The sequence below is a fragment of the Pseudomonas sp. YL2 genome (assembly GCF_023063025.1).
In the GTDB taxonomy this organism is placed as follows: Bacteria; Pseudomonadota; Gammaproteobacteria; order Pseudomonadales; family Pseudomonadaceae; genus Aquipseudomonas; species Aquipseudomonas putida_A.
The window spans coordinates 64,613-120,302 of record NZ_JAJSLU010000012.1 but is presented as its reverse complement, the minus strand read 5'-3'; the positions used below and the strand labels follow the sequence as shown (position 1 = coordinate 120,302).

Sequence of the window (55,690 nt, the reverse complement as noted above, 5' to 3'; positions counted from 1 at the left end):
GAGTCTGGATGACTTGTTGTTCGTGCATTCCGGCTTTCCCACCGATGCCGCCGATTCGGTGTTTTTCGGCCCGGACACCTATCGTTTCGCACAGCTGATTCACGCGCATCTGCAGCAGAGCTTCGCGCCGATTCAGCGCGCGGTAGACATCGGCTGCGGTGCTGGCGTCGGCGCAATCCTGATTGCCCGCGCACGGCGAGAAGCGCAGGTGCTGGCGGTCGACATCAATCCCGCCGCGCTGCGCCTGACCGCGATCAACGCAGCATTGGCCGAGGTCGCCAATGTCGAGGTGCAGGCCAGTGATGTACTGCAGGGCACCGAAGGCAACTTCGACCTGATCGTCGCCAACCCGCCGTACATGGCTGACCCGGCCGGGCGTGCTTATCGGCATGGCGGTGGCTCGCTCGGCGCCGGATTGTCGCTGCGTATCGTCGAGCAGGCGCTCAATCGGCTGGCACCCGGTGGCTCCTTGTTGCTGTACACCGGCGTGGCGATGGTCGATGGCGGCGATCCGTTTTTCGACACCGTGGTGCCGCGCCTGGATTCGACGCGATTCGGCTGGACCTATCGCGAGCTGGATCCCGACGTGTTCGGTGAAGAGTTGTTGAACCCCGGTTACCAGCGCGTGGACCGGATCGCCGTGGTCGCGCTGACCGTGACCCGCATTGGCTGACACAAGGCAGGTGCGCCATGAACAGGAATCTCGACGACTACAATCGTATGCGCGACTTTTCCGCGACGTCGGAACCCGCCGCGGTCAAACGCCGTGGCCGCAGCAAGGCCAGTGAACATGCGCTGCAGTTCTGCATCCAGAAGCACGACGCTTCGCACCTGCATTATGACTTTCGCCTCGAACTCGATGGCGCGCTGAAGAGCTGGGCGGTGCCCAAGGGGCCGTCACTCGATCCCAAGGTCAAGCGTCTGGCGGTACACGTCGAAGACCATCCGCTGGATTACGCGACGTTCGAGGGCAGCATTCCCGAAGGGCATTACGGCGCCGGAGATGTAATTGTCTGGGATCGCGGTGTATGGATTCCGCAGGAGGATCCGGCCAAGGCCTATGCCAAGGGTAAACTCAAGTTCGAGCTGCAAGGCGAAAAGCTCTCCGGGATCTGGAACCTGGTGCGCACGCACATGCCGGGCAAGAAGGAAAACTGGTTTCTGATCAAACATCAGGACAGTGCGGCGCGCCCGCAGGACGATTACGATGTGCTCAGCGCCGAGCCGGACAGCGTGCTCAGCGAACGCACCCTGATCAGCAAACCCAAGCTCGCCGCCGAACAAGTCAAACCCGTGAAAAAGACCCCGGCGAAACCGCGCAAAGCGGCATCCGGGACACTCACTGGTGCGCGCAAGGCCAAACTGCCGGCGCAACTCAAGCCGGAATTGGCGACCCTGGTCGACAGCGCACCCGAAGGGCAGTGGAGCTACGAGATCAAGTTCGACGGCTACCGGATCCTGGCGCGCATCGATCACGACCAGGTGCAACTCTTCACCCGCAACGGTCACGACTGGACGCACAAACTGCCGCAACAGGCGCAAGCCCTCGCTGAGCTGGGGCTGGAATCGGCATGGCTGGACGGCGAAGTGGTGGTCACCAACGAGCAGGGTGTGCCGGACTTTCAGGCGCTGCAAAACGCCTTCGAAGCCGGGCGCAGCGGCAGCATCATGTACTACCTGTTCGACATGCCCTACCTCAACGGCGTTGACCTGCGCGAAGTGCCGGTCGAGGAGCGCCGCGCGGCGTTGTCCACGGTACTCGGCGGGTATGAGCAGCCGTTGCTGCGCTTCTCCGAGGCCTTCGATGAAACGGCAGACGCACTTCTCAACAGCGCCTGTCAGATGCAGATGGAGGGGCTGATCGGCAAACGCCTCGGCTCGCCTTACGTTTCGCGGCGCAGCAGTGACTGGATCAAGCTCAAGTGCAAGCATCGGCAGGAATTCGTGGTCGTCGGCTATACCGATCCGAAAGGTGCGCGCAGTGCCTTCGGCGCGTTATTGCTGGGCCTGCATGATCGCGACAGCGGCGAGTTGCGCTACGCCGGCAAGGTCGGCACTGGGTTCAACGAGACCACACTGAAAAGCATCCTGGCCCAGCTCAAGCCGTTGCAGGTCAAGAAGGCTGCGGTGGTTAATCCGCCGAGCGGCTTCGAGGCCAAAGGCGTGCACTGGCTCAAACCGAATCTGTTGGCAGAAGTGGCGTTCGCCGAAATGACCAAGGATGGCTCGGTACGCCACGCCGTGTTCCATGGTCTGCGCAATGACAAACCGGCCAAGTCGATTACCGAGGAGCGCGCGAAACCCGTGAAGACTTCAGCGAAACCCACCCCGTCGAAAAAAGCTGCCTCGTCGAAGAAAGCTGCAGAATCAAAGAAAGCTACGGAGCCGAAGAAAGCCGAAGCGGCGCCGTCCCAGCTGGGCCTCGCCAGCGGCAAAGTGCGCATCACCCACCCCGACCGGGTGATCGATGCGGTCAGCGGCACCACCAAGATGCAATTGGCCGAGTATTACGCCAGCGTCGCCGAGTGGATTCTGCCGCAGCTCAAGGATCGCCCGGTTGCGCTGGTGCGGGCGCCGGACGGCATTGCCGGCGAACTGTTCTTTCAGAAAAACGCCGAGCGCCTGGCGATCCCCGGCATTACCACCCTGGACAAGGACGTCACCGGGCAACCGGTGATGCTGATCAACAACGCCGAAGCCTTGATCGGCGCAGTGCAGATGAGCACGGTCGAGTTGCACACTTGGAACGCCACCACCGTCGATCTGGAAAAGCCTGACCGGTTTGTTCTCGACCTCGATCCAGACCCTGCGCTGCCGTGGAAAAGCATGGTCGAAGCCACGGCGCTCACCCTGACCGTACTGGATGAACTGGGGCTCAAGGCGTTTCTCAAGACCAGCGGCGGCAAGGGCATTCACCTGGTGGTGCCTTTGACCCGCAAGCATGGCTGGGACGAGGTCAAGGATTTCAGCCATGCGATCGTCAGTCACATGGCGAATTTGTTGCCGGAACGCTTTTCCGCAGTGTCCGGGCCGAAAAATCGTGTCGGGCGGATCTTCATCGACTACCTGCGCAACGGTCTGGGCGCCACCACCATTTGTGCCTACGCCGCGCGAACCCGCGAGGGACTGCCGGTGTCGGTACCGCTGTTTCGCGAAGAAGTGGGGGAGATCAAGGGTGGCAATCAGTGGAATATCAGCAATGTCCATGAGCGTCTGAACGAAGTCGGCGATGAGCCGTGGGCCGACCTGAAGAAAACCCGCCAGAGCATCACCGCCGAGATGCGCAAGCGGGTTGGCATGAAAAAATGATCAGGTGTCGCGCAGCAAGTCGTGAGCGTTGAGCAGTTCGAAGGCGATTTCGGGGTGGTTGTTCAGACCTCGGCGAATGGCCGCCGGGATTGACTTGCGGGTCTTGCGGCATAGTCCCGGCAGCGCCTCGATCTGAATCTCGATGCCGAGCATGCTGCGTACCTCATGAAACCCCGGAGCGACTTCCACACGCAGGCCCAACTGTTCGTGCATGCGCTGTTGCAGATGCCGCAAGTCCGCAAGGTCTTTAAGTTGTTCCAAGCGGGAGAGGAGGATTTTTTCCTGCTCGCGGGTCAGGCGCAGAATGCGCAGATCCGTGCCCGGCGTTTCCAGCAACGCGTCGCGCCCGCAATCGCAGGCGCCGGGCGGGCAGGGTGAGCGCAAAGGCGCAGGAGGCGCAAGAATCGTCATGGCCTCCATCATAGAGGCCGTCAGACGGTTTTGCCTATGCGCCCTCAGCTGCCGTCCATCGGCCGCTGCATCCCTGGCAACTACTGATTCAGGCCTTCGTAATGCACCAGAATCGCGTTGGCGAGGTCTTCATCGCTGGCATTGAGGCCGGGGTTGTCGTGCCGCACCTGTTGCAGTACCGACTCAAGATAAACCCCACGGATGGCCCCGCCGCTGGCGACGAACGCTGACAGGTCGTCGCGCGCCGGGATCACCATTTTGTGATCCTTGAAGGTCGAGTACAGCGACGCGGAAACGCCCGCCGAGGTGGCGACGTCTCCGGCATCGACACGGGCCAGCGCCGAGCCGACAGGGAGGCAGAGCAGGAGAGAAGAAATGAGCACTAACTTGCGCATGACGATGTTCCTCCACAAGCGCGAAGCAAAAAGGAAGGACTACATAATCTCAGAGGTGCGACCTTTGCCGGAGTTCCGTTCGAACACGCGGATACTTGCTGAAACGCTCTGAAGCGGCACATCTGCACAAATAAGCTTAACTGAAATCCTGAAAGGCGCATTCCGGCGCGCCTCAGGGGAGGAACCCACCGTGTCGATCAAATTGCGTTTGCTGTTGCTGATTGCAACCAGTCTGTTGACGGCGCTGATCGTGAGTCTGGTCAGCTATGTGGGGAATACGCGCATGTCCGCAGCGGTGAACGACAACGCGGTGAGCATGACCGCGCTGCGCAATCACATGGAAGCCGACATGATGCACGACGCGCTGCGGGCCGACGTGTATTCGGCGATGCTCGTGGGCCTGGGCAAAAGTACCGGCACGGCCGCAGAGGTGCGGGACTCGATCAACGAGCACGCCACGCATTTTCGCGAAGTGCTGGATGAAAACCTCAAATTGCCGGTCAACCCGACGATCAAGTCTGCGCTGGAACACATAAAACCCAGCCTGGACACCTACATTGCAGCGGCCGAGCGCATTGTCGGCCTGGCATTGGACAACCCGGACAGCGCGCAACGGGAGCTGGGCACGTTCAATGCGGCCTTCAGTCAGCTCGAAGAGCAGATGGCGGCCCTCAGCGAGCTGATCGAAAGCAACACCCGTGACACCAGCCAGGCCACTGAAAGCGCTATTCGCAACGCCAACATCGCCCTCGGCGCAGTATTGCTGGCCAGCCTGCTGCTGTTATTGGCGCAAGGGCGCTGGGTGACCCGCAGCATCATGGGGCCGCTGAAATCCGCTAACCAGATCGCGCAAAGCATTGCCCACGGCAACCTCAGCGAACTGATCAGCGAGCCGACCGGCAAGGACGAGGCCAGTACGCTGATCCGCAGTCTGGCGACCATGCAGCGCGACCTGCGCAATATGATCGACGTCGTTCGGCGCAACGCCCATGGGGTCAGCGGCATGAGCGAGCAACTGAGCCACGGCTGCCATCAGGTCGCTGACAGCAGTCAGCAGCAAAGTGCCGCCGCCGGCACTATGGCCGCCGCCGCGAGCCAGATGACCGCCAGCATCGAGGAAATCACCCGTCATGCCGAGCGCGCGCTGGGCATGGCCAATCAGGCCGAGTCGCTGGCCAAGAGCGGCGGGCAGGTGATCCATCAGGTGGTCAGCGACATGGACGACATCGCCCGCTCGGCGCAACAGTCGGCGCAGGTGATCCGTACGCTGGATCAGGAATCCGAAGGCATCTTCAACATCATTCAGGTGATCAAGAGCATCGCCGACCAGACCAACCTGCTGGCACTCAACGCCGCCATCGAGGCAGCGCGGGCCGGCGAGCAGGGCAGGGGCTTTGCCGTGGTTGCCGACGAAGTGCGCAGCCTGGCGGCACGCACCAGTGCCTCAACCCAGGAAATCGCCGCGATGGTTGCACGGATCCAAAACAGCACCCGGGAGGCGGTCAGCAGCATGGAGGCCGGCGTGGCCCAAGTCGACAAGGGCATGGCGGTCACGGCTGAAGTCGAACGGGCGATTCGCGAAATCCTCGACGCCACCCTCAGCACCACGCAACTGGTCAACGACATCACTCGCACCATCGGCGAGCAAAGCCAGGCCAGCAACGAAATCGCCCATCAGGTGGAGATGATCGCGGGCATGTCGGAGGGCAACAGCAAAGTGATCGGGCAGACGGCCAATACCACCGATGAACTGTCGAGTCTGGCGGGGGCGTTGGCGTTGTCGGTGGATCGGTTTCGGTTGTAACGCCGCCATCGCGAGCAGCCCATTCCTTGTAGGAGCGAGCCTGCTCGCGATGGGGCCAACCCAGCCACCACAGGTTTCGGGATCATGTTCAGCCCATACCGGCCGATAACGCCCACAGCGGAAAAAGACTCTCAAGTCGGGAACAGACGCGCGGGTTTGCCCTGACGTGATATTCTTCGCGCCAACTTGGTTTGACCTTATTCGGTTTGCCTGCCTTTGGGGCGGGCTGACGGAATCCCTGTCGCTCAAGTAGCTGAAGCCAATAATGATAAGAAGTCAGTTCAGAAGGGACATTAACTGAGGTCGATGCGGTACGTCGGCCTTGTGTGCCCACCCGTCAAAATTGAAGTGTGCCGGAATCTGCGACGCGAGCCTGAGCGTCATCAAAGCGGATCGCATACAGATAACAGCGGCGGGCGGAAGGCGTTTTATCATAGGTGCAACGGATGTTTAAGAAAGTGAACACAGCCTTGCTCGGGCTGGCTTTGGCGATGGGGATGTCGTCCGCCAATGCTGCAGAAGCAAAGAAAGTCGACGTTCTGCTGATCGGCGGCGGCATCATGAGCACCACCCTGGGTGTGTGGATCAATGAGCTGGAGCCAAGCTGGTCGATGGAAATGGTCGAGCGCCTCGATGGCGTCGCCCTGGAAAGCTCCAACGGCTGGAACAACGCCGGTACTGGTCACTCCGCCCTGGCTGAGCTGAACTACACCCCGGAAGACGACAAAGGCAACGTGACGATCCCGAAAGCGGTCGAGATCAACGAAGCGTTCCAGGTGTCCCGTCAGTTCTGGGCCTGGCAGGTTCAGCAAGGCGTTCTGAAGAACCCTCGCTCGTTCATCAACACCACGCCGCACATGAGCTTCGTGTGGGGCGATGACAACATCAAGTTCCTGAAAAAGCGCTACGAAGCCCTGCAAGCGAGCCCGCTGTTCGCCGGCATGCAGTACTCCGAAGACCCGGCTGTGATCAAGAAGTGGGTCCCGCTGATGATGGAAGGGCGTGACCCGAACCAGAAAATCGCGGCCACCTGGAGCCCGCTGGGTACCGACATGAACTTCGGCGAAATCACCCGCCAGTTCGCCGGTTACCTGCAGACCAAGCCTAACTTCGACCTGAAGCTGTCGAGTGAAGTCGAAGACATCACCAAGAACGCCGACGGCACCTGGCGCGTCAGCTACAAAAACCTGAAAGACGGCACCAAGACCGAAACCGACGCCAAGTTCGTGTTCATCGGCGCTGGTGGCGGCGCTCTGCACCTGCTGCAGAAGTCGGGCATTCCTGAAGCCAAGGAATACGCTGGCTTCCCGGTCGGCGGCTCGTTCCTGGTGACCGATAACCCGGCCATCGCCGAGCAGCACCTGGCCAAGGCCTACGGTAAAGCTTCGGTTGGCGCACCGCCGATGTCGGTTCCGCACCTGGACACCCGTGTTCTGGACGGCAAGCGCGTCATCCTGTTTGGCCCATTCGCGACCTTCAGCACCAAGTTCCTCAAAGAAGGCTCGTACCTGGACCTGCTGACCAGCACCACCACCCACAACATCTGGCCAATGACCAAGGTCGGCATCAAGGAATACCCGCTGGTCGAGTACCTGGCCGGTCAACTGATGCTGTCGGATGAAGACCGTCTGAACGCGCTGAAGGAATACTTCCCGAACGCCAAAGCCGAAGACTGGCGCCTGTGGCAAGCCGGCCAGCGCGTGCAAATCATCAAGCGTGATGAAGCCGCTGGCGGCGTGCTGAAACTGGGCACCGAAATCGTTGCTGCACAAGACGGCTCCATCGCCGGCCTGCTGGGCGCATCGCCAGGCGCGTCGACCGCTGCACCGATCATGCTGAGCGTGCTGCAGAAAGTCTTCAAAGACAAAGTCGCCACCCCTGAGTGGCAGGCCAAGCTGCACCAGATCGTGCCAAGCTACGGCACTCAGCTGAACAGCGATCCGGCCAAAGTGGCACAAGAGTGGGCGTACACCGCCAAGATCCTCGAACTGCCAACCCCTCCGGTGATCGGTCAGGCTGCTGCTCCGGCTGCACCTGCAGCTGAAAAAGCTGAAGCACCGAAGGAAAATGCTGCACGTGACATGGCTCTGTAACTAGACGCCAGATACGCAAAAGCCCACTGAACCGGTAACGGTCAGTGGGCTTTTTTTGTGGCGCCTGATCCTACTTTGGTTTCGCGCTTGCCAGATACGCACCAAGCCGCCGCCCCATCTCTTCGCCGAGAGCCTGCAACCCGCTCAACGGCCGCACCATCACCTCGAACTCGACAATTTTCCCGCTCTCATCAAAGCGAATCATGTCGATCCCCTTCAACTCCTTGGTCCCGACCTTGGCGCTGAACTCCAAAACGACATTCAAACCATCGGCAGTCGCCAGTTCACGGTGGTATTTGAAATCTTCAAACACGTCGAACACGGTGTTGAGGATCATCGTCACCACTGGCGCGCCGGGGTAGGGCGAGTGGGCCATGGGCGAGCGGAACACGGCATTGGCATCGAGCAGTTCGGGCAAGGCCTTGAGATTGCCGGTGCGGATCATCTCGTGCCAGTGCTTTAGGGATTCGGCGGCGTTGGGGTGCAGGTTCAGTTCGGACATTGACCACTCCTGGAATTGTTGTTGTTCTTCGCGCGACGGCAATCACTCTAGTTCAAAGCGGTGGATCTCGAACCGTTGTGTGCCGATCTGAATACCAGATCATGTCCGGAGCGGATCAGATGGGCATCTGATCCGTATTTTTCTGTTGGATCTGCCTCTGTAACCGGCTCAGTCTGGCGCTCAGAATAGCCCGGCAATTCGGTCACCCGCGGCAGCCCTTCATCCCGAAGCGCCCGGTGCACCGCAAGCTCAACATTAAGGAGAGCAGCATGAACAAGATGGCGATTTTCCTCGGTGGGTTTCTGACGTTGACCATTCTGATCGGAATGCTTGCGACGATTTCTCCGGTCTGAACCCCGGTCGTTTTACTCCAGACTCCAGCGCCCTTTTTTATCGAAGGGCGCAACTGTTTCTACTGCGCTGTAACTTCTCGCATCACACCGAACTGGACTGAACCGGGAGGCGGCGCAAGCGATTGAGGGTGTCTGTACCAGCCTCTACGAGCAAGCCCGCTCCCACATGGATTTGTGAACAACACAGATCCAGTGTGGGAGCGGGCTTGCTCGCGAAGAGGCCAGTAGCGTCACTGAAAAGCTCTCAAGCGAATCAAGGCGCGCCAAACGCCATCGTCCAGTAAACCCCCTCATCACTGCGCGCCTCACTGGCGAACCCGGCACCGACCTGAGTGAACATCGGGTTCATCAGGTTGGCGCAATGGCCGGGGCTGGCCAGCCATCCGGCCATCGCCTTGCCCGGTGAACTCTGGCCGGCGGCGATATTCTCGCCGATCTGCCGACCTCGATAACCCGCCGCCCGCGCGCGATCTGCCGGCATATCGCCGTCCGGGTCGCGGTGGGCGAAATAGTTGCCGTACGCCATGGCTTTGCTGTGCCCTTGTGCGGCGGCGCCCAGCGCCGGGTTCCAGCTCAGGGGGCGGGCGGCGGCAAAGCGTTGGCGCCCGCACATCCGGGGGCGTGCCCGAGCGGCGTTGACTTCGGCGAGCAAGGCCTTGCCGACGCTGCGGTTGTCGCCGACACGACTGTCGAGCACCGGTTGCGCCAGCACCACTTGCCATTCACCACGGGAGCGGCTGACGCCGATGTCGGCGTACTGATCGTCGAGCAGTGCGCTGCAGTGGCTGTCTTGTAACTGCTCAAAGGCTTCCTCGGCATCCCCGGCCCCAATGATGCGGATACTGCGTACCGCCACCGCCGAATACCCCGAAGATTTCAATCTCTCGCGCAAGCCACCGCCATAGCCATAGCCGATCGGCAACGCCAGATTCGATTTCAGCGCCAGTGGCGCCAGGCGCTGGGCCGGGCGGCGGTCGCAGCGTTGCGGATGGGCGCGATAGTCGTTGATCGCGGCCACGAGTTGCCGCTCTTCGCTGGCGTGGGAGGTCTCGGTGAACAGTGGGGCAAGGATCAGCAGGCACAGCGAAACGAAGCGTGATGAGCGAACGACATGGCGCATGGGACGGCAGACTCAGGGAAAAGGACAGTGCTGAAGTGGGCAGCCGCGGAATACGGCGCCACTAGGACTGGGCTTTTTGCACTTGGTTCATGCTGGCCATCTGGCTTTTTTGGTGGGTGATGAAGGGGAGGGCGATCCTTGGATTTTGTGTTGTTCGCACTGGCGCCTTCGCGAGCAAGCCCGCTCCCACAGGGGATTGCATTATCAAGGTGGGAGCGAGCCTGCTCGCGAAGGGGCCAGTTCAGCCAACGCAATAATCGGCTATCAGCGATTGAGCACTTCCTGCATCCACTGCAGATACTGCACCCGCTCGGAAATCGAGTTGTGCCCCGAATCCGGCACCACCCGCAGCGTCGCCACGCCTGTGGGGAAATGCGCCAGCAGCCGCTGCGTGCTGTCACGTGGAATCACTTCGTCATCGCTGGCCGCCAGCAGCAGGGTCGGCACTTGAATGTGTGCGGCGTAGCGGCCCGACTCGAAGCGATCCTTGAGCAACCATCTGACCGGAAACCACGGGTATTGGCGGACGGCAATTTCTTCGAGGCTATTGTACGGCGTCACCAGAATCAATCTGGTCGCCGGACGCTGACTCGCCAGCCGCACCGCCACCCCCGATCCCAGGCTGCGGCCGATCACGGCAATCTGCGGATGGCTGGCGTACACCTGATCAAACAGCGCCAGCGCATCTTCGGCAATCGCTTCTTCCGAAGGTGAGCCGCCGCTGCCACCGAAGCCCCGGTAGTTCAGCAAAAACACCGCGTAGTCGGGAAAAGCCTCGCTGAACGACGGCAGATTGCGCGACACATCTTCGGCATTGCCGCCAAAGTAGATCAGCGCTTTTGGCCCGGCATGCGCGCGCGTGGTCACCCACACATCGGCCTCCGGCATCGCCAGTTTAAGCCGCGAATCTTCCGTAGTCACGGCGTTGTCAGGCTGGGGGAAATAGATCAGCGAGCGCTGAAAAATGAACAGCGCTCCGCACAGCAACAGATAGAGGGCGATGAGCAAGGCGACGAGTGACATCAGTTTTCTGGACATTCGGCTAACTTTAACGGGGCGCGGGTGTTCGCAGTCGCAGTGTAGTCCAGCGAATCGGGCCGGCAGCCGTCGCACACAACGTGCAACAGATTCACGCAGCAGGGGAACCCGCATGAGCCACACTGAGGGTTGTTCCCGGCGCCGCTTGCTCACGCTGGCTGCCGGGGTTTCGGCGGTCCTGACCTTTGACCGGGCGTTGGCCACTGCCATCACGCCGACTGCCACTTCGCCGAGCCAGGCAGGAGACCAGACCATGCAGACCCGCGCCATCCCTTCCAGCTCCGAGCTGTTGCCCATAGTGGGCGTGGGCACTTATCGCGGCTTTGACGTTGCCCCCGGCGATCCGGCTTATAAGCTATTGCCAGCAGTGCTCGACGAGCTGTTCAAAAAGGGTGGCACGTTGATCGACAGCTCGCCGATGTACGGCCGCGCCGAGCAAACCACTGGCGAGCTGCTATCGATTCACGAACCGCGTTCACCCGCGTTTCTGGCGACAAAGGTCTGGACCCGAGGGCGCAAGGAAGGTATCGCGCAGATGGAGGAATCCTTCCGTCTGCTGCGCACCGAACGCATCGACCTGATGCAGATCCACAATCTGCTGGACTGGCAGAGCCATCTGCCAATCCTGCGCGAATGGAAAGAACAGGGGCGCATTCGCTACATCGGCATCACCCATTACACGCCGTCGGCCTACGATGAAGTCGAAGCAGTGCTCAAGGCCGAACAACTGGATTTTTTGCAAATCAACTACGCCCTCGATGACCGTGGCGTGGAGAAACGCATTCTGCCGCTGTGCCGTGAACGCGGGGTGGCGGTGATCTGCAATCGGCCTTTTGGCGGCGGCGGGTTGCTCGCCCGTCTCAAGGCCAAGCCGTTGCCGGCCTGGGTCTCGGACGTGCAGGTCAACAGCTGGCCGCAACTGGCGTTGAAGTTTTTGCTGTCGCACCCGGCGGTGACTTGCGTGATTCCCGGCACCGGCAATCCGCGCTACATGGCCGACAACGCTGGCGCCGGATTCGGGCCGATGCTCACCGATGCGCAGCGGCATCAGTTGATTGCGCTGCTGGGGTAGGCGGTCAACCGCGATACCGCAACGCCTCCACCAACAGCGCAAACGCCGGCGCAGCCTGCCGTCGGCTCGGGTAGTACAGGTGGTAACCGGCAAACGTCGGGCACCAGTCTGCCAGCACTTGCACCAGACGCCCGTCGGCCAGATACGGCGCGACGATATTTTCCGGAATGTAGCTGAGGCCGAAACCGTCGACTGCGGCGTCGAGTAGCGGGTAGACGCCATTCAGTGTGACTTGCCCGGATACCCGCACCTTGAGGCTTTCGTCACCCTTCTCGAATTCCCAGGTGTACAGCCCGCCGTTGGTGGGCAGACGCAGGTTGTTGCAGGCGTGGTCAGTCAAGTCTCTTGGTGTTTGCGGGCGTGCACGGTTGGCGAAATAGGCCGGCGAGCCGACCACCGCCATGCGCATGTCCGGGCCGATGCGGGTGGCGATCATGCCTTGGGCCACGTCTTCGCCCAGCCGAATGCCGGCGTCGAAGCCTTGTCCGGCGATGTCGACGAAACCGTAATCGCAGATCACCTCGACGGCGATGTCCGGGTATTGGGGCAGGAATTCCTTGAGCACTGGTCGCAACAGCCAGTTCAGCGAATGGTCGGTGGCGCTGATGCGGATCCGGCCGGCCGGGGTTTCGCGCAGGTTGCTCAGGGCCGCCAGTTCCTGTTCGATCTCTTCGAAGCGCGGGCCGATGGTCTGCAGCAAATGTTCGCCGGCCTCGGTCGGGGAGACGCTGCGCGTGGTGCGGGTCAGCAGGCGCAGGCCGAGACGCGCTTCAAGGGCGCGGATGGTATGGCTGAGCGCCGATTGCGAGACGCCGAGTCTGGCCGCGGCTTTGGTGAAACTGCGCTCGCGGGCCACGGCAAGGAAGGCGAGCAGGTCACTGGCGTTTTCTCGAAGCATTGATGAGTGTCCTGCATAAGTTTTTTCGAATTCTAGTCGATTATCTGAACAGTCCGGCTCGGTAAAGTGCGGCTATTGATCACCGGAGACCATCGCCATGAACCCGATTGCCGCTTCTGCACTGACCCTGTCCTTACTGGCGGGTGAGGCCCAGGCCAACGAATCCCCGCGTGTCATTGTCACCCCCAACGGCTCGCAACCCTCGGCCCAAGGCCCGGCAGACTGGTTCACCGGCGCTGTGCGTGTTGACGCGCCGTTCAAGGGCAGCGATGCCGCGCGTGTCAGCGGCGCCACGGTGACCTTCGAACCCGGTGCACGCACGGCGTGGCATACCCATCCGTTGGGTCAGACGCTGATCGTCACCGCCGGTTCAGGTTTTGTTCAAGAGTGGGGTCAGCCGGTTCGACAGATCCGTCCCGGCGATACGGTGTGGATCGCGCCGCAGGTGAAGCACTGGCATGGCGCCGCGCCGACCACGGCGATGACGCACATTGCGATTGCCGAAGTGCTGGACGGTGAAGTGGTGGAGTGGATGGAGCAGGTGAGTGCTGAGCAGTATTTGCGATCCGAGTGACGCGGTTCCCTCACCCCAGCCCTCTCCCGGAGGGAGAGGGGGCCGATTGGGGGATGTCTGTGAGCACTACGCTGAGTCCATAATCGACACGACCTCTCATATCGGCGCATCCCATAAGACAACTCGGTCAGTCCCCTCTCCCTTTGGGAGAGGGTTAGGGTGAGGGGCTTTTCCAGGTTGCTCAGGTCATCTCCGGCAACGAATCGAGGATCTTGTCCAGCGTAATCGGATACTCACGCACCCGCGCCCCGGTGGCGTTGTAGATCGCATTCGCTACCGCCGCGCTCACGCCGCAAATCCCCAGTTCCCCCACACCCTTGGCTTTCATCGGCGATGAAATCGGATCGGTTTCGTCGAGGAAAATCACTTCCTGATGCGGGATGTCGGCATGCACCGGCACCTCGTATCCGGCCAGATCGTGATTGACGAAAAAGCCCAGCCGCTTGTCCACCGCCAGCTCTTCCATCAACGCCGCGCCGACGCCCATGGTCATCGCGCCGATCACCTGGCTGCGCGCGGCTTTCGGGTTGAGAATCCGTCCCGCCGCGCAGACGGCGAGCATGCGCCGCACGCGGACTTCGCCGGTCGCTGCATCCACCGCAACCTCCACGAAATGCGCGCCGAAAGTCGATTGCTGATACTGCTTGGCGAGGTCGGCGAACTCGATGCTGTCCTCGGCCTCGACCACGCCATCTTTTGCCGCATCACGCAGCGAGAGGGCCTTGCCGCCGGCGCGCACCTGACCGTCGGCGAACTCGACGTCACCGCTCATGCCCAGCTTCGTCGCCACCGCTTCACGCAGTTTCATGCACGCGGCATACACCCCGGCAGTCGAGCAGTTGCCGCCGAACTGGCCACCGGAGCCGGACGATACCGGGAAGGTCGAATCCCCCAGATGCACGCTGACGTCCGCCAGGTCCACGCCCATCATCTCGGCCGCGGTCTGGGCGATGATGGTGTAGCTGCCGGTGCCGATGTCGGTCATGTCGGTTTCCACCGTGACCTTGCCGTCGCGCTCCAGCCGCACCCGGGCGCCGGACTTCAGCAGCAGGTTGTTGCGAAACGCCGCAGCGACGCCCATGCCGATCAGCCAGCGACCTTCGCGACGGCTGCCGGGAGTAGCATTGCGCTGGTTCCAGCCGAATTTCTCGGCACCGGTCTGCAAGCATTCGATCAGGCGTCGCTGGGAAAACGGACGCTCGGTTTTTACCGGATCAACCTGGGTGTCATTAAGGATGCGGAACTGCACCGGGTCGAGCTTGAGCTGCTCGGCCATTTCGTCCATGGCGATTTCCAGCGCCATCAGCCCCGGTGCTTCACCCGGCGCGCGCATGGAATTGCCTTCGGGCAGATCCAGCGGCGCCCGGCGCATGGTCACCCGGCGGTTTTCTCCGGCATAGAGCAACTGGCTCGGCTGCGCGGCGACTTCGACCTTGCCGTCCTTGAGGTTGCCCGACCAGCCTTCGTGGGCGATGGCGCTGAGCTTGCCGTCCGCCGTGGCACCCATCCGAATGCGTTGGATCGTGGCCGGGCGGTGGGTGGTGTTGTTGGCCATTTGCGGGCGGGCGAGGGCGACTTTCACCGGGCGGTTGGCCAGGCGCGCACCGAGGGCGGCGAGGATTGCGTCGGCACGAATGAACAGTTTGCCGCCGAAGCCGCCGCCAATGTACGGCGAGATCAGGCGCACGTTTTCCTTGGGCAGGCCAAGCGTCGTGGCGACGTCGCCGACGCTCCAGGCGATCATCTGATTGGAGGTCCACAAGGTCAGATGATCACCTTCCCATGCGGCCAGGGTCGCGTGCGGCTCCATCATCGCGTGGGACTGATCGGGAGTGGTGTAGGTCTGGTCGAACTGCACCGGCGCGGCGGCGAAGGCCTTGTCGAAATCGCCGTGGGTGACGTCGGGCAACTCGTCGTCTTCGACGCCTTGGTCAAGCACGTTGGCCAGTTCGAACTCGCCCTTGGCCGCGACGTAATCGACCTTGACCAATTGCGCCGCAGCGCGAGCCTGTTCGAAGGTCTCGGCGACCACCAGCGCCACGGCCTGGTGATAGTGCTGCACCTCGGGCCCGGCGAGCAGCGGCGCCGAGTTGTATTGGCCTTTGCCGAGCTTGCCGGCATTGGCGGCGGTGACGATCGCCAGCACGCCGGGCGCCGCTTGTGCAGCGTCGAGATCGATGTGGCTGATGCGGCCCTTGGCGATGGCCGAGCCGACCATGAAACCGTAAGCCTGATTCGCCACGGCCTCGTGCTGCTCGTAGGCATATGGCGCCTGACCGCTGGTTTTCAGCGGGCCTTCGATGCGGTCGGTGGGTTTGCCGACGACCTTGAGTTGGTCGATCGGGTTGGTGGTGGCGGGCGTGTCGAACTTCATGCTTGATCCCTCGCTTGCGCCAACACCGAGCCGAGCGTGCGCTCGACCAGGGTCAGTTTGAATTGGTTGTCGTGGGTTGGCGTGGCACCGTCGAGCAAGCGTTCGCTGACGGCTTTTGCGCCTTTGGGCAGCAACGCGTCGGCGGCTTCCACCCGCCACGGTTTCGGCGCAATACCGCCGACCGCCACACGGCCGCTGCCGTCCTTTTGCAGGATCAGACCGACCGACACCAGCGCGAAAGCGTACGACGAGCGATCACGCACCTTGTGATAAATGTGCGTGCCGCCAACCGGGGCCGGCAGGGTTACCGAAGTGATGAACTCGCCGGGCGTGAGGCTGGTTTCGATGTTCGGCGTGTTGCCTGGCAGTTGATGGAAATCGGCGATGGCGATGCTGCGTGTGCTGCCGTCCGGCTTCACCGTTTCAACCTGCGCATCGAGGGCGCGCATGGCAATCGCCATGTCACTCGGGTGGGTCGCGATGCAGGCGTCGCTGACGCCGATCAGCCCCAATTGGCGACTGACCCCGCCAATCGCCGCGCAGCCACTGCCGGGCTGGCGTTTGTTGCAGGCCTGATTGACGTCGTAGAAGTACGGGCAGCGGGTGCGTTGCAGCAGGTTGCCGGCGGTGCTCGCCATGTTGCGCAACTGGCCCGAGGCGCCGGCGAGCAGGGCGCGGGAGAGCAACGCGTAATCCTTGCGCACGCGGCTGTCAGCGGCCAGATCGGTGTTGCGCACCAGCGCGCCGATGCGCAATCCGCCTTCAGGTGTAGCTTCGATCTGATCGAGACCCAAGTGGTTGACGTCGATCAGGTGCAACGGGGTTTCGATGTCGAGTTTCATCAGGTCCAGTAGGTTGGTGCCACCGGCGATGAACTTCGCGCCTTCGACCTGCGCCGCCAGCGTTGCGGCTGCGGCGGGGGAATCGGCGCGGCTGTAATTGAACGCTCTCATGCTGGCACCTGCGCGACTTCAGTGATGGCTTCGATGATGTTCGAGTAGGCGCCGCAGCGGCAGATGTTGCCGCTCATGCGTTCCTGGAATTCGCTGGCGATCAGTTGCGGGGCTTCGGTCAGGCTCGGGCTGACGTGGCTGGGAATGCCCTCGCGGATTTCCTTGAGCACTGCCACTGCCGAGCAGATCTGCCCCGGCGTGCAATAGCCGCACTGGTAGCCATCGTGCTTGATGAACGCGGCCTGCATCGGGTGCAGGTTGTCGGGCATGCCCAGGCCTTCGATGGTGGTGATCTCGCTGCCTTCATGCATCACCGCAAGCGTCAGGCAGGAGTTGATCCGGCGGCCGTCGGCGATGACGGTGCAGGCACCGCACTGGCCGTGGTCGCAGCCTTTTTTGCTGCCGGTCAGGTGCAGGTGCTCGCGCAGGGCGTCGAGCAGGGTGGTGCGGTTGTCCACCTCAAGGGCTTGGGGTTTACCGTTGACGTTGATCGTCAGTTTGGCCATGGCGGGTTGCTCCAGACTGGCCGCGTAGGCCTTGAGGCTAATGAAGGGGGGCATTGCAAACGCGGTGGCGGTCACCGCGCCGAGGATCAGGAATCTTCGTCGGGAAATCGTCATGCTTCGATTCCTCTCTGGCTTAATCAGGACGGCAGGGATTGAAGGGCCCAAACGGGCGCGCCGGCATGTTTACCGGTCTCGTTCTTGGAATGACCTGCGCGGAGGGGAAAAGGTTTTTGCGGATTTGCGCTATAGAGTTATGCGCATGGCTCATCAATCTTCTGATCGACATAGCCAAATTTGGGGGGCATGCCTATCAATGTGGAAGGGGAGCTTGCTCCCGAAGGCGTCGGAACAGTTCGTCTATGAGTTGAATGACACACCGCTTTCGCGAGCAAGCCCGCTCCCACATTGGGAATGCATTCCAATGTGGGAATGGGTTTGTGCCCACGGAGAATGCAATCCTGGTGGGGAAATAGCTTGTTCCCACAGGGCAATGCAGTCCAAATGTGGGAGCGGGCTTGCTCGCGAAGAGGCCCCTACAAGCGACATCAATGCCCGCCAACCACCATGTGCGTAAACGGCGCCACATACGCCTGCAATGTCACCAGCCCGCCCACCAGGATGGCCAGCACGATCGAGTGGAAGAACACGTAGCGCAGAATCTCGCCTTCATGCCCATACCAGCGGGTGGCGGTGGAGGCGACCACGATCGATTGCGCATCGACCATTTTGCCCATCACCCCGCCGGAGCTATTGGCTGCGGCCATCAGTACCGGGCTGATGCCGAGCTGTTCCGAGGTCACCCGTTGCAGTCCGCCGAACAGCACGTTCGAGGCCGTGTCCGAACCGGTCAACGCGACGCCGAGCCAGCCGAGCAGAGTGCCGAACATCGGGTAGAACACCCCGGTCGCGGCAAACGCCAGACCCATGGTGGCGTCCAGTCCGGAATAACGCGTGAGGAACCCCAGCGCCAGCATCGCCGCAATGGTGATCAGCGAAAAGCGCACCACCCACAACGTGCGCAGGTATTGCTTGATCAGTTGCGGGATCGAATAGCCCATCAGCAGCCCGCCGACAATAGCCGCCAGCAGGATGCCGCTGCCGGTGGCAGTGAACCAGGTGAACTTGTAGATCGCCTCTTCGGCTTTCGGCGCCGGCACCACCGGCGGGACTTTCTGCACTTGCAGGTGCAGGGTGGTAAAGGTCAGCGCCGGGGAGAAAATCGGGTTGGCCTCATTCAGCGGTTTGCCTTGCGCATCGAGTTTGACCGAATGGGTTACCGGGTCCAGCGCCGGGCGCACGTCGAAGATGTTCTTGAAGCCCTGGGTGCCCCAGGCGAACACGAATACGGTGAGGATGATCCACGGCATCCACGCACGCATCACCGCCGGGCGCGCCTGATCGCTGAAAGCGCCGCTGGCGGTGACTTTTTCTTCCTCGACCCGGGAGTTGTCGACCCGCCCGGACAGGGCGGCCGAGGTGTACACCGTCGCCGGTTTCCAGACCCGCAGAAACAGGGTCAGGCAGGCCATGGAAATCAGCGCGGCGATCACGTCCACCAGCATCGGCCCGTGGTAGTTCGACACGAGGAATTGCGGCACCGCGAAGCTGACCCCGGCCACCAGAATCGCCGGCCAGATCTCCAGCATCTTGCGCCACCCGGCAAACGCCCAGATCAGCCAGAACGGCACCAGCACCGAGAAAAACGGCAGTTGCCGACCGACCATCATCGACAGCTCCATCTCGTCCAGCCCGGTGACCTTGGCCAGGGTGATGATCGGCGTGCCGAGGGCGCCGAACGCCACCGGTGCGGTGTTGGCAATCAGCGCCAGCCCCGAGGCGGCCAACGGCGAAAAACCGAGGCCGATCAGAATCGCCCCGGTCACCGCCACCGGCGTGCCGAACCCGGCCGCGCCTTCGAAAAACGCGCCGAAGCAGAACGCGATCAGCAGCAGCTGCAAACGCCGGTCATCGGTGATGCGTGCGAGGGAATCCTGCAGCACTTTGAACGAGCCGTTCTCGGTGGTCAGGCGGTGCAGAAAAATGATGTTGAGCACGATCCAGCCGATCGGCAGTAAACCATTGGCCGCGCCGAACAACGCCGCCGAACCGGCCATGCTCGCCGGCATGCCGAAGGCGAAGATCGAAATCAATAATGCCGAAGCCAGGGCGAGCAGGGCGGCGAGGTGCGCCTTGACGTGAAAGAACGCCAGCGCCGCGAGCATCACCACCACCGGCACCGCGGCCATGAGCGTGGAGATCAGCGGGTTGCCGAACGGGTCGTAGATTTGCTGCCAGACCATGATCCACCTCTGCTTGTTGTTATCGAGGCGCAGATCCATTGCGTGGGAGTCGGTAAGCAGCAGTATAGGTGGCATTTCGCCGCTGCCCGGATGCAGGCGGCGGGCCGATCAACGGTCGTGCCCGGTCAGTGAATCAAAGTCCTTTTGACCGGTCGTATCAGCGGCTGCGCGCACTGCGTCCTGAAGGCGCGGGCAGTGACAGCCGTTCCGTCGTCAAGACCTTGGTTTTAGGGAAGTGTTGAATGAAGCGCGCTACAACGATGCTGCTGACCGTGACCGCCGCCGTATTGCTGGCAGGCTGTGTGGCGGACTTTGATGATGACCACCGCCACGGGCGGCATTACGACCGCGATCACGGGCGTTATTACGACCATGACCGGCGTTGGGATGACCGTGATGACGGGCGCCGCGACGGACGCCGTTACTACCGTGATCGTGATGATGACTGAGTGAATGCCAAGAGGGCGTTCCCGCAACGGGAACGCCCTCGTCGATTAAAAATGAGCGCTCGCCCGGACGCTGGAATGCGCAGGCGCGGTGGCCTCGAGATCCAGCAAATGGGTGGCGAGTATGTCGCTCAGAAAGCGGAACTGATCGTTGATGCCGACCACTTCATTGCTGAAATGATTGCTCGCGGCGGGCATCAGCACATCATCGAAATCTTCGTTGAACAGCAGCGCCTGGGTCTTGCGCGAGACGACTTGCTGGTCGTAGTAGTTGCTGCCGAACACCGGGAAGCTCACGGAGAGGGTGATGGTGCGAATCATGATGGGTACTCCTCGTTGCGTCTCGGATGGGTGAATCGTGCCTTCGCCGGGCGGCGGGCGGAAGGCAAACGTGGCGATGGTGAATATCGACGGCGTTGATGGTTGATGCTTCCCCCTGTGGGAGCGGGCTTGCTCGCGAAAGCGGTGGGTCAGCCATGAAGATGTTGGCTGTGCCGGCCCCTTCGCGAGCAAGCCCGCTCCCACAGGGGGAACGCATTTCAAAGTGAGAGCGCCCGTCCGGCCACAAACGACAAATGGCCCAATACCCGCACCTATACTCAAATCTGTTTCCTCCATTCAAGGACTCCACCACCGTGAACCTGCGTGCGCTGAGCCTCGCCGCACTGTGTCTGCTGGCTGGCTGCGCCTCCTCGGCGCGGGACCCGGTGGCGCCGCGAGCGGTGGTGGTATCGCCGGCGACCTGGCAGCAGATCGATCGCGACATCGTCAGCGCCTCGCAGCAATCCACCGAGCAAGTCAAAGTATTTGCCCGTGGCTCAATGGAACATTGGCGCACTCGCGTCTATCAGCAAACTGAAGAAAATTTCATTCCGTGGTTCAGCAGCTATTGGACTCAGGAATGGCTGTCGATGAAGGTCAGTTGGTACACCATCAGTGCCGGCGGCGAGCAGGACGCTTCGGCCAAGCGCCTGGCGAGCTATCTGCTTGAGCAATATCAGGAAAGAGTGCTGGCACCGGTGGCGGTGGAGATCGATCCGGATGCGATCCTCGGGCAGGCCACGGCGTTCTACGCGCAACTGATGGCCCAGCAGATGCCGCTCATCGCCCAGCGTTACGGTGTGCCGGTGGCCCAGCTCAACGGGCGTCTGCAGAAGGTCCCGGCGATTGCCCTCGGGCCGCCGCCGGCGCGTGATGCGTCGCTGTATCAAATCATCAGCACCGAGCCGCTGAACACCTTGCCGGCGTATGCCGCGCTGATCGACAAGATCCACACCGAAGGCGGCAGCAAGGGCATCGCTTCGACCGACGCCGGCATGGCCCCCGTGGCCAAACGCGCCAGCCAGCGGATGGAGGCGGAAATGGCTCCACGCGGTGCCGCCAGCGCCGTGGCGGCTGCGGCGGGCAAGTTGGTCGGCGGGGTGATCTCGATCGGCGTGGCGGGCATCCGCGCGATCATCCAGGCCAACGACCGGCCCGACAGCGAAGCGCTGATTCGCAGCAGCCTGGGCAGCACCTTCGACAAGACCTGGGCGAAACTGCTGCAAAACCCGACCACCGGAGTCATGGCCGGAACCCTGCATATCGCCGGGCAGGTCGAGGGCAGCCTTGGCGGGGGCGAACAACCGTCGGTCGGGCAGGGCGTGAATCGTGTCGAATGGCAGCCGCCGCAATCGACTACCCGGCAGATCGAACCCACCGTGCAAGGAGAGTGATCATGGCTTACATCGATATTTTTGTAGCACCCGTGCCGAATGCCAATCGCGAACAGTACAAAAAACACTGTGAGATCGCCGCGAAACTGTTCAAGGAATACGGAGCGAAGGAGGTGGTTCAGTGCTGGGGCGATGACGTGCCGGAAGGCAAAGTCACGTCATTCCCGATGGCGGTGAAACTCAAGGACGGCGAGACGGTGTCGTCCGGCTGGCTGATTTGGCCCGACAAGGCCACCCGCGATGCCGGTATGGCAAAGATGATGGAAGACCCGCGCATGCAACCGGACGTCAATCCAATGGGGTTTGATGGGCAGCGGATGATCTTTGGGGGCTTCAAGAACATTCTTGAAGCCTGAAGACCAACGCAAATCCATTGTGGGAGCGGGCTTGCTCGCGAAGGGGCCGGCACAGCCGATATCTTCATGGCTGACCCACCGCTTTCGCGAGCAAGCCCGCTCCCACCCCGGAGTTGTGGTGTGCCCACGATTGTCGTCATCCTGCGAAACCCTGTGGGAGCGGGCTTGCTCGCGAAGGGGCCGGCACTGCCAATTTCTTCGTGGCTGACCCACCGCTTTCGCGAGCAAGCCCGCTCCCACAATGGCCTGTGATCACTCTGGAGAGGGGGTGATCCGGCAGCCTTTGCGGTTGCGAATCTGCTCGTCCGTGGGCCGTTCGCGGACGAATTCGAAACGCGGTTCACCTTCGCTGTAATGCACCAGCCAGCCCCATTCCAGCTCGGTTTCATCCTGCCCGGGGCTGGGTGGCCGGGCCCACCACGGTTCTTTGCTGAGGATCTCGCGCATGGCGACCTCCGGTTCGATGGCAATCCTTGAACTATAGCCGGGCGTCGCCAGTCGTCAGAGAAGCCTGTGTAGAATCGGCTGATCGACGAGCGAAGGAGTTGGCCCATGACCGATGATGCGCGCAGGGATGAACCGTTCAAGCGACTGTTTTTTGCCCTCGACTGCCCGCCACCGCAACGCAAGGCCATTGCCCAGTGGCGCGGCGAGCTGGGGTTGCGCACCGGCAAAGCGGTGCCGGCGGATAACTTTCACCTGACGCTGCTGTTTCTCGGTGCCGTACCGCTGGCGCAGATCCATGAAGTCTGCGAAGCCGCTGGCAAGGTGCGCACGCCGGGTGAGCCATTGAAGATTGCGCTGGATCGTCTGCAGGTCTGGCATCGGGCGGGGATTCTGTCTCTGGCGCCGGAACACGCGCCGCCGGCGCTGTTGCGCCTGGTGTATGCGCTGGAGCAGGCGATGCTGCCGTTCGGCTTCGAAGAATCACCACGCGAGTTTCGCCCGCACCTGACCCTGGCCCGTGACTATCGAACAGAGGCGCCGGAGGCCACTACGCCGCCGGAGTTTTTCCTGCGCGCCGAGCGCTTTGCCTTGTTCGAATCGCGCAAGGGTCGCTATCGAATCCTGCAGGATTGGCCATTGAATTGAGCGCAGAAAAAAAGGCGCCCGAGGGCGCCTGAAATTCACCTGAGCCGAGGGAGCCAGGTGAGGCCGTTCATTGCAGGGTGCAGCGGTGGTAAGGCGCTGCGTGAACGGGAAACCGTAAACTTTCAAGCTGACACCTATCTCCTGTGGGAGTGGGCTTGCTCACGAAGGCGTCAGGTCAGTCAATTCATCTGTGCCTGACACTGCGCTTTCGCGAGCAAGCCCGCTCCCACAGGGGTATTTGGTTACTTACCGAGCTTCACCCGGGTCCAGCCGCGGGTCATGATCCGCTGCGTGGCAATCGGCTGATCCGGCACCGCATACAACGTCGCCATTACCGCCTGCGACGGATACGAACCCGGATCGTTGCGGATCGCTTCGTCCACCAGTGGCGTCGCCGCCGAGTTGGCGTTGCTGTAGCCGTTGCTGTTGGTGATCTCGGCGATGATGTCCGGGCGCATCAGGAAGTTCATGAACAGGTAGGCGTTCTCGACGTTCGCCGCATCGCGCGGGATCGCGACCATGTCGTAGAAGCTGCCGGCGCCTTCCTTTGGAATGCTGTAATCGATCTGCACTTTGTTGCCGGCTTCTACCGCGCGGGCCTTGGCCTGCAGCACGTCACCGGAGTAACCGACCGCCACGCAAATATTGCCGTTGGCCAGGTCCGAGATGTACTTCGAAGAATGGAAGTACGCCACGTACGGGCGGATCTTCATGAACAGTGCTTCGGCTTCGAGGATGTGCGCCTTGTCCTTGTCGTTCACCGGGTAGCCCAGATAGTGCAGGGCGGCCGGGATCATTTCGGTCGGCGAGTCGAGGAAACTGATGCCACAGGCTTTCAGCTTCTCGGCGTTTTCCGGCTTGAACAGCAAGTCCCAGGAGTTGGTCGGGGCCTTGGCGCCGAGCACTTCCTTGACCTTGTCCGGGTTGAAACCGATGCCGATCGAGCCCCACATGTACGGGAACGCGTGAGCGTTGTCCGGATCACTGGCAGAGGCGTTTTTCAGCAGCACCGGGTTGAGGTTCTTCCAGTTCGACAGCTTCGATTTGTCCAGCGGCTGATAGACCCCGGCCTTGATCTGCTTGGCCAGGAAACTGTTGGACGGCACGACGATGTCGTAACCGGATTTGCCCGCCAGCAAACGCGCCTCGAGGGTCTCGTTGCTGTCGAACACGTCGTAGGTCACCTGGATGCCGGTCTCGTCTTCGAACTTCTTGACGGTGTCCGGCGCGATGTAATCGGACCAGTTGTAAACACGCAGCACCTTGTCGTTGGCCTGGACGCCCGTGGCGATTGCGCCCATTAAGGACAGTGTCAGCAGAGTCCTGCCAAACATTTTCATCGGTGAAACTCCATTCTTTTTATTCAAAAACACAAACCGGGTGTACGTAAAACCTGTGGCGAGGGAGCTTGCTCCCGCTGGGCTGCGAAGCAGCCCCAAAAATCTTGTGAGCGCTGCGCACTCAAGCGGGAGCAAGCTCCCTCGCCACAGTTGTTCATCACAGTTGTTCATCGGTGTTGCTTAGGCGGTGGCTGCGCGCTGAGGCTGCCACGCCTCATTCGCCGTCTGATCCATCGCTTCCTGAATCGCCTTCTTGCGGTTGGATTCTGCCTTGCGGCCGAAGTACCAGACCAGGAAGGTCACCAGCGACACCGCGAGCAGAATCAGGCTGGCCACGGCGTTGATCTCAGGCTTCACGCCCAGGCGCACCGCCGAGAACACTTCCATCGGCAGCGTGGTCGAGCCCGGGCCGGAAACGAAGCTCGCCAGCACCAGGTCATCCAGCGACAGGGCGAACGACATCATCCCGCCCGCTGCCAGCGACGGCGCGATCATTGGAATGGTGATCAGGAAAAACACCTTGAACGGCTTGGCCCCCAGATCCATCGCGGCTTCTTCGATCGACAGATCCAGCTCCCGCAGGCGGGCGGAGACTACCACCGCCACATAGGCGGCACAAAACGTGGTGTGGGCGATCCAGATCGTGACGATGCCACGCTCCTGCGGCCAGCCGATCAACTGCGCCATCGCCACGAACAGCAGCAACAGCGACAGACCGGTGATCACCTCAGGCATCACCAGTGGCGCCGTCACCAGACCGCCAAACAGCGTGCGACCCTTGAAGCGCGTCACTCGCGTCAGGACGAAGGCGGCGAGGGTGCCCAGTGCGACGGCGGCAATCGCGGTGTAGCAGGCGATTTCCAGCGAGCGCACCACCGAGCCCATCAGTTGCGTGTTGTCGAGCAGGCCGACGTACCATTTCACTGACCAGCCTCCCCATACCGTCACCAGTTTCGAGGCGTTGAACGAGTAGATCACCAGAATCAGCATCGGCAGATAAATGAACATCAGGCCGAAGATCAACATGAACTTGGAAAAACCGAAGCGTTTCATCCCCGTGCCTCCATCTCTTTGGCCTGGCTGCGGTTGAACAGCAGAATCGGCACAATCAGGATCAACAGCATCACCACCGCCAGCGCAGACGCCACCGGCCAGTCGCGGTTATTGAAGAACTCTTGCCATAGCACACGACCGATCATCAGCGTCTCCGGGCCACCCAGCAGTTCCGGAATCACGAACTCGCCGACCACTGGAATGAACACCAGCATGCAGCCGGCGATGATGCCGTTCTTGGCCAGCGGCACGGTGATTTTCCAGAAGTTGTTGAAGTTGCTCGAACCTAGATCCGACGCGGCTTCCAGCAGGCTGCCATCGTGCTTCACCAGGTTGGCGTACAACGGCAGCACCATGAATGGCAGGTACGCATACACCACGCCGATATACACCGCGGTGTTGGTGTTGAGGATCTCGATCGGGTGATCGGTGAGCCCGGTCCACATCAGAAACGCGTTGAGCAGACCGTTGTTGCTGAGGATGCCCATCCACGCATAAACGCGGATCAGGATCGCGGTCCAGGTCGGCATCATGATCAACAGCAGCAGGACGTTTTGCGCTTCCTTGCTCGCCTTGGTGATTGCGTAGGCCATCGGGAAACCGATCACCAGGCACATCAGCGTGCTCAGCGCTGCGACTTTCAGCGAACCGAGGTAGGCCGACAGGTACAGCTCGTCTTCGCCGAGCATGGTGTAGTTGCCGATGTTGAGCATCAGCTGGAATTTCTGTTCGGCGTAGGTGTAGATCTCCGAGTACGGCGGGATCGACAGCGCGGCTTCCGAGAAGCTGATCTTCATCACCAGGAAGAACGGCAGCATGAAGAACAGGAACAGCCAGATGAACGGGATGCCGATGACGAACTTTCGCCCGCTGGGCACCAGGCGCAGGAATTGCTGATTGAAGGTTCTCATGAGCGCAGTACCACGCCGCTGTCGTCTTCCCACCAGACGTAGACCTTGTCGTCCCAGGTCGGCCGCGCGCCACGGCGTTCGGCGTTGGCCATGAACGACTGGACGATTTTGCCGCCCGGCAGCTCGACGTAGAACACCGAGTGGCCGCCGAGGTAGGCGATGTCATGCACCTTGCCTTCGGACCAGTTGTAGCGGACTTCGGGTTTGATGGTGCTGACGAGCATTTTTTCCGGGCGGATTGCGTAGGTGATCGACTTGTCCTGCACCGACGTGCTGACGCCGTGGCCGACGTAGATCTTCTGCTGCAGGTCCGGGCTGTGGATGATCGCGTGACCTTCAAGGTCTTCCACCACGGTGCCGTCGAAGGCGTTCACGTTACCGATGAATTCGCAGACCATGCGGCTGACCGGCGCTTCATAGATGTCGACCGGGCTGCCGATCTGGGCGATCCAGCCCAGATGCATGATCGCGATGCGCTCGGCCATGGTCATGGCTTCTTCCTGGTCGTGGGTCACCATCACGCAGGTCACGCCGACGCGCTCGATGATCTCCACCAGTTCCAGTTGCATCTGCGAGCGCAGCTTTTTATCCAGCGCGCCCATCGGCTCGTCGAGCAGCAACAGCTTTGGACGTTTAGCGAGGGAGCGGGCAAGGGCGACGCGCTGGCGCTGACCGCCGGACAACTGATGGGGTTTGCGTTTGGCGTATTGGGTCATGTGCACCAGGCGCAGCATCTCTTCGACACGGGCATCGATTTCGCTGGCCGGCAAACGGTCCTGCTTGAGGCCGAAGGCGATGTTCTGCGCCACAGTCATGTGCGGGAACAGCGCGTAGGACTGGAACATCATGTTGATCGGCCGCTCGTACGGCGGCATGTCGGTGATGTCCACACCGTCGAGCAGAATCCGCCCTTCAGTCGGCCGCTCGAAACCGGCGAGCATGCGCAGCAGGGTCGATTTGCCCGAGCCGGAGCCACCGAGCAGGGCAAAGATTTCGCCCTGATGGATCTCCAGGGACACATCGTCCACGGCCGTGGTTTCGTCGAACTTCTTGGTGACACGATCGACTTTCACCAGAACCTTTTTCGGTTGCTGGTGGCCTTCAAGTGCCTTCCGGTAAGTGCTGGAGGCGTTTGCCATGTGAAACTCCCAACAGGTTTCGTTCGCTCGGCCAACGTGGCCGGGCTTAAGTGGATTGCAAGCCTGTAAGCGCAATTTCAGTCATTACATATCCCCCTGTAGGAGTGAGCCTGCTCGCGATGAGGCCATCTCAGTCGACATCTCTGTTGACTGGTCTTCTGCTATCGCGAGCAGGCTCACTCCTACAGGGGAATTGCGCATGCCTGACTGACCTTGCGCTGCCGAGGGCTTGGTCGGCGCCGCCGTCCTGGCTGCCTGGGTCGTACTTGTTGTTATTACGGTTTGTTGTTTTCACGGATGACGGATGCGCACACGCGCAACCGCCGACCCCGTGGGGGCAGTAAACAGTTTTGAAATCCTGGGTTGAGTCAGCGCTGGTTGCGTCGCGCTGCCCGTTGCCGGCAGGCCTCGCCGAATGCCTGGAAAATCTTCAGGTAGTTCGGGTTGTCCAGCACCTGCCATTCCGGGTGCCATTGCACGCCGAGGGCGAAGGTCGGGCTGTGCTCGACCGAGATCGCCTCGATCAGGCCATCCGGCGCCACCGCTTCGGCACGCAGGCCGGGCGCGAGGCGGTCGATGCCCTGGCTGTGAATCGAGTTGACCTGGAACTCGCCCGGCAACGCCAGCGCTTCGAACACACCGCCCGCCAGCACGCTCACGGCATGCGCCGGTGCGTATTGCACGGCCACGTCCGGGCTGTCGGCTTCACGGTGATCGAGCATGCCCGGCAGTTCGTGCACCTTTTGGTGCAGGCTGCCACCGAAGGCCACGTTCATTTCCTGGAAGCCACGGCAAATGCCGAGCACCGGAACGCCCGCCGCAATAGCTGCACGCAATAAAGGAAGGGTGGTGGCGTCCCGCGCCGGATCGTGATCCGTACCGGGTTCGCTGGCCGGGCCTTGATAGTGGAAGGGCTCCACGTTCGAGGGTGAGCCGGTCAGCAACAGACCGTCGAGTTGACCGAGCAGGTCTTCGATTTCAGTCAGTTTGCCAAGGGAAGGAATGACCACTGGAAGACCCCGAGCGCCAACGCTGACGGCACGTACGTACTTGTCGCCGCTGATGTGATAGGGGTGCAGGCCAATCTGTTTGACGCACGCAGTAACGCCGATCAATGGCTTGAATGCCATTTTTATTCACCTCGAAGTTTGACACTTGAACGAGCTTTTCCGGAGCTTAGCCTCGTTGATTTTAATTAACAACTGCCATGTAAAAAATTCTAAACGCCGTTCATCCAATCTTCATGATTCCAGGCCTTGCGGCGCCTGCATTGGCACGTGAGTGTTAAAAAAAGCCCGAAAAATAAACGCTGAGCGGCCAGGTGTTCGCTATTGACTTCACTTTGCCTTTCGGATTGACTGGCTCGGCGAAACAGCGGTGAACATAATAATTAACAGCTAAATAGGTGCATCATGTCGGTCCCTCTGCGTGCCGTTCAACTCAACGAAGCAAACGCATTCCTTAAGAAACATCCTGAGGTTTTGTACGTCGACCTTCTGATTGCAGACATGAACGGTGTGGTGCGCGGCAAGCGCATCGAGCGCACCAGTCTTCACAAGGTTTACGAGAAAGGCATCAACCTGCCGGCCTCGCTCTTCGCTCTCGATATCAATGGCTCCACGGTGGAAAGCACCGGCCTGGGCCTGGACATCGGCGACGCCGACCGCATCTGCTACCCGATCCCTGGCACCCTGAGCATCGAGCCGTGGCAGAAGCGCCCAACCGCACAACTGCTGATGACCATGCACGAGATCGAGGGCGAGCCGTTCTTCGCCGACCCGCGTGAAGTGCTGGCCAATGTGGTGCGCAAATTCGACGAACTGGGGCTGACCATCTGCGCCGCGTTCGAACTCGAGTTCTACCTGATCGACCAGGACAACGTGAACGGCCGTCCACAGTCGCCACGTTCGCCGGTGTCCGGCAAGCGCCCGGTGTCGACTCAGGTGTATCTGATCGACGATCTCGACGAATACGTCGACTGCCTCCAGGACATTCTGGAAGGCGCGAAAGAGCAGGGCATTCCGGCTGACGCCATCGTCAAGGAAAGCGCCCCGGCGCAATTCGAAGTCAACCTGCATCACGTCTCCGACCCGATCAAGGCCTGCGACTACGCGGTGTTGCTCAAGCGTCTGGTGAAGAACATCGCCTATGACCACGAGATGGACACCACCTTCATGGCCAAGCCGTATCCGGGCCAGGCGGGCAACGGTCTGCACGTTCACATTTCGATCCTGGACAAAGAAGGCAACAACATCTTCGCCAGCGAGGATCCCGAGCAGAACGCCGCGCTGCGCCACGCGATCGGCGGTGTGCTGGAGACCCTGCCTGCGCAAATGGCGTTCCTGTGCCCGAACGTCAACTCGTACCGCCGCTTCGGCGCGCAGTTCTACGTGCCGAACTCGCCGAGCTGGGGCATCGACAACCGCACCGTTGCGGTACGTGTACCGACCGGTTCGGCTGACGCCGTGCGCATCGAACATCGCGTGGCCGGTGCCGACGCCAACCCGTACCTGCTGATGGCTTCGGTACTGGCCGGCATTCACCACGGCCTGACCAACCAGATCGAGCCGGGCGCGCCGGTTGAAGGCAATAGCTACGAGCAGAACGAACAAAGCCTGCCGAACAATCTGCGCGACGCATTGCGTGAGCTGGACGACAGCGAAGTCATGGCCAAGTACATCGACCCGATGTACATCGACGTGTTCGTCGCGTGCAAGGAAAGCGAGCTGGCCGAGTTCGAGAACTCGATTTCCGACCTTGAGTACAACTGGTATCTGCATACGGTGTGATTTGCAGACCAACACCGACCCAATGTGGGAGCGGGCTTGCTCGCGAAAGCGGAGTATCTCGCAATGAAGACGTTGGATGTAACGACGCCTTCGCGAGCAAGCCCGCTCCCACAGGGGATTCGGCTACCCAATTCGATTGACGGGTGTTCGCCCGTCATCCACCCCTTGTCGAGCCACAACCATGACAACCACACGCAACGACTGGGAACAACGCTTCCAGTCCCTGACCATCGAATCCCGCGCGTTCATCAACGGTGAATATCGCCCGGCGATCAGCGGCGCTACCTTCGAATGCCTGAGCCCCGTCGACGGCCGTTTTCTCGCCTCCGTGGCCAGCACCGATGAAGCCGACGCCAACCTCGCCGTCGAAGTCGCGCGCCAATCGTTCAACTCCGGCGTGTGGGCCAACAAAGCCCCGGCCGAGCGCAAACGCATCCTGATCCGCTTCGCCGATCTGATCCTGCAACACCAGGAAGAACTGGCGCTGCTGGAAACCCTCGACATGGGTAAACCGATCAGCGACTCGATGAGCATCGACATTCCGGCGACCGCCAACGCGATCCGCTGGAGCGCCGAGGCCATCGACAAGATCTACGACGAAGTTGCCGCCACCCCGCACGATCAACTCGGCCTGGTGACCCGCGAGCCATCCGGCGTAGTCGCCGCGATCGTGCCGTGGAACTTCCCGCTGATCATGGCCAGCTGGAAGTTCGCCCCGGCGCTGGCGGCGGGTAACTCGTTCATTCTCAAGCCTTCGGAAAAGTCGCCACTGACCGCGATCCGCATCGCCCAGCTCGCGCTGGACGCGGGCATTCCGAAAGGCGTGTTCAACGTCCTGCCGGGCTTCGGCCACACCGTCGGCAAGGCGCTGGCGCTGCACATGGACGTCGACGTGCTGGCCTTCACCGGCTCCACGGCGATTGCCAAGCAACTGATGATTTATGCCGGCCAGAGCAACATGAAACGCGTCTGGCTCGAAGCCGGTGGCAAGAGCCCGAACGTGGTGTTTGCCGACGCTCCGGACTTGCGCGCGGCCGCCCAGGCTGCGGCCGGTGCGATCGCCTTCAACCAGGGCGAAGTGTGCACCGCCGGTTCGCGTTTGCTGGTCGAGCGTTCGATCCGCGAGCAATTCATCCCGCTGCTGGTGGAAGCGCTGCAAGCGTGGAAGCCGGGGCACGCCCTCGACCCGGCGACCACCGTCGGTGCCGTTGTGGATCAGCGTCAACTGGACAACGTACTGCGCTACATCAGCATCGGCCGTGAGCAGGGCGCCGAGCTGATTGCCGGCGGCCAGCGCACCCTCGAAGAAACCGGTGGCCTCTACGTGCAACCGGCGATCTTCGACGGCGTGACCAATGCGATGACCATCGCCCGCGAAGAAATCTTTGGCCCGGTGCTGTCGCTGATCACCTTCGACACCGTTGAAGAAGCGCTGCAAATCGCCAACGACAGTATCTTCGGCCTCGCCGCCGGTGTCTGGACCAGCAACCTGAGCAAGGCGCACACCTTCGCCCGTGGCCTGCGGGCCGGCAGCGTCTGGGTCAACCAGTACGACGGCGGCGACATGACCGCACCGTTCGGTGGCTTCAAACAGTCGGGCAACGGTCGCGACAAATCGCTGCACGCGTTCGACAAGTACACCGAGCTGAAAGCGACCTGGATCAAGCTCTGATTTTCTACAGCGGTGGTCGCCCTTGATGGGCGACCCTCGGAGAACAATAAAATGAAACAACAACACGTCAACAGCTACTACGCCGCCACGCGCAACGAAGTGATCGACTTCCCGACCCTTGAAGAGTCGGTCGAGTGCGATGTCTGCATCATTGGCGCCGGCTACACCGGCCTGTCCTCGGCGCTGTTTCTGAGCGAGGCCGGTTATAAAGTCACGGTGCTGGAAGCGGCGAAAGTCGGCTACGGCGCCAGTGGGCGCAATGGCGGGCAACTGGTCAACTCCTACAGCCGCGACGTCGATGTGATCGAAGAACGCTACGGCGACAAGACGGCGGAAATCCTCGGCAGTATGATCTTCGAGGGCGCCGACATCATCCGTTCGCGGATCAAGGACTACGACATCCAATGCGACTACCGCCCGGGCGGCATTTTCGCAGCGATGAACAAGAAACAACTCAACGGTCTGGCCGAGCAGAAGCGCAGTTGGGAACGCTACGGCAACAAGAACCTGAAGATGCTCGACGCCGCTGACATTCGTCGCGAAATCGGCTCCGACGCCTACGTTGGCGGCCTGCTGGATCTGCAGGGCGGTCACGTTCATCCGCTGAATCTGGCCCTCGGTGAAGCAGCGGCCATCGTGCGCCTGGGCGGCAAGATCTACGAGCAATCGGCTGCCGTGGAAATCAAATACGGCGAGCCGAACGTGGTGCGCACCGCCAAAGGCCAGGTGCGCGCCAAGTACCTGCTGATCGCCGGCAACGCCTACCTGTCGCAAGGTCTGGACAACCGCGTGACCGCGAAAAGCATGCCGTGCGGCTCGCAGATTGTCGTCACCGAACCTCTGACCGAGAAGCAGGCGCGCAGCCTGATTACCAACAACTATTGCGTCGAAGACTGCAACTACCTGCTGGATTACTACCGTCTCACGGCCGACAACCGTCTGCTGTACGGCGGCGGTGTGGTCTACGGCGCGCGGGAACCGGACGACATCGAACAACTGATCCGGCCGAAGATCCTCAAGACCTTCCCGCAGCTCAAGGACGTGAAAATCGACTACCGCTGGACCGGCAACTTCCTGCTGACCATGTCACGCATGCCGCAATTCGGCCGCATCGAGAAAAACGCCTATTACATGCAAGGCTACAGCGGCCACGGCGTCACCTGCTCGCACCTGGCCGGCAAACTGATCTCGGAAATGATCCGTGGCGACGCCGAACGCTTCGACGCCTTCGCCTCCCTGCCACACATGCCCATGATCGGCGGCCGCACCTTCTCCGCCCCATTGACCGCCCTCGGCGCCGTCTACTACTCGCTGCGCGACCGTTTCGGCATCTAGTTACCTCCCCGGCGGCGGTCCCCAAGACCCCGCCGGTTTTTTACCTTAAACACCAAGGTGCCCACTGTAGGAGTGAGCCTGCTCGCGATGGCGCCAGTACAGGCACCATCACTCCCACAGAAACACTGCAAACCCTGTGGGAGCTGGCTTGCCAGCGATGACTCCCTGACAACCGCCACAAAGCCAACTGATACAAAAGAGATCCAACTGTGGGAGCGAGCCTGCTCGCGAAGAGGCCATATCAACCAACATCGTTGTCGACTGACACACCGCTTTCGCGAGCAGGCTCGCTCCCACAGTGACTGTATTAACAAGGCAAGAGGGACTTTTGCCCCACCGTCCATCGAACCTGCTGAGCAACACCGGCAAACGTGATTTAATAGCCGCCTTTCACGGTTCCGGGACACGGGAGCAACGTGATCCGCGCGCCTTGCGCGGCACCCGCCACCCACCCCCATTACCCTTAAGTACTACTCACATAAGGCTGTCATGGATACGGGTTCTCGACTCAAACTAGTACGCGAAAGCTACAAACTCTCCCAGCGCGAGCTGGCCCGGCGTAGCGGCGTGACCAATGCCACCATCTCCCTGATCGAACAGAATCGCGTCAGTCCTTCCGTCAGCTCGCTGAAAAAGCTGCTCGAAGGCATCCCGATGTCCCTGGCCGACTTCTTCACCTTCGACCAGCCCCCGCGCGAACACCAATACGTCTTCCGCGCCAACGAACAACCCGACCTCGGCCGCCACGGTCTGCGCCTGCTGCTGATCGGCGCCTCGGTGCCGAGCCGTCAGATGCGCTTGCTGCGTGAGCAATACGCTCCGGGCGCGAGCTCCGGGGAAGAGCCGATCGTGCATGCGGAAGGCGAGGAGTGTGGGCTGGTGACGCGTGGAACGGTGGAGTTGACCGTTGATGGGCAGGTGAGCGTGTTGAATGCGGGGGATGGGTATTACTTTCCGACGACGTTGCCGCATAAATTCCGGAATATCGGGGCGGATGAGGCGGAGATTATCAGTGCGAATACGCCGGCGAACTTCTGATCGCTGTTTGGATTAGGTGTACGTTGTAAATGAATCCGACCCTGTGGCGAGGGAGCTTGCTCCCGCTCGGCGACGCAGTCGGCGTAATTCGCGGCGTGCGGTATGTCTGGAAGAAACGGACTATCCGGTTTTGGGGCCGCTTGGCAGCCCAGCGGGAGCAAGCTCCCTCGCCACATGAAGTGTTTTCCTACGAAGTTTTCAGATATCGAAATTGCGCGAGTCTTTCAGGGAATAACCATTCGTCCGACACACCGCACCTTCGCCACAGACCTTCTTCCAATGCTGTAACTCACCCAGCAAAGGAAGAGCCACTATGCTGAACCATAAAATTGCGGTGTTAACCCTCGCGGCGTTGCTGTCCGGCAGCTCGCTGTATGCGATCGCGGCCAGCGATACGCCCACCCCAACGGCCAACGACGGCAACAGCCAGACTCGCGACCCGGCGTCTCCTGCCACCAACGCCGATCCGGATGCCAATTCGCTGCCTAAAGGTGGTGATGGTGGCAAGACCGACAATGGGCCGGTGCCTTCTGCCTCCAAGCCCAGCCCTGCGGGTCAACCGTCCGGTAGCAGCAGTGGGGGTAACGGCGGTGGTTAACGGATGTCGCGCACTAAAAAGCCCGGTCTTTAGAGCCGGGCTTTTCTTTGCCTGTCGCAAACACAGATATCAAACGCTTACTTTGCCTTCCATTGGCCCCCACCATTCTCACAATCAATTCGCGCCTGAGCCAAATGCTCCACGTCGTAATAATACGTGGTCACTTGGGCGTTATCGGGGATGTTCAGCGCCTTGGCGTTTTTGTCTTTGCTGGTGGAGTGAGGGTTGGCCAGGGATTCCTGGGTGATCGTGGCGATACACGTAGCCTGATAGTGGTCGGCACAGTGCTCGACCTTGGTTTTCGTACTGCTGAGCATGTCTTTGCTTTCGTTGCTGCACGACCAGTCGATGGAGCTGACGGGCATGCCTTCGTATTCGTAGCAGCTGTGGGTTTCCACCGCTGGCACCGAAGCGCTGGAGGATTGGGTCTGAACGTCGCAGCCTTCGGCCATGACGCAGGTGGGGATGACGGCGAAGGTGGCGATCAGAAGCAGGAGGCGAATGTTCATCGGGGTTTCCTCTTCAGGGGCGCCGGGTCTGATCGAAGCTTTTTGGCGCTTTAAAGTTTCGAGGCGACGTGGAGAAGGGAGGTTCCATCGGGTTTTTGATTTGCTCCCGTGGCACACACTGCGAAACAATCGGAAACATTCAGCGCCCAAGGATTGGAGCATTGCCCATGATCGAAATCGGCAGCCGCAATAACGCGCTCCCTTCGCAACATCCCTTTCACGACATCTATCTGTTTCACATTGACCCTGCAAAGCCAGACTCGCCTTTCTGTTTCGAGCAGTCGATGTCTGGCGGGCACATGGAACACGGCGGTGCGCGGTGGTTGGCGCTGAATGAGTTGGACGCTTGGCCGGGCGAGTGGCGTGAACACCTGAGAAAAGCTGATTGTGCGTGGGTTGCCGAGTTGATCGATGCCCATCCAAAAGCCGATCAGTCCACCGTGGTCTCGCTGATTCTTCAACGTCATTCCGGGCCAGCGAAGCCAGTTGGACGATTGAAGGCAATCGGCGGCTGGCTCAAACGCAATTTTCACGTCGGCGGCCGCTACGGCGTTTACCCCACGGAGACTCCCATGACCCAGACACTCGAACGCGCCATCGCCCTCGCTGCCACCGCGCATGCCGGGCAGTTGGACAAGGGCGGTGCGCCGTACATTCTGCATCCGCTGAAAGTCATGTTGCGCATGAGTTCGCTGGAAGAGCGCATCGTCGCCGTGTTGCACGACGTGGTCGAGGATTGCGGCATCAGCCTCGATGATTTGCGCAAGGAAGGTTTCAGTGAAGAGGTGCTGAGCGCTATCGAATCCGTGACCAAAATGCCGGGCGAATCCTATGAGGATTTTGTCGAGCGTGCGGCGCAGAACCCGATCGGTCGGGTGGTCAAGCTGGCGGATCTGGAAGAGAACAGCGACCTGTCGCGCATTGCCTCGCCGAGTTGGGAGGATCTGGAACGGGTCGAGAAGTATCGGCGGGCGATTGGGCGGTTGCGCACGTAAAAACGAATACTCCCCTGTAGGAGCCTGCTGCAGCTCCTACAGGGGATTGATGTCGGGTCAGTTGAATAGCCAGGAAGGCGAAGAATATGAAATCGATTCTGTGTTTGTTGATCGCTGCCGCCATTGGCGCTGCATTGCAGGTCAGCGGTGTTCCTCATGGCCTCTTGCTGGGGGCGATCCTCGTCACCGCATTGGTCACCACGCGCACCGGTTTTGCCCCCGCAACCCCTTATGGTCTGGGCTACATCCAGGTCACACTGGGCATTGCCACCGGGTTGATGTTCGAGGCATGGGACAGCGCGACGGCGTCGGCGATGTTGCCAAGCCTCGGCGTTCTGCTGCTATGCCTGACCGTACAGATCGCCCTCGCCGGATGGTGGCTGACTCGCGGCGCGGGATGGAATCGCACCGACGCGCTACTGGCGGTGTACCCCGGTGCATTGGCGGCGGTGTTCGATTTGCTCGAGTCGGAAAAGGCTTCGAGCAAAGTCATCATCGTGCACCTGATGCGCTTGTTGCTGATCACGGTGCTGGTGAGCTTTTTGATTCCCGGGCAGGCCTCGGTAGCTGTGGTTGAAAGCGCTCCGTTGAGCACGGGCATGGCGTTGACCGTGCTGGCGCTGATCGGCTTGAGCATCGTCATCGGGCGACTGCTGCTGGTGATCGGCGTGCCGGCGCCGTTCATGTTGACGGCGATTCTGCTGACGGCGGTGTTTGTGAAATCGGGATGGCTGCATGGCTTTCACATGCCGGACTGGAGCCTGAACCTGGCGGCGCTGATTCTGGGCGTGCGGATCGGTTCGCGCTTTCAGGGCCTCGGCCTTGCGGAATTGGGCCGCCATGGGCGTACGGCGCTGGTGTCGGTGGGGCTGATGATTGTGGTCGCGGCGGCATTTGCCGAAGTGGCCGCGCGCTGGCTGAACAGTGATCCGTTGTCGCTGTGGCTGGCGTACATGCCTGGGGCGATCGAGACGATTGCGATTGTCGCGTTTGCCGGCGGGCTGAATGTGGTGTTCATCCTCACTCACCACTTGGCGCGGATGGTGCTGCTGCACTTTGCGCCGGCGTTGTTGGTGCAGGTGCGGCGAGTACGGGAACAAAGCTGATTACGCGTTGACGCCGGACCGGTGCGCGACCAGCACATGCATCATCAACGTGCCGTACAGCGTCACCAGAATGAACAACCCCATACGCACCGCAAATGCGCTGTAGACGTCCTTGCCCGCCGCGCTGTCCTCAACGGATTGGCCGAGCAGGATAATCATGGTGATCAGGGTGTTGAGCCAGAACCCCGGCGTCAGTTGCGTCGGGTGCAACCGATAGAGTTTGCGCGCCACCAACAGCCCGAACAGCAGCATCCACAGAAAGAACATCCACAGGTGTACGAACAGGCTCAACGTACACCAGAACAGCACCGCCAGCAGTCCGCCGAGCAAGGTCGAGCCGAGCAGTTCGCGCCCGGCATGGTGGGTGCGGGTGGTGGTGCTTTGCTGGCCGAGGCTGACGGCTTTGAGGATGATCGGCAGGTAGCTGGCGGGGTCGATCAGCACCAGCAGGAAGGTCGGCAGCACGATCAATGTTGCGCGTAACGCTACGCGGGGCACGTCTTCGGCGGGCAGGGCGGGGGCGGGCGGTGGCGCGGGGGTGTTGGCCGGTTCCGGGAACAGGACGTGGCTCAGGTCGACGATGACCACGGCCAGCAACAGGCCTTTGACCAGCGCACCGATCACCGCCATCGCCAGTTCGAATGAGGCGAAGCCGGCGGCAGAGATCATGGTCATGCCGATCACCAGGAACGTCATGATCAGCACGTTGCCGCCGCGCAAGCCGTAGGTGAACACCAGAAACAGCCCAACACCGATCAGCAGCACGCCGCACACCGGGTAATACCGCAGCAACGGCACCAGCAACAGTCCGAGGCTGGTGGTAAGCGCGGCGACCAAAGTCAGTACCAGCGACATTTTGACTGGCAATGGCCGGGGCATGCTGGCGAGCAGCAACACCGCGAGCACTGGCGACAGAAACGATAGCGGCAAGGCGAAACCGTAACTGGCAGCGGTGCACAGCGCCGTGCCGAACGCCAGACGCAATGCCCGTTGCGCCGGCACGCTGCGCTCAGTAGGCATACGACAGCCAGCTCATTAACCAGACAAACACCCGCCCGAGTGGGTTGAGCAGATTGCCCTCGGTGGGGAAGGCCATGACTTCCGCCTGCCCACCGGCGCGGATCGCGCGACTGTCGATCAGACGCTTTTTCGCTTCGTCGCTGAACTCGATGATCACCGGAAAACGTTGCGCCGGGCGCAGCCAGTCGCGGCTGTTCTGAATGCTTGGCAAGGTGCCGGGCGCAGGCGTCTGGCCGACGCTCACGCCATAGCCGACGCTACGCACGCGACCGTCGAGGACTTCGCCGGGCAGCGCGTCGAGGACGATCGCCACCGGGGTGCCGGGTTGCACGCGGCCGAGGTTGTTCTCGGTGAGGTCGGCGCTGACCCACACGTCCTGGATCGTGATCAGTGTCATCACCGGGCTGCCGGCAGCGGCGAACTGGCCGACATCGGTGCGCAGGTCGGTGATCAGTCCCGCCGAGCGTGCGCCGATGCGGGTGTTGGCCAAATCAAGTTCAGCCTTGGCCAGCGTGGCGGCGGCGCTGAGCAGTTTGGCGTTGGTGTCGGTGTTGCCGCCTTCCTGCTCCTGGGCGCGCAGCACTTCGGCCCGGGCGGCGGCGACCTGGCTGACGGCGGCCTCGTGGTTGGCTCGGGACACTTCCAGAAGCCGAACCGAAATCGTGCCGGGATCCTCTTTGTACAAGCCTTCAAGCCGGCGATTGTCCTGGCGCGCCTTGAGTTCATCGGCTTGGGCTGCACGCAGCGACGCCTGGGCCGAAGCGATGCCTGCGGTGCTGGCGCCAACTGTGCGACGGGTGTTTTCCAGATCGGCGCGGGCGCGGTCGACGGCAATCTGCAGCGGCTGTGGATCGAGTTCGAAGAGGATGTCGCCAGCCTTCACGTCCTGATTGTTGCGCACGTTGACCTTGATCACCCGCCCCGCGACTTCCGCCGCCACCGGAATCACGAATGCGCCGACCCGCGCCTGCTGGGTGTAGGGCGTGTAGCGGTCGGCCAGCAGGTACCACGCCAGGCTCAAAATGATCAACAGCAGCACCCAGCGGATGCCTTTTTTCGCCGGGTCAGGTTGAACCGAAGCGGGGGCGGGCGCGGGAGGCGCGGCGTCAGTCATGGCGGCTTACCTGCGGTGGAAGGGGATACGCCGGTGGGGCGGGCGGGGCGGTGAGCAAGTCGCCCCAGTGGGTGCGCTGCTGCATCTGTTGTCGGGTGGGCTCATCGACTTGGGGTGCATTGCTTTGCCAGCCGCCACCGAGGGCCTTGTACAGGGCGATCAGGTTGCTCACCGCGTCGCTGCGGCTGACCAGATAGTTGTCTTGCAACTCCAGCAGCGCACGCTGAGCGTCCAGCACCCGTTGAAAGTCCGAATAGCCTTCGCGGTATTGCGTGTTGGCCAACACCAGCGAACGCCGCGCCGCGCCTTCGGCCTCGCGCAAAATACGTTCGCGCTGCAACGCTTTGCTCAGCCCGCTGGCGGCATCGTCGGCCTCGCGCGCGGCCTGGCGCACTTTGTCGCGGTAGGCTTCGATCAGTTGCTGCAGACGCGCGTCCTGCACGCGGATGTTGTTGCGGATCCGCCCGTAATCGAAGAGGTTCCAGCGCAGGCTCGGGCCGCCGATCAGGTCGAGGCTGCGCGGGGTGGCGCTGAGGGTGTCGGTGGACCAGACGATGCTGCCGAGCAAGGTCAGCGACGGGTACAGATCGGTTTCGGCGACCCCGACCAACGCCGATTGCGCAGCCACGTTCAGTTCTGCAGCCCGCACATCGGGGCGGCGCAGCAACAGATTGGCCGGGACGTCTTGCAACACCGCGCGATCGACCAGCGGAATCAACCCCGTTTGCTCAGCCAGCAGCGCCGCGCCACCGGGCGGCTGACCGACCAGCACCGCCAGCGCGTTGCGCGTGCGCAGCACCTGATCTTCGAATGCCGGAATGCTGCTCAACGTGCCCAGGTACTGGGTTTTCGCCTGTTGCAGATCGAGTTCGGCGGTCTGGCCGCTGTTGAACAGTTTTTCGGTGATCTCGAAATTGCGTTTCTGCTGGGCGGCGTTTTCCCGGGCGACCCGCATCCGCGCTTCGGTGGTGCGCAACAGAAAATAGGTGTCGGCGACCTGCGCGCGCAGCAACACCAGAGCGTCTTCGTAATTGGCCTGGGCGGCGAAGTAACTGGCGTCGGACGACTCGATGGCGCGGCTGAAACGGCCCCAGAAATCCAGCTCCCAGCCGACATCGAACGCTGCGCTGTGTTGCCAGAATTGGCGGTTCTGCGGGTTGTTGCCACCGGACTGATGACGGTCGACGTAAAGGCTGTCGACGCCAAACTGCTGCAGTTGCGGATAGCGGGCGCTTTCGGCGATACCCAGTTGTGCACGGGCTTCGAGCACCCGCAGCCCGGCGATTTTCAGGCTGCTGTTGTGCGCATCGGCTTCGGCGATCAGGCGGTCGAGCACCGGGTCGGCGAACACTTGCCACCACTGGCGCAGGTCCGGTTGGTCGTCGCGTTCACTGGCCTGCTCCAGCGCGGCGCTGTTCCATTGCTTGCTCCAGGCCTCGCCCGGCGGCTGGAAATCCGACCCCAGACGTACGCAACCGCTCAAACTCAAGGCGCCGAGCAACAACCAGTGGCCGGGCCGCGTCAGCAGGGCGGTGGTTGCAGGCATTGCGCGTGTCCCGGGTCGCAAATATCACTGGAGCATAGACGGCAGATGGCAGGTTGATCGGGCGTTTCTGCTGCTACGCTTTTCAAGCGCTCCTCAACCCCCCGCGCCCTCGATCAAAAGGTACGAAACCATGGACACCTCACAGGATTCGGTTGTACCGAGCACCCCTGCCACCTGGCGCTTCAAGGCCGGTGTAGCAATCATTTGCGTGATGCTCGGCTCGTGGCTGATGGTGCCATTGGCGGCTAGCCTTGATGTCCCCGGCTCGAAAGTCGCGGCGCTGACCGGGGTGCTGTTTATCAGCAACAAGGTGCTGTTGCTGTTGGTGATCGCGGTGATGGGCAAGGCCGGGTTTGCCGAACTCAAGCGCAAGATCGGCAGCTACGTGTCGGGGATCATTCCGACCCCGGTCGATCAGGTCGGGCCGATGCGGCACCGGATCGGTGTGGTGATGTTCTGGCTGCCGTTGGTGACGGCGTTTCTGGAACCGTATTTCGATAACTTCTGGCCGGGATTGCGCCCCAATCTTTGGCAGCTGCAACTGCTTGGCGACCTGATGTTCATCGGCAGTTTCTTTGTGCTCGGCGGCAACTTCTGGGACAAGGCGCATGCGCTGTTCGTGCGCACGGCGCGGGTGGTGTCTGTCTAAAAGGCAAAAGATCGCAGCCTTCGGCAGCTCCTACAGGGAAAACCTGATTCCTGTGTAGGAGCTGCCGAAGGCTGCGATCTTTTCCAGGCATCAACGCAAATGCGCGGCGAAGCCTTCCTCACCCGGGGCGATATCATCCTTGAGCGTCAACGCCGGAATCTCATAATCCCCGGCATTCTGCTGCCGATAAGCAAGCGGCCGCGTACTCCACAACTCATCCAGACGCGTGCCCAGTGCCTCGCAGGTCTCAGCAAACCGCGCTTGATCCATGCGGCTGGCGCGGTACACCAGGAAGGGCGGCACCACGTCGAAACCGGGGTAGAACAGCACGCCGTGCTGAATCGGAAACAGCAAATCATCAATCGGCCCGTTGATCCCGCGCGGGCTGTAGTGAGAATCCCAGCCTCCGGTGGTGACCAGCAGCATCGCGCGTTTGCCTTTCATCTTGCCTTCGCCGTAGCGCTCGCCCCAGCGCGCATCGGAGTGTTCGCCGACACCGTAGGCAAACCCGTAGGCATACACGCGCTCGACCCAGCCTTTGAGAATCGCCGGCATGGTGAACCACCACAGCGGGAACTGCAGGATCAGCGCGTCGGCCCACAATAGTTTTTCCTGCTCGCGGGCGATGTCGGCCGACTGCCGGCCCTGTTGGTAAGCCAGTTTTGAATCAATCGAGGCATGGAATGGCCGGCTTTCATCGCGACCGGGGGCATCATCGGCGTCGATCGTGGTTTTCCAGTTCATCGCATACAGGTCGGAGACCTGCACGGTGTGGCCGGCGGCTTGCAGGCGCTGGACGGTGAAGTCCCTGAGCGAGCCGTTGAGCGAAGTGGGTTCGGGGTGGGCGTAGACCAGTAGCACATTCATGTGGCAACTCCTTGGTTGAATGCAGGCAGGATCAATCCTTGATCGGTATATTGGAAATGAATGTCTGATATATCAGGTATAGCCATGAATAATTTACGACGTCTGGATATCAACTTGCTGTTGACCCTAGACGTGTTGTTGGCAGAACACAACGTAACCCGCGCCGCAGAGCGCTTGAGCCTGTCGCAGCCGTCGGTGAGCGTGCACCTGGCCAAGCTGCGCGAGATCTTCGGCGACCCGCTGTTGCTGCCCGGGCCACGGGGCATGCGCCCGACGGCGCGGGCCGATGAATTGCGCGAGCCGTTGCGCGAGGCACTGGAAGCACTGGAACGCGCGGTGGCGCCGGCCAGCGCCTTCGATCCGGCGCAGGCCCGCCACATCTGGAAAGTTGCGGCGACGGATTACGGCGAATCGACGGTGGTGCTGCCAGCGCTCAGCGGTTTGCGCACTCAGGCGCCGGGCACGCGGCTGGCGGTGCTCGATCTGGTGCCGGCGCAGTTGGCCAGGCAGGCGGAGCAGGGCGTGTTTGACCTGGCGCTGCACATCGCCGAAGAGGCGCCGCTGGATCTGCATCAACGGGTGCTGTTCACCGAGCATTACGTGTTGGCCGGTCGCGTCGGGCATCCGGGGTTGAAGCGTAAGCCGACTCGCGAACAGTTCTGTGCGCTGGAACACGTGATGGTGTCGCGCGAGGGCGGGGGCTTTTTCGGGGTGACCGACAAGGCGCTGGCCGAGGTCGGCCTGGCGCGCAAAGTGGTGCTGTCGGTGCCGCATTTTCTGATGGTGATGTCGGTGCTGGCGAGTACCGATCTGGTGGCGATGCTGCCGTCACGTTTGGTTCGCGACAACCCGGCGTTGCAGGTAGTCGATGCGCCGTTGCCGGTGCCGGGCTACGAAATGGCGATGTTCTGGGGCGAGCGCGCGCATCGCGATCCGGCACACAAATGGTTGCGTGAGCATCTGGCGGCGTCGGTGTGACGGATCAGGCGTGGCCCAAGGCAATCGCAAAAGACACCACGATCATGCACGCAAACGCAAAATTGAGATTCATCAGCTGTTCATCCTGAGCCTTTTTAAAGTGAGGCCATTCTGAACAGACTGAATGCAAAGAAAAAATTCGGCATGTTGATTCCAATGATCGAAACAATTGATACCGGCCGGTTTGTGTTTGCCCAAGGCTTTCGCTAGTCTCGGCAAAACCTGCAACTACAAGCATAAACAGGCAAAACCATGCACAATCATTCGGTCACCGAACTGCCATCCCTGCGCCGGCAGAAAATCCTCCTGATCCTCGAACGCGACGGCAAGGTCATGGCCTCCGAGTTGAGCCAGCACTTCGCTGTGTCCGAAGACACCATCCGCCGCGACTTGGCCGAACTGGACCACGCCGGACTGGTGCAGCGCGTGCATGGCGGGGCGCTGCCAAGGCCCAAGGACAGCGGCAAGGATTACTTCACCCGGCTGGATGAGACTGATGAGGTGAAAGTGCGTCTGGCGCAGTTGGCGGCACAAAAGGTCGAGGATGGGCAGATTGTGCTGTTCGATTCCGGTTCGACCGCGTTGCAGGTGGCGCGCTCGTTGCGCGCGGATATCCAGATCACTGCGGTGACCGCCGCGCCGATGACAGCGATTGCCTTGTCCGAATACAAGGGCGTGAAGGTTATTCTGGCCGGTGGGCAACTGAACCCGCGCACGATGTCGGCCAGCGGGCACGAGGCGGTGCGCATGCTGGCCGGGATCAAGGCGGATCTGGCGTTTACCGGGGTCTGTGCGATTCACCCGGAGGTGGGCGTCACCTCGCTGCATTTTGATGAAGTGCCGGTGAAGCAGGCGCTGCTCGACAGCGCGGCGCGGGTGATTGCGGTGACCACGGCGGACAAGCTCGGCGCGGTGGAGCCGTTTGTGGTGGCGTCGTGCACGCGCCTGCATACGCTGATAACCGAGCGGCACCTGGCGTCGGGCAGTGTCGAGGATTATCGGCGGTTGGGGATTGTGGTGGAGCAGTTGCCGGACTGAGATTTGTAGTGAGGCTGCTGGCCTCTTCGCGAACAAGCGCGCTCCCACATTTGGAGTGCATTTCAATGGGGGGGCAGTTGCCGGACTGAGATATGTAGTGAGGCTGCTGGCCTCTTCGCGAGCAAGCCCGCTCCCACATTTGGAATGCATTTCAATGGGGGGGCAGTTGCCGGAGTGAGATTTGTAGTGAGGCTGCTGGCGCCTTCGCGAGCAAGCCCGCTCGCACATTTGGAATGCATTTCAATGGTGGAGCAGTTGCCGGAGTGAGATTTGTAGTGAGGCTGCTGGCCTCTTCGCGAGCAGCCTCGCTCCCACATTTGGAATGCAATCAACCTGTGGGAGCGGGCTTGCTCGCGAAGGGGCCAGTGCGATCAACGTAACTTTTCAAGCATCTGGTAATACCACATCCCCGCCGCCAACAATGGATTGCCCAGCAAATCCCCCATCGGTACCCGGATGTGTTGGCACTGCGCAAAGGTCTCGAACTGCTCCATCTGCCCGGTGATCGCGCGGCTCATGATTTCGCCCATGATGTGCGTCGTCGCGATGCCGTGTCCCGAATAGCCCTGGCAATACCAGACGTTTTCCGAGAGCTTGCCCAGTTGCGGGATGCGGTTGATCACGATGCCCATCGCGCAGCTCCACTGGTAGTCGATCTGCACCCCTTTGAGCGCCGGGAACGTCTGCTCGATGCACGGGCGCAGCTCGGCGGCGATGTCCCGTGAATCCTTGCCGCTGTAGTTGGCGCCGCCGCCGAACAGCAGGCGCCCGTCGGCCGTGAGGCGGTAGTAGTCGAGGACGAAACGGCAGTCGTACACCGCGAGGTCTTCGGGGTTGATCTGCCGCGCCAGATCACCCAGCGGCGCGGTGGTGACGATGCCGCCCATGGCCGGGAAAATCTTGCCCTTGAGCTGACCCGGTTCGAGCTTGTGATAGACGTCGCCGGCGAGCATCACTTGATTGGCGTCGATCTGGCCGTGGGCGGTGCGCACCCCTGAGGTTTTGCCGTGAATGATTTCCAGCACCTCACTGTTCTCGAAGATCAAGGCACCGAGACTTTCCGCCGCCCGCGCTTCGCCGATGCACAGGTTGAGCGGGTGCAGGTGCATGTTGCGGGTGTTCTTGATAGCGCCGTGGTAGAGGTCGCTTTGCAGCAGGTCGCGCACCTGGCTGTGGTCGAGCAGACTGACTTCATTACCCAGGCCGCGGCGCACGGCTTCGTCGTAATCCTGGCGCAAACCGTCCATGTGGCTTGGCTTGTAGGCGGCGTGCAGATGGCCGTGTTTGAGGTCGCACTGGATGCCGTACTTCTCGACCCGCTGCCGGATGATTTCATGCCCGCGCCAGCGCAGGTGCCAGATGAAATCGTCGACTTCATCGCCGAGCTTCGGGCGCATCTGTTTGCGCATCGCGCCGTCGCCGGAGAGGCTGCCGGTGACTTGTCCGCCATTGCGTCCGGTGGCGCCCCAGCCGATCTTGTGGCTCTCGACGATGGCGACTTTCAGGCCTTTTTCGGCGAGTTCGACGGCGGTGGCGACGCCAGTGAAACCGCCGCCGATGATCACCACATCAACCTGGTGCCGGCCCTGCAGGGTCGGGTAGTCGGTGTCCTGGTTGAGGGTGGCGGTGTAGTAGGAATTGCAGCGTTGGCTCATGTCGGTGTCCACACAAATTCTTCGGTTGTACGCGGTACCCTGTAGGAGTGAGCCTGCTCGCGATGAGGCCATGTCAGACACATTATTGCTGAATGACACACCGCTATCGCGAGCAGGCTCACTCCTACAGGGGTTAGTGGTGAGGCTTCAGGCTTCGGTCAGGTACCAACGCCAATCCTGCTCACCCACCTCGGCCATGAACTGCCGGTACTCGGCACGCTTCACCGCCAGATACACCCCGAGAAACTCCTGGCCCAGGGCATCCCGTGCCCACGCGGAGTTTTCCAGCGCTTGCAGCGACGTCAGCCAGTCGGTCGGCAGCAGTTCCTTGGCCTGCGCATAGCCGTTGCCCTCGACCGGCGCACCAGGATCGAGGTTCTCGCGAATGCCACGATGGATCCCGGCAAGGATCGCTGCCGCCGCCAGATACGGGTTGGCGTCGGCGCCGCAGATGCGGTGTTCGATATGCCGGGTATTGGCCGGGCCGCCCGGTACGCGCAGGCTGACGGTGCGGTTGTCGACGCCCCAGGTCGGCGCCAATGGCGCATAGCTGTTGGCCTGAAAGCGGCGGTAGGAGTTGGCATTGGGGCAGAACAGCAGCAGCGTATCGAGCAGCGAGGCGAGCATGCCGCCAATCGAGGTGCGCAGCAGCGGAGTGCCGGCCGGATCCTCGGCGGCGAACAGATTGCGCCCCTCGCCATCAGCAAGGCTGACGTGCATGTGCATCCCGGTGCCAGCCAGATCATCGAACGGCTTGGCCATGAATGTCGCCTGCATGCCGTGGTTGTGTGCCACGGCTTTGACCAGGCGTTTGTAACGCACCGCCTGATCCATCGCGAGCAACGCGTCGCCGTGTTCAAGGGTGATTTCCACTTGGCCCGGGGCGTATTCCGAGATCGCTGTGCGCGCCGGAATGCCGTGCAGTTTGCAGGCGCTGTAGAGGTCGGCGAGGAACGGTTCGATCTGCTCCAGTTCGCGCAAACCGTAGACCTGGGTGTGTCGCGGTCGGCCACCGTCGGCATCCAGCGCCGGTTGCGGGCGACCGTTGTGATCACGTTTGGCGTCGAGCAGATAGAACTCCAGCTCGCACGCCATCACCGGGTGATAACCCTCGGCCTTGAGGCCGTCGATGACTTTGATCAGCAGGTGCCGTGGGTCGGCGATGCTCGCCGGCATGCCCTCGGTCGGGTGCATGCTGACCTGCACCGCTGCCGTCGAAATCTGCCGCCACGGCAGGCACACCAGACTGCCTTCGAGCGGGTAGGCGCGGCAGTCGATGTCGCCGACGTCCCACACCAGACCTGAGTTTTCCACGTCTTCGCCCTGCACGGTCAGGCCGAGAATGGTGCTGGGCAGCGGGCGACCGCTTTCGTATACAGCGAGCAGTTCTTCGCGGTGCAGCAGCTTGCCGCGCGGCACGCCGTTGGCGTCGAGGATGAACAGCTCGATCATGTCGATATCGGGGTTCTGTTCAAGGAACAGGCGTGCGTCTTCGATGGCTGCGAATTTCATGGTCAATCACTCACGATGGCGCCGCATGGGCGCGCAGGATCGGGCCGGACGCAGCTATGGCGTCCCGGCAGGAATAAAATGGAGATCAGTCAGACGTGACGTAGAACCTGTGGCGAGGGAGCTTGCTCCCGCTGAGGCGCGAAGCGGCTCTCGCTTTTTGATTCAAAGGCAGGGGACTGCTACGCAGTCCAGCGGGAGCAAGCTCCCTCGCCACAATGGATCTTTACTGACTGACAGAAATCAGCAGGCGATATCCGGCGGGCGTGCGGAGTGACGCAGCTTGGAACGGCGCAGGGCCATGGGGAGATTGACGATGCGATTCATGCGCGGCCCCTGTGACAGAGGGCGCACACAGCGGAGACGTTCAACCTTTCTGGTTGTTGTGGTGACGTGCTCATAACGCGTGTTTCCGTTGGCGGAAAACGTCGGTGGCGGGGCAGGCCCGCCGACCGGTGTGCCCGGATAGTAAGGGGGAATTCGCGGGCGTGTAAACGGGAGATTCGCAGGCCAGGGTTCAGCGCATCAGATGAAAGCCCAGCCCGGCGAGGGCGCAAACGATCAACACTTCGATCACCCCGCGTTTGAAAATGAACAGCGCCAACGCGGCCAGCAGCGCCAGCCCGATCGAAAACAGATCCGCATGCCCGGCAAAACCGTTCGGCCAGAACACGTGATAAGCGAAGAAACACGCCAGGTTCAGAATCACCCCGACCACTGCCGCAGTGATCGCGGTCAGCGGTGCAGTGAACTTCAGTTCGTTGTGCGTTGATTCCACCAACGGCCCGCCAGCGAGGATGAACAGGAACGAGGGCAGGAAGGTGAACCAGGTCACCAGCGTCGCCGCCAGTGCGCCAGCGGCGAATGCATGTTCCGCACCGAACGTCGGTTGCACATAACCGCCGATGAAACCGACAAACGCTACCACCATGATCAGCGGCCCGGGCGTGGTTTCGCCGAGGGCGAGGCCGTCGATCATCTGCGTCGGCGTCAGCCAGCCGTAGTGCCCGACCGCGCCCTGATAGACGTAGGGCAACACCGCGTAAGCGCCGCCGAAGGTCAGCAATGCGGCCTTGGTGAAGAACCAGCCCATTTGCGTGAACGTGCCGTCCCAGCCGAACAGCGCGGTCAGCAGGCCCATCGGTAAACACCACAGCGCTGCGCCAACCAGCAGCAGACGCCACAGTTTCGGCAGGCTGAATCGCGCATGGTCGGGTGTCGGCGTGTCGTCATCGATCAGCGCCGGGCCGAAGGATTTGGCACTGCCGCGCTGCCCGCCATTGTCGAAGCGCTGCGGCGCCAGGCGTCCGCCGAAATAGCCGAGCAACGCCGCGCCGAGGACGATCAGCGGGAACGGCAGATTGAAGGCAAATATCGCCACGAATGACGCCCCGGCGATCGCCCACAGCCAACTGTTTTTCAGTGCCCGCGAACCGATGCGATGCGCCGCGTGCAAGACGATCGCGGTCACCGCCGGTTTGATTCCGTAGAAGATCCCCGCCACCACCGGTACATCGCCGAACGCGATGTACACCCACGACAGCGCAATCAGGATGAACAGCGACGGCAGCACGAACAGCGCCCCGGCGATCACCCCGCCCCAGGTGCGATGCAACAGCCAGCCAATATAGGTCGCCAGTTGCTGGGCCTCGGGGCCGGGCAGCAACATGCAGTAGTTGAGCGCGTGCAGAAAGCGCCGCTCGGAGATCCAGCGCCTGCGCTCGACCAGTTCCTGATGCATGATCGCGATCTGCCCGGCCGGGCCGCCGAAACCGATGCAGCCGAGCTTGAGCCAGAAGCGCCAGGCCTGGCGCCGCGTGACGGGAGCGGGTTTGGGCAAATCTTCAGGTGAGGTGTTCAAACGCGGCTCCTGCGGTAGATGCTGTCGGAGCCGCTATCTAATCAGGCTTTTATGAAAAAGTGCTATCGGTAAGCTGAACCTGTGGCGAGGGAGCTTGCTCCCGCCGGGCTGCGAAGCAGTCCCGCTTTTTTGAGGCCGCTTAGCGCCCCAGCGGGACGGTGCGATGATTCGCCAGGCTCCCTCGCAGGATCAGGCATGCGCCAGACTCCAGCGCAGCGCCGCATTCTGATCACTCTCCCGCGCCTCGACCCAATGCGAACCTTGCGCTGTGCTCTCGCGCTTCCAGAACGGCGCACGGGTCTTGAGCACATCCATGATGAACGCGCAGGCTTCGAACGCCATGTGCCGGTGCTTGCTGCTGACGCCAACAAACACGATCGGCTCGCTGACCGCCAGCGCGCCGACCCGATGCACAATCTCCACACCCAGCAGCGGCCAGCGCTCGCGTGCCTCGTCGGCGATCCGTTCGAGGGCTTTTTCGGTCATGCCCGGATAGTGCTCGAGGAACAGCTCGCTCACGCTCTGGCCAATGTTCAGATCGCGCACATAGCCGATGAAATTCACCACCGCGCCGACCCGTGGATTGCGCGCATGCAAGTCGGCGGTCAACTGGCCGACATCGAAACTTTTGTACTGGACTCGAACCGTCATGCTCAGCCCCCGGTGACCGGTGGGAAAAACGCGATCTCGTCGAAGTCTTCGATCGCCGCGCTCGGTTGGCACAGCTCTTGGTTCAACGCACACATCAGGTTGCCGGCGCCAAGCACTTCGCGCCATTCCTCACCGCGGGCCATGAGCATCTGCCGTACGTCCTCGATGCAGGTCAGGTCGTCGCTCAGGGGGATTTTTTCCCCGCCCAGATTGAGGCGATCACGGTAGCTGGCGAAGTAGTTGATCAGGATCATTGCGCGTCCTCCCATTGAAAATGCCCGGAGCGTCCGCCCTGTTTGCTGAGCAGGCGGATGTCGCCGATGACCATGGCCCGGTCCACCGCTTTGCACATGTCGTAGATGGTCAGCGCCGCGACACTGGCGGCGGTCAGGGCCTCGAGTTCAACGCCGGTCTGGCCGGTCAGGCGGCAGGTGCTGGTGATCTGCACGCGGTCCGGTTCGCAGGCCTTGAGTTCAACGTGAATCGAGCTGAGCAACAGCGCGTGACACAGCGGGATCAGTTCGTGGGTGCGTTTGGCCGCCTGGATTCCGGCGATGCGCGCCACGGCGAAAACGTCGCCCTTGGGGTGTCCGTTGGCCTGGATCATCTGCAGCGTTTCCGGGCGCATCTGCACCCAGGCCTGCGCCGTGGCTTCGCGGCGAGTCGCGGCTTTGTCGCTGACGTCGACCATGTTGGCGCGGCCCTGATCGTCGAGGTGGGTGAGGGTGTTGCTCATGGCATAAGCTCCTGGATCGGGCTGTAGATTCGGGGGGCGTTGCGGTGCGGCACGTGGATCAGATTGAGCCGATGCTTGAGCGCCCAACGCACCGTCAACGCGGTGGGGGCGGACAGGCTGACAAGGGTGCCAAGTCGGGCGCGCACGGCTTTGTGGATCAGCTCCAGGCTGCAACGGCTGGTGACCACCACGAAGCCCTGGCGCGCATCGACGTCAGCGATTTGCATCGCGCCGATCAGCTTGTCGAGGGCGTTGTGCCGGCCAATGTCTTCGCGGCACAACAGCGCCTCACCGCTGGCATCGAAGTACAGCGCCGCGTGCAGGGCGCCGCTGCTGCGGGCCAGTTGCTGAGCCTGTTCGATGCGTTGGCGGATACCGTCGAAATGCGCGGCCGGCGGCAGCGCGCAGGGTTGCAGAATCTGCAGTTGCGGCAACGCCTGCTCCAGCGCCTCGACGCCACAGATGCCGCAGCCGCTGGTGCCAGCCATCTGCCGACGATGATCTTTCAGCGCCCAGAACGCGCGACTGGATATCTGCACCTCGGCCTGACAGGCCTGATCGAAATGGCTCAGGCGGATGTCGTAGATCTCGTCGACGCTGTCGATGATCGCGTTGCTCAGGCTGAAGCCCCGGATGAAGTCTTCGAGGTTGCCGGGCGAGACCATCATCACCGCCTGGCTCAGGCCGTTGAAGGTGATCGCCAGGGCGATCTCCGCGGCCAGGGCGACGTGCGAGAGCGGGGCGTGCGGCAGGTATTCGCGAAACGCCACCTGTGACGGTTGCGGTGCGGGGGCGTTGGGTTCGGTGTTGGATTCGGTGTTGGATTCGACGTGGCAGAGCATCTTGAAAAGTCCCGAAGCGCTGAAGTGGGTTCAGGCTACGGGGGTGTTAAAAGTGCGTCCAATCGCTTGTTCTGATCTGGTGATCGGGCTGGTCGATGACCGATTCACCTCGGGGTTTGTGTTGGTCGGGCGGGCCTCTTCGCGAGCAAGCCCGCTCCCACAATTGAAATGCATTCAACCTGTGGGAGCGGGCTTGCTCGCGAAGGCGGTCTGACAGCCAGCATCAATGTCTGGAGATGTCACTCAAACCTCCGGCACCTCAACCCCGAACAACTTGCGCGCCTCGGCAAAACACTTCTCGGCAATCGCCGAACGCGGCTCGGTCTTGCGCATTACCAGCCCCAGTGGCGCCAGCACGCTGGCATCCGGCAGTTGCATGAACGACAGGTGTTCGATCGGCTCTTCCAGTCCGCTGTCCAGCGGCATGATCGAGCAGCAGAAGCCCTGGTGAATCGCCTGCAGCAACTGGTACGTCGAATCGCTTTCCATGATCGGCTGCGGATTAAGCCCGCGGCTGCGAAAGCTCAGGTCGATGGATTTGCGGTAATGCATGCCGGTGGTGATCATCCCCAGCGGCAGTTCGGCGGCGTCTTCCCAGCTCATTTGCGAACCTTCGAAATGGAAGTGGCGGTTGTCGTAAAGCAGTCCGACACGGGTTTCGCCGATCTCGAAAAAATCGAAATAGTTCGGGTTGACGTGGTCGAGGTAGCACACACCCAGGTCCAGTTGATTGTTGCCAAGGCCGGCGATGATCTCGTCGGAACTGCCCGACGACAGACTGAATTTCAGCTCGGGATACGTCCCGGACAAGCTCTGGATGTAATTGACCGGGTTGAAGTTGCTCAGGGGCACCAGACCCAGGCGCAGGCTACCGACCAGTTGCCCGCGGCACGCCGCCGCTTCGGCGAACAGACCGTCATGCGCGGCCAGCAGGGTGCGCGCCCAGGCCAGTACCCGTTCGCCGGCCTGGGTGAAACCCTCGAAGCGCTGACCGCGATTGACCAGCACCAGATCCAGCTCATCTTCCAGATTGCGCAGACGCATCGACAGGGTCGGCTGGGTGATGTGGCAGCGGGCGGCGGCCTGGCCGAAGTGTCGGGTTTCGTCCAGTGCGATCAGGAACTTGAGTTGTTTGATGTCCACGCAGGCACCTGCTCGTTGAGAAATTGAATGGAGTATTGACGCAGATGCGCGCAGCGCACGAAAAACGCGAGGTGTGACGATCTCACCTGCCTGTATCTGCGTCCAATCGGAAGAATTGAAAAGCCTATCGATCAGCTCTATCGCCCATGGTTTCAAAGGCGTTGGCCGAGGTCAACGGCGCCGATAGAGCAGCTCGATAATGTGGTTGGCCAGAGTGATTAGACAGTACTCATAAGTGGCACTTAGGCTGCTTGGCAATCTGATTGACTACTGCCGGAGATTCCCATGAGTGCGAAAGCGGATGCCCTGTTTGTCCCCCTGAACATAGCCGTACTGACCGTCAGCGATACTCGCGATTATGCGAGCGACACGTCCGGCCAATTGCTGGTCAGCCGCTTGCTGGAGGCCGGTCATACCTTGAGCGAACGCAATCTGCTCAAGGATGACCTGTACAAGATCCGCGCCCAGGTCGCGCAGTGGATTGCCGACGACAGCATTCAGGTGGTGCTGATCACCGGCGGCACTGGTTTCACCGGGCGCGACAGCACGCCGGAAGCGGTGGCCTGTCTGCTCGACAAGCAGATCGACGGGTTTGGCGAGTTGTTCCGCGCCATTTCGATTCTCGACATCGGCACCTCGACCGTGCAAAGCCGAGCGCTGGCCGGGCTGTCCAACGGCACGCTGGTGTGCTGCCTGCCGGGTTCGACCGGTGCCTGTCGCACAGCGTGGGAAGGTATCCTCGCCGAGCAACTGGATAACCGCCACCGCCCGTGCAACTTTGTGCCGCACCTCAAATCAGTCGCTGCCTGTGGGCCGCGCGGATGAGCAAGGCAGGGTTGATGCCGGTCGAGGACGCCCTCGACCAATTGCTCGGCATGGCCAATGAGCAACGTCTGGCCGATAGCGAAATTCTGCCGCTCGACGAGGCACGTGGGCGGGTGCTGGCCAGTGATCTGGTCGCCTCGCTCGACTTGCCGCCATGGCCGAATAGCGCCATGGACGGTTATGCCTTGAACCTGGCCGATCTGCATCGTCAGCCGCTGAAGGTGTCGCAGAAGGTCTACGCCGGTCTGGCACCGGACGCGCTATTGCCCGGCACCTGCGCGCGGATCTTTACCGGCGCACCGTTGCCACCTGGTGCTACCTGCGTCGAGATGCAGGAGAACGTCGAAGTGCTGGAGGACGGCCGCGTGCGTTTTTTGCAGCCTTTGAAGGCGGGGCAGAACATTCGCGCGCAGGGTCAGGAAAACCGCGTCGGCGACATCCTGCTGCGTGCCGGCAAACGCCTCGGGCCGTTCGAACTGGCGGTCGCCGCCGGGCAAGGGCTGGCACAGTTGCACGTGGTGCGACGCCCGCGCGTGGCGCTGCTGTCGACCGGTGACGAACTGGTCGAGCCGGGCCTGCCGCTGCGTCCCGGCAGCATCTACAACAGCAATCGTGTGCTGCTCGGCCACTGGCTGAAGGAACTGGGCTGCGAGGTGATCGACGCCGGGATCCTCCCGGATCGTCCGGCGCAGACGCGGCTCAAGCTTGAGCAACTGCAAGTGGCGGCTGACCTGATCCTGACCACCGGCGGGGTGTCTGCCGGCGATGCCGATTGCCTTGGGCAGGTGCTGCGCGAGGACGGCAAACCGCTGCTGTGGAAGCTGGCGATCAAGCCTGGCAAACCGTTGACGGTGGGGCATTTCGGCAGCGTGCCGGTGATTGGCCTGCCGGGCAATCCGACCTCGGCGCTGGTGACCTTCGGCCTGCTGGCGCGGCCGTACCTGCTGCGCATTCAGGGCGTGGAAGAGGTCATGCCGTTGAGCTTCACAGTGAATGCCGGGTTCGCCTGGAACAAGGCTGGCAGTCGTCGAGAGTACTTGCGGGTGCGGCTGGAGGCGGGGCGCGCGGTGTTGTATCCGAACCAGAGTTCCGGCGTTTTGCTCGGAGCGACCTGGGCCGATGGGCTGGTGGAAGTGCCGGAAAACAGCACCCACGGCATTGGCGATCCGCTGCGTTTCATTCCCTTCAGCGAACTCTTCTGATCCCGACACAAATCAGAACTGTGGGAGCGAGCCTGCTCGCGAAGGCGGCGTGTCATACAACATCAATGTTGACTGACAGGCACTCTTCGCGAGCAGGCTCGCTCCCACATTTGGATGTGTGATGATCAGCCATTCTGCGGGGTGTACCTGGAACCTGTAGGAGTGAGCGCGCTCCGGCCAACAGATCACCCGCCGGCAGCATCACCGGCGGGGGGGCGCGTCCCCCCAGCTGGGTGCGGCCGGCACGGTGGGGGGGGC

Annotated in this window: 52 protein-coding genes and 2 pseudogenes (1 of these 54 only partly in view); 24 read left to right on the top strand and 30 right to left on the bottom strand. The window is 61.7% G+C overall.

Annotated features, from left to right (window positions below; translation table 11 throughout):
• Nucleotides 1–673, top strand: the 3' portion of a protein-coding gene (locus LVD08_RS18025) for a methyltransferase (RefSeq protein WP_096796486.1). It extends 281 nt beyond the left edge of the window; only the last 673 of its 954 coding nucleotides appear in the window; its start codon lies off the left edge, out of view; it ends in the stop codon at nt 671–673.
• 17 nt (nt 674–690) lie between these two features.
• A complete protein-coding gene (gene ligD / locus LVD08_RS18020; RefSeq protein WP_247268829.1) occupies nt 691–3,309 on the top strand; it encodes a DNA ligase D in 2,619 nt (872 codons plus the stop codon).
• Here ligD and LVD08_RS18015 read toward each other — a convergent pair whose 3' ends face one another.
• Nucleotides 3,310–3,732 (bottom strand): hypothetical protein, encoded by a 423-nt coding sequence (locus LVD08_RS18015; RefSeq protein ID WP_247268828.1) that lies wholly within the window; start codon nt 3,730–3,732, stop codon nt 3,310–3,312.
• A gap of 68 nt (nt 3,733–3,800) precedes the next feature.
• Nucleotides 3,801–4,115, bottom strand: coding sequence for a DUF2388 domain-containing protein (locus LVD08_RS18010; RefSeq protein WP_007962425.1), 315 nt, complete (start codon nt 4,113–4,115; stop codon nt 3,801–3,803).
• A gap of 190 nt (nt 4,116–4,305) precedes the next feature.
• Here LVD08_RS18010 and LVD08_RS28290 point away from each other — a divergent pair.
• From LVD08_RS28290 to mqo, 3 genes and pseudogenes are all read left to right on the top strand, one after another.
• A pseudogene (locus LVD08_RS28290) lies at nt 4,306–5,061 on the top strand (MCP four helix bundle domain-containing protein); the annotation flags it as partial.
• Nucleotides 5,056–5,919: a methyl-accepting chemotaxis protein gene (locus LVD08_RS28285; RefSeq protein WP_409347901.1), complete on the top strand. Its 864-nt coding sequence runs from the start codon at nt 5,056–5,058 to the stop codon at nt 5,917–5,919. The pseudogene LVD08_RS28290 and the gene LVD08_RS28285, both read left to right, overlap by 6 nt.
• Nucleotides 5,920–6,365: 446 nt before the next feature.
• Complete coding sequence (gene mqo, locus LVD08_RS18000) at nt 6,366–8,012, top strand: malate dehydrogenase (quinone) (RefSeq protein WP_027611669.1); 1,647 nt, start codon at nt 6,366–6,368, stop codon at nt 8,010–8,012.
• Nucleotides 8,013–8,082: 70 nt separating this feature from the next.
• Here mqo and LVD08_RS17995 read toward each other — a convergent pair whose 3' ends face one another.
• From LVD08_RS17995 to LVD08_RS17985, 3 genes are all read right to left on the bottom strand, one after another.
• On the bottom strand, nt 8,083–8,514 hold the full coding sequence (locus LVD08_RS17995; protein WP_247268826.1) for a nuclear transport factor 2 family protein: 432 nt from the start codon (nt 8,512–8,514) through the stop codon (nt 8,083–8,085).
• 606 nt (nt 8,515–9,120) lie between these two features.
• Nucleotides 9,121–9,987 carry a CAP domain-containing protein gene (locus LVD08_RS17990; protein ID WP_247268825.1) on the bottom strand — a complete coding sequence of 289 codons (867 nt, stop codon included), beginning with the start codon at nt 9,985–9,987 and terminating at the stop codon, nt 9,121–9,123.
• Nucleotides 9,988–10,251: 264 nt separating this feature from the next.
• A complete protein-coding gene (locus LVD08_RS17985; RefSeq protein ID WP_247268824.1) occupies nt 10,252–11,025 on the bottom strand; it encodes an alpha/beta hydrolase in 774 nt (257 codons plus the stop codon).
• Nucleotides 11,026–11,137: 112 nt separating this feature from the next.
• Between LVD08_RS17985 and LVD08_RS17980 the strand changes: the two genes are divergently transcribed.
• Complete coding sequence (locus tag LVD08_RS17980) at nt 11,138–12,097, top strand: aldo/keto reductase (RefSeq protein WP_247268823.1); 960 nt, start codon at nt 11,138–11,140, stop codon at nt 12,095–12,097.
• Between the two features lie 4 nt (nt 12,098–12,101).
• On the opposite strand, the gene LVD08_RS17975 is transcribed toward LVD08_RS17980, so the two are convergent.
• Nucleotides 12,102–12,995 carry a LysR family transcriptional regulator gene (locus LVD08_RS17975; RefSeq protein WP_096796479.1) on the bottom strand — a complete coding sequence of 298 codons (894 nt, stop codon included), beginning with the start codon at nt 12,993–12,995 and terminating at the stop codon, nt 12,102–12,104.
• A 97-nt stretch (nt 12,996–13,092) separates the two neighbouring features.
• Here LVD08_RS17975 and LVD08_RS17970 point away from each other — a divergent pair, with 97 nt between their 5' ends.
• Nucleotides 13,093–13,569, top strand: coding sequence for a (R)-mandelonitrile lyase (locus LVD08_RS17970; protein WP_247268822.1), 477 nt, complete (start codon nt 13,093–13,095; stop codon nt 13,567–13,569).
• A gap of 181 nt (nt 13,570–13,750) precedes the next feature.
• On the opposite strand, the gene paoC is transcribed toward LVD08_RS17970, so the two are convergent.
• The 4 genes from paoC to LVD08_RS17950 all read right to left on the bottom strand — a co-directional run bounded on the left by paoC (nt 13,751) and on the right by LVD08_RS17950 (nt 19,702).
• Complete coding sequence (gene paoC / locus LVD08_RS17965; RefSeq protein ID WP_247268821.1) at nt 13,751–15,943, bottom strand: aldehyde oxidoreductase molybdenum-binding subunit PaoC; 2,193 nt, start codon at nt 15,941–15,943, stop codon at nt 13,751–13,753.
• Complete coding sequence (locus tag LVD08_RS17960) at nt 15,940–16,896, bottom strand: FAD binding domain-containing protein (protein ID WP_247268820.1); 957 nt, start codon at nt 16,894–16,896, stop codon at nt 15,940–15,942. The genes paoC and LVD08_RS17960 overlap by 4 nt, the downstream gene beginning before the upstream one ends.
• Nucleotides 16,893–17,516 carry an aldehyde dehydrogenase iron-sulfur subunit PaoA gene (gene paoA / locus LVD08_RS17955; RefSeq protein WP_097088855.1) on the bottom strand — a complete coding sequence of 208 codons (624 nt, stop codon included), beginning with the start codon at nt 17,514–17,516 and terminating at the stop codon, nt 16,893–16,895. The genes LVD08_RS17960 and paoA overlap by 4 nt, the downstream gene beginning before the upstream one ends.
• A 431-nt stretch (nt 17,517–17,947) precedes the next feature.
• The gene (locus tag LVD08_RS17950) at nt 17,948–19,702 is read right to left on the bottom strand and encodes an L-lactate permease (protein ID WP_103367705.1); all 1,755 of its coding nucleotides are present in this window, start codon (nt 19,700–19,702) and stop codon (nt 17,948–17,950) included.
• A 242-nt stretch (nt 19,703–19,944) separates the two neighbouring features.
• Between LVD08_RS17950 and LVD08_RS17945 the strand changes: the two genes are divergently transcribed.
• A complete protein-coding gene (locus tag LVD08_RS17945) occupies nt 19,945–20,151 on the top strand; it encodes a hypothetical protein (RefSeq protein ID WP_041073476.1) in 207 nt (68 codons plus the stop codon).
• 45 nt (nt 20,152–20,196) lie between these two features.
• On the opposite strand, the gene LVD08_RS17940 is transcribed toward LVD08_RS17945, so the two are convergent.
• A complete protein-coding gene (locus tag LVD08_RS17940) occupies nt 20,197–20,469 on the bottom strand; it encodes a hypothetical protein (RefSeq protein ID WP_003226119.1) in 273 nt (90 codons plus the stop codon).
• Between the two features lie 314 nt (nt 20,470–20,783).
• Between LVD08_RS17940 and LVD08_RS17935 the strand changes: the two genes are divergently transcribed.
• Nucleotides 20,784–21,863, top strand: a complete 1,080-nt coding sequence (locus LVD08_RS17935) for a hypothetical protein (protein WP_247268819.1) — start codon at nt 20,784–20,786, stop codon at nt 21,861–21,863.
• Between the two features lie 2 nt (nt 21,864–21,865).
• Nucleotides 21,866–22,219, top strand: coding sequence for a DUF1428 domain-containing protein (locus tag LVD08_RS17930; protein WP_027611682.1), 354 nt, complete (start codon nt 21,866–21,868; stop codon nt 22,217–22,219).
• Nucleotides 22,220–22,471: 252 nt separating this feature from the next.
• Here LVD08_RS17930 and LVD08_RS17925 read toward each other — a convergent pair whose 3' ends face one another.
• Nucleotides 22,472–22,666 carry a hypothetical protein gene (locus LVD08_RS17925; protein WP_247268818.1) on the bottom strand — a complete coding sequence of 65 codons (195 nt, stop codon included), beginning with the start codon at nt 22,664–22,666 and terminating at the stop codon, nt 22,472–22,474.
• A gap of 105 nt (nt 22,667–22,771) precedes the next feature.
• Here LVD08_RS17925 and thpR point away from each other — a divergent pair, with 105 nt between their 5' ends.
• The gene (thpR, locus tag LVD08_RS17920; RefSeq protein WP_247268817.1) at nt 22,772–23,311 is read left to right on the top strand and encodes an RNA 2',3'-cyclic phosphodiesterase; all 540 of its coding nucleotides are present in this window, start codon (nt 22,772–22,774) and stop codon (nt 23,309–23,311) included.
• A gap of 242 nt (nt 23,312–23,553) precedes the next feature.
• Here the strand turns inward: thpR and LVD08_RS17915 are convergent, their stop codons facing one another.
• From LVD08_RS17915 to LVD08_RS17895, 5 genes are all read right to left on the bottom strand, one after another.
• Nucleotides 23,554–24,651 (bottom strand): polyamine ABC transporter substrate-binding protein, encoded by a 1,098-nt coding sequence (locus LVD08_RS17915; protein ID WP_139054667.1) that lies wholly within the window; start codon nt 24,649–24,651, stop codon nt 23,554–23,556.
• 180 nt (nt 24,652–24,831) lie between these two features.
• Nucleotides 24,832–25,704 (bottom strand): ABC transporter permease subunit, encoded by an 873-nt coding sequence (locus LVD08_RS17910; RefSeq protein WP_247268816.1) that lies wholly within the window; start codon nt 25,702–25,704, stop codon nt 24,832–24,834.
• Nucleotides 25,701–26,582 carry an ABC transporter permease subunit gene (locus LVD08_RS17905; RefSeq protein ID WP_171061872.1) on the bottom strand — a complete coding sequence of 294 codons (882 nt, stop codon included), beginning with the start codon at nt 26,580–26,582 and terminating at the stop codon, nt 25,701–25,703. Before LVD08_RS17905 ends, LVD08_RS17910 begins: the two co-directional genes overlap by 4 nt.
• 29 nt (nt 26,583–26,611) lie before the next feature.
• On the bottom strand, nt 26,612–27,754 hold the full coding sequence (gene potA, locus LVD08_RS17900; RefSeq protein WP_007962457.1) for a polyamine ABC transporter ATP-binding protein: 1,143 nt from the start codon (nt 27,752–27,754) through the stop codon (nt 26,612–26,614).
• Nucleotides 27,755–28,122: 368 nt separating this feature from the next.
• A complete protein-coding gene (locus LVD08_RS17895; RefSeq protein ID WP_247268815.1) occupies nt 28,123–28,884 on the bottom strand; it encodes a gamma-glutamyl-gamma-aminobutyrate hydrolase family protein in 762 nt (253 codons plus the stop codon).
• A 282-nt stretch (nt 28,885–29,166) separates the two neighbouring features.
• On the opposite strand from LVD08_RS17895, the gene LVD08_RS17890 reads away from it, so the two are divergent.
• From LVD08_RS17890 to LVD08_RS17865, 5 genes are all read left to right on the top strand, one after another.
• On the top strand, nt 29,167–30,543 hold the full coding sequence (locus tag LVD08_RS17890; protein WP_027611689.1) for a glutamine synthetase family protein: 1,377 nt from the start codon (nt 29,167–29,169) through the stop codon (nt 30,541–30,543).
• Between the two features lie 181 nt (nt 30,544–30,724).
• A complete protein-coding gene (locus tag LVD08_RS17880) occupies nt 30,725–32,215 on the top strand; it encodes an aldehyde dehydrogenase (protein WP_103370534.1) in 1,491 nt (496 codons plus the stop codon).
• Between the two features lie 51 nt (nt 32,216–32,266).
• Nucleotides 32,267–33,550 (top strand): NAD(P)/FAD-dependent oxidoreductase, encoded by a 1,284-nt coding sequence (locus LVD08_RS17875; RefSeq protein WP_247268814.1) that lies wholly within the window; start codon nt 32,267–32,269, stop codon nt 33,548–33,550.
• A 489-nt stretch (nt 33,551–34,039) separates the two neighbouring features.
• Entirely contained in the window at nt 34,040–34,588 is a 549-nt protein-coding gene (locus LVD08_RS17870; RefSeq protein WP_003226097.1) for a cupin domain-containing protein, read from the top strand.
• A gap of 313 nt (nt 34,589–34,901) precedes the next feature.
• On the top strand, nt 34,902–35,186 hold the full coding sequence (locus LVD08_RS17865) for a hypothetical protein (RefSeq protein ID WP_247268813.1): 285 nt from the start codon (nt 34,902–34,904) through the stop codon (nt 35,184–35,186).
• Between the two features lie 77 nt (nt 35,187–35,263).
• Here LVD08_RS17865 and LVD08_RS17860 read toward each other — a convergent pair whose 3' ends face one another.
• Nucleotides 35,264–35,695, bottom strand: coding sequence for a hypothetical protein (locus LVD08_RS17860; RefSeq protein ID WP_247268812.1), 432 nt, complete (start codon nt 35,693–35,695; stop codon nt 35,264–35,266).
• A 167-nt stretch (nt 35,696–35,862) separates the two neighbouring features.
• Between LVD08_RS17860 and LVD08_RS28135 the strand changes: the two are divergent.
• The 3 genes and pseudogenes from LVD08_RS28135 to LVD08_RS17845 form a co-directional block, all read left to right on the top strand.
• Nucleotides 35,863–36,249: pseudogene (locus LVD08_RS28135) on the top strand (hypothetical protein); the annotation flags it as partial.
• 18 nt (nt 36,250–36,267) lie between these two features.
• Nucleotides 36,268–36,690, top strand: coding sequence for an HD domain-containing protein (locus LVD08_RS17850; RefSeq protein ID WP_247268810.1), 423 nt, complete (start codon nt 36,268–36,270; stop codon nt 36,688–36,690).
• A gap of 86 nt (nt 36,691–36,776) precedes the next feature.
• A complete protein-coding gene (locus tag LVD08_RS17845) occupies nt 36,777–37,796 on the top strand; it encodes an AbrB family transcriptional regulator (RefSeq protein WP_247268809.1) in 1,020 nt (339 codons plus the stop codon).
• On the opposite strand, the gene LVD08_RS17840 is transcribed toward LVD08_RS17845, so the two are convergent.
• From LVD08_RS17840 to LVD08_RS17830, 3 genes are read right to left on the bottom strand one after another with little or no spacing between them, the layout of a single operon-like run.
• Nucleotides 37,797–38,816, bottom strand: coding sequence for a DUF2955 domain-containing protein (locus LVD08_RS17840; RefSeq protein ID WP_247268808.1), 1,020 nt, complete (start codon nt 38,814–38,816; stop codon nt 37,797–37,799).
• Nucleotides 38,806–39,930 (bottom strand): HlyD family secretion protein, encoded by a 1,125-nt coding sequence (locus LVD08_RS17835; RefSeq protein WP_247268807.1) that lies wholly within the window; start codon nt 39,928–39,930, stop codon nt 38,806–38,808. The genes LVD08_RS17840 and LVD08_RS17835 overlap by 11 nt, the downstream gene beginning before the upstream one ends.
• The gene (locus LVD08_RS17830) at nt 39,923–41,476 is read right to left on the bottom strand and encodes an efflux transporter outer membrane subunit (protein WP_247268806.1); all 1,554 of its coding nucleotides are present in this window, start codon (nt 41,474–41,476) and stop codon (nt 39,923–39,925) included. The genes LVD08_RS17835 and LVD08_RS17830 overlap by 8 nt, the downstream gene beginning before the upstream one ends.
• A gap of 130 nt (nt 41,477–41,606) precedes the next feature.
• Between LVD08_RS17830 and LVD08_RS17825 the strand changes: the two genes are divergently transcribed.
• On the top strand, nt 41,607–42,125 hold the full coding sequence (locus LVD08_RS17825) for a transporter suffix domain-containing protein (protein ID WP_095136561.1): 519 nt from the start codon (nt 41,607–41,609) through the stop codon (nt 42,123–42,125).
• A gap of 90 nt (nt 42,126–42,215) precedes the next feature.
• Here LVD08_RS17825 and LVD08_RS17820 read toward each other — a convergent pair whose 3' ends face one another.
• Nucleotides 42,216–42,992, bottom strand: coding sequence for an NAD(P)H-dependent oxidoreductase (locus tag LVD08_RS17820; RefSeq protein ID WP_115985058.1), 777 nt, complete (start codon nt 42,990–42,992; stop codon nt 42,216–42,218).
• 84 nt (nt 42,993–43,076) lie between these two features.
• On the opposite strand from LVD08_RS17820, the gene LVD08_RS17815 reads away from it, so the two are divergent.
• Entirely contained in the window at nt 43,077–43,970 is an 894-nt protein-coding gene (locus LVD08_RS17815) for a LysR family transcriptional regulator (protein ID WP_247268805.1), read from the top strand.
• A gap of 252 nt (nt 43,971–44,222) precedes the next feature.
• The gene (locus LVD08_RS17810) at nt 44,223–45,008 is read left to right on the top strand and encodes a DeoR/GlpR family DNA-binding transcription regulator (protein ID WP_247268804.1); all 786 of its coding nucleotides are present in this window, start codon (nt 44,223–44,225) and stop codon (nt 45,006–45,008) included.
• Nucleotides 45,009–45,379: 371 nt separating this feature from the next.
• Here the strand turns inward: LVD08_RS17810 and LVD08_RS17805 are convergent, their stop codons facing one another.
• The 8 genes from LVD08_RS17805 to LVD08_RS17770 form a co-directional block, all read right to left on the bottom strand.
• Nucleotides 45,380–46,663 carry an NAD(P)/FAD-dependent oxidoreductase gene (locus LVD08_RS17805; RefSeq protein ID WP_247268803.1) on the bottom strand — a complete coding sequence of 428 codons (1,284 nt, stop codon included), beginning with the start codon at nt 46,661–46,663 and terminating at the stop codon, nt 45,380–45,382.
• A 147-nt stretch (nt 46,664–46,810) separates the two neighbouring features.
• Nucleotides 46,811–48,175, bottom strand: a complete 1,365-nt coding sequence (locus tag LVD08_RS17800; RefSeq protein ID WP_247268802.1) for a glutamine synthetase family protein — start codon at nt 48,173–48,175, stop codon at nt 46,811–46,813.
• A 514-nt stretch (nt 48,176–48,689) separates the two neighbouring features.
• A complete protein-coding gene (gene chrA, locus LVD08_RS17795; RefSeq protein ID WP_247268801.1) occupies nt 48,690–50,033 on the bottom strand; it encodes a chromate efflux transporter in 1,344 nt (447 codons plus the stop codon).
• 189 nt (nt 50,034–50,222) lie between these two features.
• The gene (gene moaE, locus LVD08_RS17790) at nt 50,223–50,684 is read right to left on the bottom strand and encodes a molybdopterin synthase catalytic subunit MoaE (protein WP_247268800.1); all 462 of its coding nucleotides are present in this window, start codon (nt 50,682–50,684) and stop codon (nt 50,223–50,225) included.
• Nucleotides 50,685–50,686: 2 nt separating this feature from the next.
• Complete coding sequence (locus LVD08_RS17785) at nt 50,687–50,938, bottom strand: MoaD/ThiS family protein (RefSeq protein ID WP_095136553.1); 252 nt, start codon at nt 50,936–50,938, stop codon at nt 50,687–50,689.
• Nucleotides 50,935–51,420, bottom strand: a complete 486-nt coding sequence (gene moaC / locus LVD08_RS17780) for a cyclic pyranopterin monophosphate synthase MoaC (RefSeq protein WP_027611706.1) — start codon at nt 51,418–51,420, stop codon at nt 50,935–50,937. The genes LVD08_RS17785 and moaC overlap by 4 nt, the downstream gene beginning before the upstream one ends.
• Complete coding sequence (gene fdhD / locus LVD08_RS17775) at nt 51,417–52,262, bottom strand: formate dehydrogenase accessory sulfurtransferase FdhD (protein WP_247268799.1); 846 nt, start codon at nt 52,260–52,262, stop codon at nt 51,417–51,419. Before fdhD ends, moaC begins: the two co-directional genes overlap by 4 nt.
• 243 nt (nt 52,263–52,505) lie before the next feature.
• Nucleotides 52,506–53,405, bottom strand: a complete 900-nt coding sequence (locus LVD08_RS17770; protein WP_247268798.1) for a LysR family transcriptional regulator — start codon at nt 53,403–53,405, stop codon at nt 52,506–52,508.
• A gap of 285 nt (nt 53,406–53,690) precedes the next feature.
• Here LVD08_RS17770 and moaB point away from each other — a divergent pair, with 285 nt between their 5' ends.
• Together moaB and LVD08_RS17760 are read left to right on the top strand one after the other, a co-directional pair.
• Nucleotides 53,691–54,230 (top strand): molybdenum cofactor biosynthesis protein B, encoded by a 540-nt coding sequence (gene moaB / locus LVD08_RS17765; RefSeq protein ID WP_007964888.1) that lies wholly within the window; start codon nt 53,691–53,693, stop codon nt 54,228–54,230.
• A complete protein-coding gene (locus LVD08_RS17760) occupies nt 54,227–55,432 on the top strand; it encodes a molybdopterin molybdotransferase MoeA (RefSeq protein ID WP_247268797.1) in 1,206 nt (401 codons plus the stop codon). The genes moaB and LVD08_RS17760 overlap by 4 nt, the downstream gene beginning before the upstream one ends.
• The last annotated feature ends 258 nt before the right edge of the window (nt 55,433–55,690 follow it).

What these genes read in the sequence shown, in the direction of transcription:
- LVD08_RS17910 (WP_247268816.1), bottom strand. Translation starts at nt 25,704, where the DNA reads ATGAAACGCTTCGGTTTTTCCAAGTTCATGTTGATCTTCGGCCTGATG.
- mqo (WP_027611669.1), top strand. Translation starts at nt 6,366, where the DNA reads ATGTTTAAGAAAGTGAACACAGCCTTGCTCGGGCTGGCTTTGGCGATG.
- LVD08_RS17850 (WP_247268810.1), top strand. Translation starts at nt 36,268, where the DNA reads ATGACCCAGACACTCGAACGCGCCATCGCCCTCGCTGCCACCGCGCAT.
- potA (WP_007962457.1), bottom strand. Translation starts at nt 27,754, where the DNA reads ATGGCAAACGCCTCCAGCACTTACCGGAAGGCACTTGAAGGCCACCAG.
- fdhD (WP_247268799.1), bottom strand. Translation starts at nt 52,262, where the DNA reads ATGCTCTGCCACGTCGAATCCAACACCGAATCCAACACCGAACCCAAC.
- LVD08_RS17915 (WP_139054667.1), bottom strand. Translation starts at nt 24,651, where the DNA reads ATGAAAATGTTTGGCAGGACTCTGCTGACACTGTCCTTAATGGGCGCA.
- LVD08_RS17840 (WP_247268808.1), bottom strand. Translation starts at nt 38,816, where the DNA reads ATGCCTACTGAGCGCAGCGTGCCGGCGCAACGGGCATTGCGTCTGGCG.
- LVD08_RS17805 (WP_247268803.1), bottom strand. Translation starts at nt 46,663, where the DNA reads ATGAGCCAACGCTGCAATTCCTACTACACCGCCACCCTCAACCAGGAC.
- LVD08_RS17870 (WP_003226097.1), top strand. Translation starts at nt 34,040, where the DNA reads ATGGATACGGGTTCTCGACTCAAACTAGTACGCGAAAGCTACAAACTC.
- LVD08_RS17995 (WP_247268826.1), bottom strand. Translation starts at nt 8,514, where the DNA reads ATGTCCGAACTGAACCTGCACCCCAACGCCGCCGAATCCCTAAAGCAC.
- LVD08_RS17970 (WP_247268822.1), top strand. Translation starts at nt 13,093, where the DNA reads ATGAACCCGATTGCCGCTTCTGCACTGACCCTGTCCTTACTGGCGGGT.
- ligD (WP_247268829.1), top strand. Translation starts at nt 691, where the DNA reads ATGAACAGGAATCTCGACGACTACAATCGTATGCGCGACTTTTCCGCG.
- LVD08_RS17930 (WP_027611682.1), top strand. Translation starts at nt 21,866, where the DNA reads ATGGCTTACATCGATATTTTTGTAGCACCCGTGCCGAATGCCAATCGC.
- LVD08_RS17990 (WP_247268825.1), bottom strand. Translation starts at nt 9,987, where the DNA reads ATGCGCCATGTCGTTCGCTCATCACGCTTCGTTTCGCTGTGCCTGCTG.
- LVD08_RS17895 (WP_247268815.1), bottom strand. Translation starts at nt 28,884, where the DNA reads ATGGCATTCAAGCCATTGATCGGCGTTACTGCGTGCGTCAAACAGATT.
- LVD08_RS18015 (WP_247268828.1), bottom strand. Translation starts at nt 3,732, where the DNA reads ATGATGGAGGCCATGACGATTCTTGCGCCTCCTGCGCCTTTGCGCTCA.
- LVD08_RS17860 (WP_247268812.1), bottom strand. Translation starts at nt 35,695, where the DNA reads ATGAACATTCGCCTCCTGCTTCTGATCGCCACCTTCGCCGTCATCCCC.
- moaE (WP_247268800.1), bottom strand. Translation starts at nt 50,684, where the DNA reads ATGACGGTTCGAGTCCAGTACAAAAGTTTCGATGTCGGCCAGTTGACC.
- LVD08_RS17835 (WP_247268807.1), bottom strand. Translation starts at nt 39,930, where the DNA reads ATGACTGACGCCGCGCCTCCCGCGCCCGCCCCCGCTTCGGTTCAACCT.
- LVD08_RS17960 (WP_247268820.1), bottom strand. Translation starts at nt 16,896, where the DNA reads ATGAGAGCGTTCAATTACAGCCGCGCCGATTCCCCCGCCGCAGCCGCA.
- thpR (WP_247268817.1), top strand. Translation starts at nt 22,772, where the DNA reads ATGACCGATGATGCGCGCAGGGATGAACCGTTCAAGCGACTGTTTTTT.
- paoA (WP_097088855.1), bottom strand. Translation starts at nt 17,516, where the DNA reads ATGACGATTTCCCGACGAAGATTCCTGATCCTCGGCGCGGTGACCGCC.
- LVD08_RS17975 (WP_096796479.1), bottom strand. Translation starts at nt 12,995, where the DNA reads ATGCTTCGAGAAAACGCCAGTGACCTGCTCGCCTTCCTTGCCGTGGCC.
- LVD08_RS17890 (WP_027611689.1), top strand. Translation starts at nt 29,167, where the DNA reads ATGTCGGTCCCTCTGCGTGCCGTTCAACTCAACGAAGCAAACGCATTC.
- LVD08_RS17985 (WP_247268824.1), bottom strand. Translation starts at nt 11,025, where the DNA reads ATGTCCAGAAAACTGATGTCACTCGTCGCCTTGCTCATCGCCCTCTAT.
- LVD08_RS28285 (WP_409347901.1), top strand. Translation starts at nt 5,056, where the DNA reads ATGCAGCGCGACCTGCGCAATATGATCGACGTCGTTCGGCGCAACGCC.
- LVD08_RS18010 (WP_007962425.1), bottom strand. Translation starts at nt 4,115, where the DNA reads ATGCGCAAGTTAGTGCTCATTTCTTCTCTCCTGCTCTGCCTCCCTGTC.
- LVD08_RS17950 (WP_103367705.1), bottom strand. Translation starts at nt 19,702, where the DNA reads ATGGTCTGGCAGCAAATCTACGACCCGTTCGGCAACCCGCTGATCTCC.
- LVD08_RS17785 (WP_095136553.1), bottom strand. Translation starts at nt 50,938, where the DNA reads ATGATCCTGATCAACTACTTCGCCAGCTACCGTGATCGCCTCAATCTG.
- LVD08_RS17925 (WP_247268818.1), bottom strand. Translation starts at nt 22,666, where the DNA reads ATGCGCGAGATCCTCAGCAAAGAACCGTGGTGGGCCCGGCCACCCAGC.
- LVD08_RS17820 (WP_115985058.1), bottom strand. Translation starts at nt 42,992, where the DNA reads ATGAATGTGCTACTGGTCTACGCCCACCCCGAACCCACTTCGCTCAAC.
- LVD08_RS17980 (WP_247268823.1), top strand. Translation starts at nt 11,138, where the DNA reads ATGAGCCACACTGAGGGTTGTTCCCGGCGCCGCTTGCTCACGCTGGCT.
- LVD08_RS17815 (WP_247268805.1), top strand. Translation starts at nt 43,077, where the DNA reads ATGAATAATTTACGACGTCTGGATATCAACTTGCTGTTGACCCTAGAC.
- LVD08_RS17945 (WP_041073476.1), top strand. Translation starts at nt 19,945, where the DNA reads ATGAAGCGCGCTACAACGATGCTGCTGACCGTGACCGCCGCCGTATTG.
- paoC (WP_247268821.1), bottom strand. Translation starts at nt 15,943, where the DNA reads ATGAAGTTCGACACGCCCGCCACCACCAACCCGATCGACCAACTCAAG.
- LVD08_RS17810 (WP_247268804.1), top strand. Translation starts at nt 44,223, where the DNA reads ATGCACAATCATTCGGTCACCGAACTGCCATCCCTGCGCCGGCAGAAA.
- LVD08_RS17940 (WP_003226119.1), bottom strand. Translation starts at nt 20,469, where the DNA reads ATGATTCGCACCATCACCCTCTCCGTGAGCTTCCCGGTGTTCGGCAGC.
- moaB (WP_007964888.1), top strand. Translation starts at nt 53,691, where the DNA reads ATGAGTGCGAAAGCGGATGCCCTGTTTGTCCCCCTGAACATAGCCGTA.
- LVD08_RS17800 (WP_247268802.1), bottom strand. Translation starts at nt 48,175, where the DNA reads ATGAAATTCGCAGCCATCGAAGACGCACGCCTGTTCCTTGAACAGAAC.
- LVD08_RS17865 (WP_247268813.1), top strand. Translation starts at nt 34,902, where the DNA reads ATGCTGAACCATAAAATTGCGGTGTTAACCCTCGCGGCGTTGCTGTCC.
- LVD08_RS17830 (WP_247268806.1), bottom strand. Translation starts at nt 41,476, where the DNA reads ATGCCTGCAACCACCGCCCTGCTGACGCGGCCCGGCCACTGGTTGTTG.
- LVD08_RS17845 (WP_247268809.1), top strand. Translation starts at nt 36,777, where the DNA reads ATGAAATCGATTCTGTGTTTGTTGATCGCTGCCGCCATTGGCGCTGCA.
- moaC (WP_027611706.1), bottom strand. Translation starts at nt 51,420, where the DNA reads ATGAGCAACACCCTCACCCACCTCGACGATCAGGGCCGCGCCAACATG.
- LVD08_RS17825 (WP_095136561.1), top strand. Translation starts at nt 41,607, where the DNA reads ATGGACACCTCACAGGATTCGGTTGTACCGAGCACCCCTGCCACCTGG.
- LVD08_RS17760 (WP_247268797.1), top strand. Translation starts at nt 54,227, where the DNA reads ATGAGCAAGGCAGGGTTGATGCCGGTCGAGGACGCCCTCGACCAATTG.
- LVD08_RS17875 (WP_247268814.1), top strand. Translation starts at nt 32,267, where the DNA reads ATGAAACAACAACACGTCAACAGCTACTACGCCGCCACGCGCAACGAA.
- LVD08_RS17880 (WP_103370534.1), top strand. Translation starts at nt 30,725, where the DNA reads ATGACAACCACACGCAACGACTGGGAACAACGCTTCCAGTCCCTGACC.